Annotated in this window: 54 protein-coding genes (1 of these 54 running past the window's edge); 34 read left to right on the top strand and 20 right to left on the bottom strand. The window is 73.3% G+C overall.

The features are described from left to right. Positions 1-121 precede the first annotated feature (121 nt). Positions 122-3361 carry a penicillin acylase family protein gene (locus tag LPA42_RS28050; protein ID WP_077939147.1) on the bottom strand — a complete coding sequence of 1080 codons (3240 nt, stop codon included), beginning with the start codon at positions 3359-3361 and terminating at the stop codon, positions 122-124. Between the two features lie 231 nt (positions 3362-3592). On the opposite strand from LPA42_RS28050, the gene LPA42_RS28060 reads away from it, so the two are divergent. From LPA42_RS28060 to LPA42_RS28070, 3 genes are all read left to right on the top strand, one after another. Then, the gene (locus LPA42_RS28060; protein WP_228986976.1) at positions 3593-4939 is read left to right on the top strand and encodes a jacalin-like lectin; all 1347 of its coding nucleotides are present in this window, start codon (positions 3593-3595) and stop codon (positions 4937-4939) included. Positions 4940-4949: 10 nt separating this feature from the next. Beyond that, complete coding sequence (gene uvrC / locus LPA42_RS28065) at positions 4950-6902, top strand: excinuclease ABC subunit UvrC (protein ID WP_077939150.1); 1953 nt, start codon at positions 4950-4952, stop codon at positions 6900-6902. 143 nt (positions 6903-7045) lie between these two features. Then, positions 7046-9277, top strand: coding sequence for a S8 family peptidase (locus LPA42_RS28070; protein WP_077939151.1), 2232 nt, complete (start codon positions 7046-7048; stop codon positions 9275-9277). A 20-nt stretch (positions 9278-9297) separates the two neighbouring features. Here the strand turns inward: LPA42_RS28070 and LPA42_RS28075 are convergent, their stop codons facing one another. Further along, positions 9298-9801, bottom strand: a complete 504-nt coding sequence (locus LPA42_RS28075) for a hypothetical protein (protein ID WP_077939156.1) — start codon at positions 9799-9801, stop codon at positions 9298-9300. Positions 9802-9945: 144 nt separating this feature from the next. Here LPA42_RS28075 and LPA42_RS28080 point away from each other — a divergent pair, with 144 nt between their 5' ends. The 3 genes from LPA42_RS28080 (at position 9946) to LPA42_RS28090 (ending at position 11992) form a co-directional block, all read left to right on the top strand. Continuing rightward, positions 9946-10800, top strand: a complete 855-nt coding sequence (locus LPA42_RS28080) for a helix-turn-helix transcriptional regulator (RefSeq protein ID WP_077939152.1) — start codon at positions 9946-9948, stop codon at positions 10798-10800. A 23-nt stretch (positions 10801-10823) separates the two neighbouring features. Continuing rightward, on the top strand, positions 10824-11027 hold the full coding sequence (locus LPA42_RS28085; RefSeq protein ID WP_077939153.1) for a DUF397 domain-containing protein: 204 nt from the start codon (positions 10824-10826) through the stop codon (positions 11025-11027). A 65-nt stretch (positions 11028-11092) separates the two neighbouring features. Next, complete coding sequence (locus LPA42_RS28090) at positions 11093-11992, top strand: SWIM zinc finger family protein (RefSeq protein ID WP_077939154.1); 900 nt, start codon at positions 11093-11095, stop codon at positions 11990-11992. A 94-nt stretch (positions 11993-12086) separates the two neighbouring features. On the opposite strand, the gene LPA42_RS28095 is transcribed toward LPA42_RS28090, so the two are convergent. After that, positions 12087-13079: a hypothetical protein gene (locus tag LPA42_RS28095; protein ID WP_077939155.1), complete on the bottom strand. Its 993-nt coding sequence runs from the start codon at positions 13077-13079 to the stop codon at positions 12087-12089. 690 nt (positions 13080-13769) lie between these two features. On the opposite strand from LPA42_RS28095, the gene rapZ reads away from it, so the two are divergent. From rapZ to LPA42_RS28140, 8 genes are all read left to right on the top strand, one after another. Further along, positions 13770-14672 carry an RNase adapter RapZ gene (gene rapZ, locus LPA42_RS28105; protein WP_077939157.1) on the top strand — a complete coding sequence of 301 codons (903 nt, stop codon included), beginning with the start codon at positions 13770-13772 and terminating at the stop codon, positions 14670-14672. Then, on the top strand, positions 14669-15697 hold the full coding sequence (yvcK, locus tag LPA42_RS28110; RefSeq protein ID WP_228986977.1) for a uridine diphosphate-N-acetylglucosamine-binding protein YvcK: 1029 nt from the start codon (positions 14669-14671) through the stop codon (positions 15695-15697). Before rapZ ends, yvcK begins: the two co-directional genes overlap by 4 nt. Before the next feature lie 54 nt (positions 15698-15751). Beyond that, a complete protein-coding gene (whiA, locus tag LPA42_RS28115) occupies positions 15752-16732 on the top strand; it encodes a DNA-binding protein WhiA (protein ID WP_043967505.1) in 981 nt (326 codons plus the stop codon). Between the two features lie 315 nt (positions 16733-17047). Beyond that, entirely contained in the window at positions 17048-18052 is a 1005-nt protein-coding gene (gene gap / locus LPA42_RS28120; RefSeq protein ID WP_043967506.1) for a type I glyceraldehyde-3-phosphate dehydrogenase, read from the top strand. After that, positions 18049-19248 (top strand): phosphoglycerate kinase, encoded by a 1200-nt coding sequence (gene pgk, locus LPA42_RS28125; RefSeq protein WP_077939158.1) that lies wholly within the window; start codon positions 18049-18051, stop codon positions 19246-19248. Before gap ends, pgk begins: the two co-directional genes overlap by 4 nt. After that, complete coding sequence (gene tpiA / locus LPA42_RS28130; RefSeq protein WP_077939159.1) at positions 19248-20039, top strand: triose-phosphate isomerase; 792 nt, start codon at positions 19248-19250, stop codon at positions 20037-20039. Before pgk ends, tpiA begins: the two co-directional genes overlap by 1 nt. Before the next feature lie 95 nt (positions 20040-20134). After that, positions 20135-20401, top strand: a complete 267-nt coding sequence (secG, locus tag LPA42_RS28135) for a preprotein translocase subunit SecG (protein WP_043967510.1) — start codon at positions 20135-20137, stop codon at positions 20399-20401. 133 nt (positions 20402-20534) lie between these two features. Then, entirely contained in the window at positions 20535-20879 is a 345-nt protein-coding gene (locus LPA42_RS28140; RefSeq protein ID WP_077939160.1) for an RNA polymerase-binding protein RbpA, read from the top strand. A 99-nt stretch (positions 20880-20978) separates the two neighbouring features. Here the strand turns inward: LPA42_RS28140 and pgl are convergent, their stop codons facing one another. The 6 genes from pgl to tkt all read right to left on the bottom strand — a co-directional run bounded on the left by pgl (position 20979) and on the right by tkt (position 29655). Then, positions 20979-21749 carry a 6-phosphogluconolactonase gene (gene pgl, locus LPA42_RS28145; protein ID WP_077939161.1) on the bottom strand — a complete coding sequence of 257 codons (771 nt, stop codon included), beginning with the start codon at positions 21747-21749 and terminating at the stop codon, positions 20979-20981. Between the two features lie 122 nt (positions 21750-21871). Next, a complete protein-coding gene (locus tag LPA42_RS28150) occupies positions 21872-22888 on the bottom strand; it encodes a glucose-6-phosphate dehydrogenase assembly protein OpcA (protein WP_077939162.1) in 1017 nt (338 codons plus the stop codon). Between the two features lie 31 nt (positions 22889-22919). Beyond that, the gene (zwf, locus tag LPA42_RS28155) at positions 22920-24434 is read right to left on the bottom strand and encodes a glucose-6-phosphate dehydrogenase (protein WP_077939163.1); all 1515 of its coding nucleotides are present in this window, start codon (positions 24432-24434) and stop codon (positions 22920-22922) included. Positions 24435-24558: 124 nt separating this feature from the next. Beyond that, complete coding sequence (locus LPA42_RS28160) at positions 24559-26199, bottom strand: glucose-6-phosphate isomerase (protein WP_077939185.1); 1641 nt, start codon at positions 26197-26199, stop codon at positions 24559-24561. A 121-nt stretch (positions 26200-26320) separates the two neighbouring features. Continuing rightward, positions 26321-27499 carry a transaldolase gene (gene tal, locus LPA42_RS28165; RefSeq protein WP_077939164.1) on the bottom strand — a complete coding sequence of 393 codons (1179 nt, stop codon included), beginning with the start codon at positions 27497-27499 and terminating at the stop codon, positions 26321-26323. Positions 27500-27516: 17 nt separating this feature from the next. Then, entirely contained in the window at positions 27517-29655 is a 2139-nt protein-coding gene (tkt, locus tag LPA42_RS28170; RefSeq protein ID WP_077939165.1) for a transketolase, read from the bottom strand. Positions 29656-29919: 264 nt separating this feature from the next. On the opposite strand from tkt, the gene LPA42_RS28175 reads away from it, so the two are divergent. The 3 genes from LPA42_RS28175 (at position 29920) to LPA42_RS28185 (ending at position 32362) form a co-directional block, all read left to right on the top strand. Continuing rightward, complete coding sequence (locus tag LPA42_RS28175) at positions 29920-30879, top strand: heme o synthase (protein ID WP_043967523.1); 960 nt, start codon at positions 29920-29922, stop codon at positions 30877-30879. A 209-nt stretch (positions 30880-31088) separates the two neighbouring features. Next, a complete protein-coding gene (locus tag LPA42_RS28180; RefSeq protein WP_043967526.1) occupies positions 31089-31424 on the top strand; it encodes a hypothetical protein in 336 nt (111 codons plus the stop codon). 8 nt (positions 31425-31432) lie between these two features. Next, positions 31433-32362, top strand: a complete 930-nt coding sequence (locus LPA42_RS28185) for a RimK family alpha-L-glutamate ligase (RefSeq protein ID WP_077939166.1) — start codon at positions 31433-31435, stop codon at positions 32360-32362. Between the two features lie 13 nt (positions 32363-32375). On the opposite strand, the gene LPA42_RS28190 is transcribed toward LPA42_RS28185, so the two are convergent. Further along, positions 32376-33344: a heme A synthase gene (locus LPA42_RS28190; RefSeq protein ID WP_198956680.1), complete on the bottom strand. Its 969-nt coding sequence runs from the start codon at positions 33342-33344 to the stop codon at positions 32376-32378. A 98-nt stretch (positions 33345-33442) separates the two neighbouring features. On the opposite strand from LPA42_RS28190, the gene LPA42_RS28195 reads away from it, so the two are divergent. The 10 genes from LPA42_RS28195 (at position 33443) to LPA42_RS28240 (ending at position 41989) form a co-directional block, all read left to right on the top strand. Beyond that, positions 33443-34225 (top strand): metalloregulator ArsR/SmtB family transcription factor, encoded by a 783-nt coding sequence (locus LPA42_RS28195; RefSeq protein WP_077939168.1) that lies wholly within the window; start codon positions 33443-33445, stop codon positions 34223-34225. Continuing rightward, positions 34222-35652: a Fe-S cluster assembly protein SufB gene (gene sufB, locus LPA42_RS28200; protein WP_077939169.1), complete on the top strand. Its 1431-nt coding sequence runs from the start codon at positions 34222-34224 to the stop codon at positions 35650-35652. Before LPA42_RS28195 ends, sufB begins: the two co-directional genes overlap by 4 nt. A gap of 49 nt (positions 35653-35701) precedes the next feature. Continuing rightward, entirely contained in the window at positions 35702-36847 is a 1146-nt protein-coding gene (sufD, locus tag LPA42_RS28205) for a Fe-S cluster assembly protein SufD (RefSeq protein ID WP_077939170.1), read from the top strand. Continuing rightward, the gene (locus LPA42_RS28210) at positions 36847-37191 is read left to right on the top strand and encodes a non-heme iron oxygenase ferredoxin subunit (RefSeq protein ID WP_077939171.1); all 345 of its coding nucleotides are present in this window, start codon (positions 36847-36849) and stop codon (positions 37189-37191) included. Before sufD ends, LPA42_RS28210 begins: the two co-directional genes overlap by 1 nt. Further along, positions 37191-37964 carry a Fe-S cluster assembly ATPase SufC gene (gene sufC, locus LPA42_RS28215; RefSeq protein ID WP_074474328.1) on the top strand — a complete coding sequence of 258 codons (774 nt, stop codon included), beginning with the start codon at positions 37191-37193 and terminating at the stop codon, positions 37962-37964. The genes LPA42_RS28210 and sufC overlap by 1 nt, the downstream gene beginning before the upstream one ends. Positions 37965-37970: 6 nt before the next feature. Beyond that, positions 37971-39275, top strand: coding sequence for a cysteine desulfurase (locus LPA42_RS28220; protein ID WP_077939172.1), 1305 nt, complete (start codon positions 37971-37973; stop codon positions 39273-39275). Continuing rightward, a complete protein-coding gene (sufU, locus tag LPA42_RS28225) occupies positions 39275-39748 on the top strand; it encodes a Fe-S cluster assembly sulfur transfer protein SufU (RefSeq protein ID WP_043967542.1) in 474 nt (157 codons plus the stop codon). Before LPA42_RS28220 ends, sufU begins: the two co-directional genes overlap by 1 nt. After that, complete coding sequence (locus LPA42_RS28230; protein WP_228986978.1) at positions 39745-40224, top strand: metal-sulfur cluster assembly factor; 480 nt, start codon at positions 39745-39747, stop codon at positions 40222-40224. The genes sufU and LPA42_RS28230 overlap by 4 nt, the downstream gene beginning before the upstream one ends. A 320-nt stretch (positions 40225-40544) precedes the next feature. Continuing rightward, positions 40545-41168 carry a LysE family transporter gene (locus tag LPA42_RS28235; RefSeq protein ID WP_077939173.1) on the top strand — a complete coding sequence of 208 codons (624 nt, stop codon included), beginning with the start codon at positions 40545-40547 and terminating at the stop codon, positions 41166-41168. Between the two features lie 179 nt (positions 41169-41347). Beyond that, positions 41348-41989, top strand: coding sequence for an acVLRF1 family peptidyl-tRNA hydrolase (locus LPA42_RS28240; protein WP_077939175.1), 642 nt, complete (start codon positions 41348-41350; stop codon positions 41987-41989). 109 nt (positions 41990-42098) lie between these two features. On the opposite strand, the gene LPA42_RS28245 is transcribed toward LPA42_RS28240, so the two are convergent. Then, the gene (locus tag LPA42_RS28245) at positions 42099-43154 is read right to left on the bottom strand and encodes a polysaccharide deacetylase family protein (protein ID WP_077939176.1); all 1056 of its coding nucleotides are present in this window, start codon (positions 43152-43154) and stop codon (positions 42099-42101) included. 227 nt (positions 43155-43381) lie between these two features. Next, the gene (locus tag LPA42_RS28250) at positions 43382-44302 is read right to left on the bottom strand and encodes a neutral zinc metallopeptidase (protein WP_077939187.1); all 921 of its coding nucleotides are present in this window, start codon (positions 44300-44302) and stop codon (positions 43382-43384) included. Between the two features lie 243 nt (positions 44303-44545). Here LPA42_RS28250 and LPA42_RS28255 point away from each other — a divergent pair, with 243 nt between their 5' ends. Beyond that, positions 44546-46150, top strand: coding sequence for an ABC-F family ATP-binding cassette domain-containing protein (locus tag LPA42_RS28255; RefSeq protein WP_077939177.1), 1605 nt, complete (start codon positions 44546-44548; stop codon positions 46148-46150). A 160-nt stretch (positions 46151-46310) separates the two neighbouring features. Here the strand turns inward: LPA42_RS28255 and LPA42_RS28260 are convergent, their stop codons facing one another. After that, on the bottom strand, positions 46311-46913 hold the full coding sequence (locus tag LPA42_RS28260; RefSeq protein WP_228986979.1) for a cadmium resistance transporter: 603 nt from the start codon (positions 46911-46913) through the stop codon (positions 46311-46313). Positions 46914-47117: 204 nt separating this feature from the next. Here LPA42_RS28260 and LPA42_RS28265 point away from each other — a divergent pair, with 204 nt between their 5' ends. From LPA42_RS28265 to LPA42_RS28275, 3 genes are all read left to right on the top strand, one after another. Beyond that, entirely contained in the window at positions 47118-47345 is a 228-nt protein-coding gene (locus LPA42_RS28265; protein WP_007072022.1) for a helix-turn-helix domain-containing protein, read from the top strand. A 46-nt stretch (positions 47346-47391) separates the two neighbouring features. Further along, entirely contained in the window at positions 47392-48159 is a 768-nt protein-coding gene (locus tag LPA42_RS28270) for an enoyl-CoA hydratase/isomerase family protein (RefSeq protein WP_043967551.1), read from the top strand. A 199-nt stretch (positions 48160-48358) separates the two neighbouring features. Then, complete coding sequence (locus tag LPA42_RS28275) at positions 48359-50338, top strand: ABC transporter ATP-binding protein (RefSeq protein ID WP_077939179.1); 1980 nt, start codon at positions 48359-48361, stop codon at positions 50336-50338. Between the two features lie 29 nt (positions 50339-50367). On the opposite strand, the gene mug is transcribed toward LPA42_RS28275, so the two are convergent. The 6 genes from mug to LPA42_RS28305 form a co-directional block, all read right to left on the bottom strand. Then, positions 50368-51015: a G/U mismatch-specific DNA glycosylase gene (gene mug / locus LPA42_RS28280; RefSeq protein ID WP_077939180.1), complete on the bottom strand. Its 648-nt coding sequence runs from the start codon at positions 51013-51015 to the stop codon at positions 50368-50370. Next, on the bottom strand, positions 51015-51776 hold the full coding sequence (locus LPA42_RS28285; RefSeq protein ID WP_077939181.1) for an SDR family oxidoreductase: 762 nt from the start codon (positions 51774-51776) through the stop codon (positions 51015-51017). The genes mug and LPA42_RS28285 overlap by 1 nt, the downstream gene beginning before the upstream one ends. Positions 51777-51827: 51 nt before the next feature. Then, positions 51828-52319 carry a hypothetical protein gene (locus tag LPA42_RS28290; RefSeq protein WP_228986980.1) on the bottom strand — a complete coding sequence of 164 codons (492 nt, stop codon included), beginning with the start codon at positions 52317-52319 and terminating at the stop codon, positions 51828-51830. Next, positions 52316-53140, bottom strand: a complete 825-nt coding sequence (locus tag LPA42_RS28295; protein WP_077939188.1) for a DUF692 domain-containing protein — start codon at positions 53138-53140, stop codon at positions 52316-52318. Before LPA42_RS28295 ends, LPA42_RS28290 begins: the two co-directional genes overlap by 4 nt. After that, complete coding sequence (locus tag LPA42_RS28300) at positions 53137-54069, bottom strand: TIGR04222 domain-containing membrane protein (RefSeq protein ID WP_077939182.1); 933 nt, start codon at positions 54067-54069, stop codon at positions 53137-53139. Before LPA42_RS28300 ends, LPA42_RS28295 begins: the two co-directional genes overlap by 4 nt. Positions 54070-54133: 64 nt before the next feature. After that, the gene (locus LPA42_RS28305) at positions 54134-54706 is read right to left on the bottom strand and encodes a TetR/AcrR family transcriptional regulator (protein ID WP_043967560.1); all 573 of its coding nucleotides are present in this window, start codon (positions 54704-54706) and stop codon (positions 54134-54136) included. A gap of 265 nt (positions 54707-54971) precedes the next feature. Here LPA42_RS28305 and LPA42_RS28310 point away from each other — a divergent pair, with 265 nt between their 5' ends. Next, positions 54972-55616: an HAD family hydrolase gene (locus tag LPA42_RS28310; RefSeq protein WP_043967562.1), complete on the top strand. Its 645-nt coding sequence runs from the start codon at positions 54972-54974 to the stop codon at positions 55614-55616. A 320-nt stretch (positions 55617-55936) separates the two neighbouring features. Beyond that, positions 55937-56878 (top strand): serine protein kinase RIO, encoded by a 942-nt coding sequence (locus LPA42_RS28315; RefSeq protein ID WP_077939190.1) that lies wholly within the window; start codon positions 55937-55939, stop codon positions 56876-56878. Between the two features lie 102 nt (positions 56879-56980). Here LPA42_RS28315 and LPA42_RS28320 read toward each other — a convergent pair whose 3' ends face one another. Continuing rightward, on the bottom strand, positions 56981-57226 hold the full coding sequence (locus LPA42_RS28320) for a DUF2630 family protein (RefSeq protein ID WP_077939191.1): 246 nt from the start codon (positions 57224-57226) through the stop codon (positions 56981-56983). A 105-nt stretch (positions 57227-57331) separates the two neighbouring features. Here LPA42_RS28320 and LPA42_RS28325 point away from each other — a divergent pair, with 105 nt between their 5' ends. Next, on the top strand, positions 57332-57671 hold the 5' end (the start) of the coding sequence (locus LPA42_RS28325; protein WP_077939192.1) for a GNAT family N-acetyltransferase. The gene runs 575 nt beyond the window's last position; 340 of the gene's 915 nt are visible here — the first part of the coding sequence; its start codon is at positions 57332-57334; its stop codon lies beyond the right edge, outside the window.

Below are 57671 nucleotides of genomic sequence, written 5' to 3' on the forward strand. Positions count from 1 at the left end.
GGCACCCCCGAGGAGGTCGCCGAGGTGCCCGAGAGCCACACCGGGCGGTTCCTGCGCCCGGTGCTCGGGCTCGTCGGGGAGGCCCGGGGCACCCCGGACCGGCCGCCGCCGTCGTCGCCCCTCAGCGGGCGTAGACCGACATCTCCCACAGCGAGAAGCCGTAGGTCGTGGCCCGGGTCAGGCCCCGCAACCGCACGTACCGCGCGGTCTCGGCGCCGAACGCGACCACGTCGGTGCCGCCGTCGCCGGCCGTGGTGGACCACGCCGTGCGCCAGGTCGTGCCGTCGGCGGAGACCTCGATCCGGTACGACGTCGCGTACGCCGACTCCCAGGCCAGTGCCACCCGGCCCACCGGCCGGGCCGAGCCCAGGTCGACGGTCAGCGTCTGGTCGTCGGCCCAGGAGCTGGCCCACCGGGTGCCCAGGTCCCCGTCGACGGCCTTGCCGGCGGCGTAGCCGAGCTGGGCGCTCGACGCGGTCACCGCCTTCCCGGCGGCGAGGTTCGACACGTCGTCGCCGCGCCGGGCCGGGAACGACACCACCTGCTGGTAGGTGGGCCGGTTCTGCCAGGCGATCGGGGCGTGCTTGATCCCGCCCAGCGGCGACTGCACGATCGTGTCGGCGCACCACTGGTCGCCGGCGGAGCAGGTGGAGTCGCCCGGGTACGTGGTGGTGGCCGGGGTCGCGGCGGCCGCCTTCAGCGTGTCGAGCAGGATCTGCCGGCAGCCGGCGAGGGCGCCGCCGCCGCAGTAGGTGCGGCCGAGGCCGCCGGCGACCGGGTCGCCGAGGACCGCCCGCAGGTCCTTGTCGACGTACCCCCACCAGCCGTACTGGAACGACGAGCCCTTGTGCGCCTGGGCCTCGTTGGCGGACGTGGGCAGGGTCGACTTGTCACCCTGCTGGTGGCCGGAGGGGGACTCGTTGATCTGGAGGGCGTTGATCAGCGCCTGGTAGAGGTCGGGGCCGAGCTGGTCGCGGAACACGCCCCGCACCAGCAGCGGCCACCAGGCGTCGAAGGTGCGGATGGCGTCGGCGTGCTGGTAGACCTTCGAGCCCTTGGCCGTCTCCACCCGCAGCGCGCCGGCCTGCCGCCACGCCTTCAGCTTCGCGATCTCGGCGGCCAGGGCGGCGTCGCCGACGGGCTGGCTCTCCAGCACCCGGATCAGCTCGTCGAGCACCTCGACCCCGCGCAGGTCGGTCACGCCGGCCTGCTCGACGAGGCTGGTCAGCGTGGCCCGGTCGTACTTCTTGCCGGCGGCGATGCCGGCCTTCAGCGGCTTGTCCAGCAGGTCGCCCCGGTGCACCGCGCCGAAGCTGAAGTTGCCGTCGGCCCCGCCGAAGTCCTTGGCCTGCTTGTTGTTCCAGCTGATGTAGTAGTCCTGGTCCACCGAGTTGGGGTGGGCCGAGCGCGGCGCGTAGCTGGCGGTGTTCGTGTCGGGCTGGAAGCCCTGCCACTCGTACGCGGGCTCGGCCTTCATCGGCAGGTTCGGGTTGGACCCGGCCGCCCGCAGCGGGTTGAGCCCGGAGTTGAAGTACGCCGACTGGGTGGAGTTGACGTAGAACCAGTTGAACGCGTACTCGACGTTGCCCGCCGAGGCGACGAAGGCGTCGGCGGTGCCCATCTCCGTCGGGTCGTTGAACATCTGGAAGCCGATCGCGGAGTCCGCCTCGTGCCGGTAGGTGGAGCGGAGCTGGGTGAACGCGTGCGGCTTGCCGCCGACGGTGCCGCGCCAGGCGACCAGGCCCAGCTTGGTGCGCCACGCCACCAGCTTGTACGACCCGGCGGGCGTGGTGTCGGCCGCCGTCGGCTTCCACTTGTTGGTGTGGGCGAGCTGCTCCATCGCCACGCACTGCCCCCGGAAGAGGTAGTGGTCGCTGGCCAGCGTCGGCGCGCTGCCGTCGGTGGTGCACAGCGGCACCGCGTACGTGTCGGTGATGTCGTGGATCGACGAGGTGGCGCTCCAGGCGTAGTCCTGGCCCCGGCCGAGCAGCACGTAGAGGTTGAGGCCGGCGAACGCCGCGCCCCGGGCGCTGATGCCGGGGCCCTGCAGCTCCTGGATCATCAGCAGCTGGGGGGAGAAGTAGCCGGTCTGCGGCCCGAACACCGCCACCGGGTGCCCGGTCGCGGAGTTGGCGGCGGAGACCACGGCCGCGTTCGACATGCCCCGGTGGGCCGGGTCGATGGTCAGCCCGGACAGCGCGGCGGCCAGCTCCGAACTGCTGCTGCCGGTGGCCCGGCTGGCGGCGGAGCCGGTGGGGTCGGTGAAGATCGGCTCGACCTTGGCCGTGCCGGCGTCGGGCAGCGCCACGCTCGCGGCGTCGGGGGAGGCGGAGCCATAGGGGAAGCTCTGCCCGTCGTGCAGGGTCAGCACCGTCTCCGGGTCGTTCTGGTTGCGGAAGCCCGCCCACACCTTGTCGCCCTCGGTCGGGCCGTACTTGGCGCGGGCGGCGATGCGGACCAGCGCGGACTGCATCTCGGTGCCGCCACCGCCGCCGAACAGGCCGCCGACGACGCCGGCGATGGCGATGAGGTCGGTCATCGTGAACGGCTCCGGGCCGCCCTCGTTGGTGATCGCGTCGAGGTGCCCGGTGAGGACGTACTCGCCGGGGCAGTTGCGCCTGGACATGCAGACGTCGATGTAGGCGTTGACGCCCGCGATGTACTCCTGGACGTCGGCGTAGAGCTGCTCGCCGCGCGGGCCCTTGGCGCGCAGCGCCTCGACCTGCGCCGCCAGGTCCGCCTCCGTGTACGGCGAGTTGCGCCAGACGCTCTGCTCCAGCTCCCGGTTGCTCGGGGCCCCGCCCGCGAACGGGGTGAGGGTGCCCCGGCCGACGTGACGCATCAGGTCCATGGTGAACAGCCGGTCCTCGGCGCCGACGTAGCCGGCCCCGTACATGGTGCCGCCCCGGGTGGTGCCGGTGACGTGCGGGACGCCGGTGGCCCGGTCCCGCACGACCCGCACGTCGGCGCGGGGCGAGTAGTCCCGCTCGACCTGCCCGGAGGGCACCCCGAAGGAGGCGTCGTTGAAGAAGGTGCCGATCTGCTCGGGGCGCAGGCCCGCGTAGCCGTAGACGAGGTCGGCGTACTTGTCGAGCTGGTCGGCGGAGTGCCGGGGCAGCGTGCCGAGGGTCTGGTTGGCGAGGATCTCGACGAGGGTGGCGTTGCCGTTCTGGCCCGGCGGGACGATGTCGCCGCACTCGCCGAGGCAGTAGTCGTTGGCGGCGAAGGTGCTGGCGGCTGCCTTCGCGGCGGCGCTCGCGGGCGTCGTGGTCGGGGTGGGCGCGGCGACGAGCAGGGCGGCGACGCCGACGGCGGCGGTCGCGCCGGCCAGCAGGCGACGCGGGGCGGTGGGACGGGGCATGGTGATCCTCCGGGGGGTGGGGATCAAGACGGGGGCGGGGTGGCGATCATTACATGAAGAACATTCAGTTACCGGATGGTAGGCGTCCCGCCGCGAGATTGGAAGACGTCAATCGGCATGTCGCGCGCCGGTTACCCGCGAGTATTGAACCGGCCGGGTTCCTTGGATAACCTTCGATCCCCCGGGCTGGTGCCGGCCACACCGGACCCCACTGTCTGGAAGGGACGTCGGATGAAACCCACCCGCCTGCTCGCGTCCGTGACGCTGCTGGCCGCCCTGCTGCCCCCGGCCGCGCCCGCCGTCGCCGCCCCCGCCGCCGGGGCCGCGCCCGCCCCCGCCGCCGTCACCTCGGGCGGCTTCTCGCTGCTCACCTACAACGTCGCCGGCCTGCCCGAGCCGCTGTCCAGCGGCAACCCGGCGACCAACACCCGGCCCATCGGCGAGCGGGTCAACGGCTACGACATCGTGCACGTCCAGGAGGACTTCAACTACCACGCCGACCTGTACGCCACCGACCGGCACCCGTACCGCACCGCCACCAGCGGGGGCGTGCCCTTCGGCGACGGCCTCAACACGATGTCCAACTACCCGGTGTCGGACTTCGTCCGGGTGCGCTGGGACGACTGCCACGGCACCGACTGCCTCACCCCGAAGGGCTTCAGCCGGTCCCGGATCCGGCTCGCCGAGGGCGTCTACGTCGACTTCTACGACGTGCACACCAATGCCGGCAGCGACGAGCCCGACCTGGCCGCCCGGCGGTCCAACATCGACCAGCTCTCCGCGTACGTGCAGGCGAACTCCGCCGGCAACGCGGTGATCGTGGCCGGCGACCTCAACGTCCGCTACACCCGCACCGGCGACAACATCCGCGACCTCGTGGCCGCCAACGGCCTCACCGACGTGTGGGTGCAGCAGGAGCGGGGCGGGGTGCCCCCGGCCGCCGGCAGCCCCGCGCTGACCTGCGACCCGGCCAACGTCACCAACGCCTGCGAGGTCGTCGACAAGATCCTCTACCGGGGCGACCGGCTGATCGACCTCGACCTCGACCGCTACCGCAACGAGCACGCCGCGTTCCTCGACCCGGCCGGCGCGCCGCTGTCCGACCACTACCCGCACGCCGCCTGGTTCACCTGGACCCTCGCCGACGGGCTGCGCGCCAGCGACACCTGGGGCGGCCCGCACGGCACCCCGTTCACCGACCTCGACGCCGTCGGCCCCCGGGTCACCGCCGTCTCGCTGCGCGCCGGCTCCCGCCTCGACCAGATCGGCGTACGCCTCGCCGACGGCGCGAGCCTGACCCATGGCGGCACGGGCGGCACCCCGGCCACGCTGACCCTGGCCGACGGCGAGTACGTCGACCAGGTCACCCTCACCCAGGGCAAGAAGGACGGCCGGACCCGGATCTTCTCCGCCCGGCTCACCACCAACCTCGGCCGCACCCTGGCCGGCGGCACCCCGACCGCCGACGCGGTGACCTTCACCGCCCCGCCCGGCGGCCGGCTCGCCGGCTTCTTCGGCCGCAGCGGCAGCGAGGTGGACCAGCTCGGCGTGCTCTGGAGTGTCGGGGCCGGCGGCTAGTCTTCGGAGCGTGGCTGACCCCTCGACCTACCGCCCCGCACCCGGCACCATCCCCGAGGCCCCGGGGGTCTACCGGTTCCGCGACGGCACCGGCCGGGTGATCTACGTCGGCAAGGCGAAGAACCTGCGCAGCAGGCTCAACTCCTACTTCGCCGACCTGTGGGGGCTGCACCAGCGCACCCAGCAGATGGTCACCACGGCCGAGTCGGTCGACTGGGTCACCGTGGGCACCGAGGTCGAGGCCCTCCAGCTCGAATACACCTGGATCAAGCAGTACGACCCCCGGTTCAACGTCCGCTACCGCGACGACAAGTCGTATCCGTACCTCGCCGTCACCCTCGACGAGGAGTTCCCCCGGCTCCAGGTGATGCGCGGGGCCAAACGCAAGGGCGTGCGCTACTTCGGGCCCTACTCGCACGCCTGGGCCATCCGCGAGACGCTCGACCTGCTGCTGCGGGTCTTCCCGGCGCGGACCTGCTCGGCCGGCGTGTTCAAGCGGGCCGGGCAGGTCGGCCGCCCCTGCCTGCTGGGCTACATCGGCAAGTGCTCCGCCCCCTGCGTCGGCAGCGTCACGGCCGAGGAACACCGGGGGATCGTCGACGGCTTCTGCGAGTTCATGGCCGGGCGCACCGACACCATGGTCCGCAAGCTCGAACGCGAGATGACCGAGGCCAGCGAGGCGCTGGAGTTCGAGAAGGCCGCCCGGCTGCGCGACGACGTCGCGGCGCTGCGCCGGGCCATGGAGAAGCAGACCGTGGTGCTCGGCGACGGCACCGACGCCGACGTGGTCGCGTTCGCCGACGACCCCCTGGAGGCCGCCGTCCAGGTCTTCCACGTCCGCGACGGCCGGGTGCGCGGCCAGCGTGGCTGGGTGGTGGAGAAGACCGAGGACCTGAGCCCCGGCGACCTGGTGCACCACTTCTGCACCCAGGTCTACGGCGGCGAGCAGGGCGAGGCCGACGTGCCCCGCGAACTGCTGGTGCCCGCCCTGCCCGCTGACGCCGACGCGCTCGCCGACTGGCTGACCGGCCGCCGGGGCAGCCGGGTGTCGCTGCGGGTGCCGCAGCGCGGCGACAAGCGTTCCCTGCTGGAGACGGTAGAGCGCAACGCGAAGGACGCCCTGGCCCGGCACAAGCTCAAACGCGGCAGCGACCTGACCACCCGGGGCAAGGCCCTCGACGAGATCAGCGACGCGCTGGGCATGCGCACCTCGCCGCTGCGCATCGAGTGCTACGACGTCTCCCAGATCCAGGGCACCGACGTGGTGGCCAGCATGGTCGTCTTCGAGGACGGCCTGCCCCGCAAGAGCGAATACCGCCGGTTCATCGTCCGGGGGGCCACCGACGACCTGTCCGCCATGTCGGAGGTGCTGCGCCGCCGCTTCGCCCGCTACCTCGAGGCCCGCGCCGAGACCGGGGAGCTGGGGGAGGAGACCGCCGCCGACCCCGACCGGCCGGGCATCGACCCGACGACGGGCCGGCCGCGCCGGTTCGCGTACCCCCCGCAGTTGGTCGTGGTCGACGGCGGCGCGCCGCAGGTCGCGGCGGCGGCCCAGGCGCTCGCGGAGCTGGGCGTCGACGACGTGGCGCTGTGCGGCCTGGCCAAGCGGCTGGAGGAGGTGTGGCTGCCCGACGACGAGTTCCCGGTCATCCTGCCGCGCACCTCCGAGGGGCTCTACCTGCTGCAACGGGTGCGCGACGAGGCGCACCGGTTCGCCATCACCTTCCACCGGCAGCGTCGCTCCAAGCGGATGACGGAGTCGGCGCTCGACTCGGTGCCCGGCCTCGGCGAGGTGCGACGCAAGGCCCTGCTGCGCCACTTCGGCTCGCTCAAGCGGCTCGCGGCGGCCTCGACCGAGGAGATCACCGAGGTGCCCGGCGTCGGCCGGCGCACCGCCGAGGCGATCACCGCCGCCCTCAACCCCGGGGCGGACGCCCGGCCCGCCGCCGCCGACGGCAGTTAGCGTCCGGCGCAAATAATTGACGGCAATCTATGGCGTCGAGGGTGTCCGTGTGTCCATGATGTCGGCGGTACGGCTGTCCGCGTGTGCGCCCGACGCGTGACGGGCCGGGGCCGCGTCGCGCACGCCGTCTGGGGGAGGCAACCATGACACCGGCAGGACGCCGCAGGACCTCCCTGCTCGGCACCGTGGCCGCAGCGACCCTGCTGGCCCTCACCGCGGCCGCCCCGGCGATCGCCGCCCCGGCCGAGGGCGAGATCCTCGCCGCCGGCGGCCCGGACGCCGTGGCCGGCTCCTACGTCGTCGTGCTGCGGGACGCCGCCGTCACGGCCGACGCCGTGCCCGCCACCGCCCGCCGCCTCGCCGCCCGGCAGGGCGGCCACGTCGGGCTGGTCTACCGGCACGCCCTGCGCGGCTTCGAGGCCCGGCTCTCCGAGCGGGGCGCCCGCCGGCTCGCCGCCGACCCGGCCGTGGCCTCCGTGACGCAGAACCGCACGGTGTCCGCGTCCGACGTGCAGACCCCGACCGCGTCCTGGGGCCTCGACCGGATCGACCAGCGCGCGCTGCCGCTCGACAACTCGTTCACCTACCCCCGCGCCACGGCGGCCGTGCGGGCCTACGTCATCGACTCGGGCATCAACCTCGCCCACGGCGAGTTCGCCGGCCGGGCGGTGTCCGGCTGGGACTTCATGGACGGCGACGCCGACGCCACCGACTGCCAGGGCCACGGCACCCACGTGGCCGGCACGCTCGGCGGGTCCACCTTCGGGGTGGCCAAGCACGTGCAACTGGTCGCCGTGCGCGTGCTGAGCTGCACCGGCGGCGCCTGGGCCTCGCAGGTCATCGCCGGTGTCGACTGGGTCACCGGCGACCACGACCCCGGCGAGCTGGCCGTGGCCAACATGAGCCTCGGCGGCGCGGCGTACGCGCCCATGGTCGAGGCCGTGCGGCGGTCCATCGCCGACGGCGTCACCTACGCGGTGGCCGCGGGCAACGACAACGGCGCCGACGCGTGCACGACCACCCCGGCCTCCGTGCCGGAGGCGATCACGGTGGCCGCCACCGGGGCCACCGACGCGCGCGCCTCGTTCTCCAACATCGGCACCTGCGTGGATCTGTTCGCGCCGGGCGTCGACATCACCTCGGCCTACATCGGCGGCACCGCCACCACCCGCACGGCCTCCGGGACGTCGATGGCCAGCCCGCACGTCGCCGGGGCCGCCGCGCTGATCCTGGCCGAGCACCCGACCTACACCCCGGCCCAGGTGACCCAGGCGCTCCTGGCCGACGCGACCATCGGGGTGGTGACCGACGCGGGCGCCGGCACGCCGAACCGGCTGCTGCACGTCGACCCCACCACCCCGGCCGACGACTTCACCCTGACCGCCACCCCGGCCAGCATCACCGTCACCGCCGGTGGCACCGTCTCCACCACGATCGCCGGCACCGTCACCAGGGGCGCGTCCCAGCCGGTCGCGCTGGCGGCCCGGGGCCTGCCGGCGGGCGTCACGGCCACGTTCCAGTCCGCCAGCATCTCCTCCAACGCAGGCACCACGCTCACGCTCAGCACCGCCTCGACGGCGCTGGCCGGCGCGTACACCGTCACGGTGATCGGCACCGGGACCGCCGCGACCCGCGCGGTGGCCGTCCAGCTGCGCGTCGACGACCCGGCCGCCTGCGTCCGCTCCGACGGCACCGACCGGGCGATCACCGACTTCCAGAACCTCTACGCCCCGATCACCGTCACCGGCTGCCCCGGCAACGCCGCCCGCAACAGCACCGTGGAGGTGCACATCGAGCACGCCGTGATCGGGGAGCTCGACGTGCGGCTGATCTCGCCCCGCGGCACCTGGTACTTCCTCATGGACCACACCGGCGGGGACAGCGACCGCATCGACTACACGTTCACCTACGACCTGTCGGCCGAGCCGGCCAACGGCACCTGGAACCTGTACGTCAGCGACAACCTGGCCCAGGGCACCGGGTTCCTCGACTCCTGGAAGATCAACGTGGCGGGTGCGGACCTGCCGGCGCCCGCGTGCGGCGGGGTCGCCACCGCCGACATGCGGATCCCGGCCTCCGGCACGGTCGAGTCGCCGATCAGCGTCCCCGACTGCGGCCGGGCCCCGTCGACCACCAGCTACGTCGAGGTCAGCATCGCGCACCAGTACGGTCGCGACCTCCAGATCTCCCTCGTCGCGCCGGGCGGGCAGGTGGTGCTGCTCAAGGAGAGCCTCGTGGGGTCGTACAAGGCGAATGCCCGCGAGGCATACATCGCCGACCTGTCGGGGCGGCCGACCCTCGGCACCTGGAAGCTGCGGGTCGAGAACGTCGCCGGCTACGAGGGGCTGATCGAGGGCTGGAAACTGACCCTCTGACGGCGCTTCAACGATGGCTGCTAGTCGCCGTCGCCCCAGCAGAGCCCGCCGATGCCGGCCGCGCTGTGGAAGCCGGGATGCCCGGTGACGTCCATGCAGACCTCGCCGTCGGGGCCCGTCCGGCCGCAGAACACCGGCTCGACGTGGTTCCAGGCGTCGGCCCGGGACAGCAGCGCGGCGCTCGCGGGCAGCTCGGGGCGCAGGATCGTCAGGCCCTCCGTGTAGACAACGGCCTGGTCGCGGGCCTCCCGCAGGTCGGGTGCCAGGTAGGACAGGTGCAGCGTCCACCGGCGGTGCGTCTCGTACGCCCCGGCGGGCGGCCGGTTGCGCCCCGAGCCCCGCTCGCGGTCCGTCGTATAGCGGTTGACCAGGGAATTGACGTACGACGAGAGGGCGTCCGGCTTCGTCAGCGCGTGCGCGACGGCGGCCCGGACCCGCTCGGACACGTCCGCCCCGTCGAGCATGGCCGCCAGGTCGCGATGAAAGTCGGACTCGGGCCACCGCGACGCTTGATTGTCAGTCACCACTGCCTCCGGATTCCGGTGAGCGTTGCCGAACATCGAGCGTGCACCATCGCATGCGATCTTGCAACGTAGCAGTGAGCGGTGTTAAATAGCATTCGGCTGGTCTGGCCCATGTCCCCAGCCGTGGTCCTGCGGAGGTCTGCTGTGGCATCGACTGCAAGCCCGACGATTCGTGCGCGTCGACTACGTCGTGAGTTGCGGCGCCTGCGCGCCCAGCAAGGGCTGACCGTCGATGAGGTTGCTCGCTCGGTGGGCTGGCATCGGGCGAAGGTGATCCGAATCGAGCAGGGGCACAGCGGTGTTTCCTCGGACGGGTTGCGGAAGCTTCTGGACCTCTACGAGGCGTCTCCCGATGAACGGGATACGTTGGCCAGCCTTGCGCGTCAGGCGCGGCAGAAGGGCTGGTGGAGCGCGTACGGCGATGTCCTGCCCGACGACTACGTGGGGTTCGAGGCGGAGGCGGCAGCGATAAGCACGTTCCAGAGCCTCTACGTCCCCGGGCTGTTGCAGACGGAGGAGTACGCGCGGGCGATCATTCACGCAGGGCGGACCACCGCCAACAAGGAGGAAGTCGATCGGGTCATCGCGGCGCGTCAAGCTCGGAAAGTCCTGCTCACGCGGGACGTGCCGCCGAAGCTCTGGATCATCCTGGACGAGGCTGCGGTTCGGCGGGCCGTTGGCGGTGCCAAGGTGATGCGTGCTCAACTCGCGCGCATTGTCGAGGCATGCCAGCTGTCGACGGTCGAGGTGCAGGTGCTGCCCTTCGCTGCGGGCGCGCACGCTTCGATGGGTGGTGCCTTCACCATTCTCGACTATGCGGAGGCGGCGCTCGACCCGACCATTGTCTACGTGGACAACGACACCAACACGCTCCTGCTGGAGGAGGAGCAGCAGGTATCGCGATATAGACTCGTCTTCGACCACCTGCGTGCGAAGGCGCTTGACCCTGACCAGTCTGCTGACTTCCTTGTCAGGATCTCCGCCGAGCTTCAAGACTGAGTCTTGGCCTGAGGAGCGCTGCGATGACCTCGTCTGACCCTGCGAACGTGACGTGGCGTAAGAGTGCGCGTAGCAGTGCGAATGGGTCTGATTGTGTCGAGGTGGCAGAGATTTCCTGCGCGTTGGCGGTGCGGGACTCCAAGGACCCGGACGGGCCGGCGCTCCTCTTCGACCGGGACGCCTGGTCGTCGTTCGTCGTCGGCCTGCGGCGCGGCCTGCGCGGCTGATCCCTCGCCGAGTTGGTCGCCGCCCTGATGCCGGCGACATCACCCACGCCCGGTTAGATGACCGGATGGCGGTACGCATCGACATCGACGCCCTGCGGGACGCGGCCGGCCCCGTGACCTGCGCAGCGGCGGACAGCCTTCGGGCAGCCGGTCAACCTGAACGGTTGGTGCCGGTCGGCGGGGGAGCGTCCGGCGTGGTCTCCGAGGCCGGGCAGCCACCGTACGAGGTCTGGGTGGGCATCACGGCGGACGGCTTCACCGCCGAGTGCGACTGCCCCGCCGCCGAGGCGCTGTGCGCGCACGCGATGGCCCTCAGCCTCGCCGCCCTGGAGGACGAACTGCCGTGGTCCTCGGCGGCCACCCCACCGTCAGTCCTGAGCATCGACGCCAAGGTCGCCGAGTTGGCGGAGGTCGCGCGCGGCATCCCCGCGCGCCGGCTCACGATGCTGGTCGCCGAGTGGGCGGCCACGGACCGCGTGCTGGAGAGCGCGCTGTTGGCGCGCGCCGGCCGGCTCGCGCCCCCGAGCACCGCCGAACTCGACGACCTCCGCCGCACGATCGACGGCCTGGCCCACGAGGCGACCGACGACCGGTACTGGGATCTGCACGACGTGGAGAAGACCGGCCGGGCGATGGCCGAGGAGATCGAGGTGCTCGCCCAACGGCCGCCGACCCCGGAGGCGCTGCTGGTGGTCGAGGAAGCGGCCCGCGCCTGGGACCGCATCGTCCCGCCGCTGCTGGACGCCCGGGAGGCGTACGAGGAGGAAGTGGCCGAGATCGGCGACGCGCTACGGGCGGCCCACGTCCGGCTCTGCGAGCAGGTGCAGCCGGACCCCGACGAACTCGCCGCCCGGCTGACCGAGATCATCGAGGCGGCCGAGGTCGACTCCTGCCTCGACGAGCCGTGGGACTACCTCGCCGTGCTCGGCCGCCAGCGCGTCAAGGCGCTGCGGCAGCTCCACTGACGCCCGGCACGCCCGGCGCTGCCGCCGTCGTGTGTGCTTGTTAGGAAGGGCCCCCTGTACAACAGAATGCGTTAACAGGGGGCCCTTCCTTGCACTAAGCCCAGGGGGCGAGCGGGTACCAGGGGATGATCTCGCGGCGGGCCAGCAGCCGGACGTCCCAGTAGAGGAACGTGAACGCGCCGGCGACGATGAACGCGACCGCCGTCAGCACCGCCAGCCGGCTCGGCCGCTCGGCGAACCACCGTTGCAGGCGGGAGCCGGCGAGCCAGGCCAGCAGTAGGAACAGCACCGCCATGATGACGATGTTGCCGAGGGACTGGAGCGTGAACGCCGCCGCACCGTACAACGGGTTGCCGCTCTCGGCGGCGTCGCGGAACATCTGCCGGAACAGCGGGAAGGGCCGCCCGATCAGGAAGCCGGCGATCAGCGCGCCCATGAAGACCATGGGCGCGTTGGGGAACCGGCGGGCGATCCGGGCGAACGGGTCCGCGACGATGCCGAGCGAGGCCAGACCGAGGTAGACCATCACCAGGCCGATCACGCCGAAGACGACCATCGACTGGATGCTGCGCGGCGACAGGCCGCCGGGCGTGGTCGGGGCCGTGGAGAACTGCGGCATGGCGGTGCCGACGAGGCCGACGATCGCACCGTACGTCGCCGACACCGCGATCATCCCGACGGACATCCAGCCCAGCGGCTTCAGCGGCTGGGCGAACCGGTGCAGGCGGCTCCCGGCGGTGGTGCCGGTCAGCGGGGCGATGGCGCCGAAGGCGGCGATGTTGCAGGCGGTGAACGTGCCCGCGATGCCGGAGACGAAGGCGAACACGATGCCCGCCGCGATGCCCTGGATGGGCGTCTCCTTGGCGTCGTGGCCCAGCAGCGTGTTGGCGACGTTGTCGCCGATGGTCTGGTCCACGAACTCGGCCGACCAGACCACGGTCAGCAGGAAGCCGCCGAGCACGCTGAGCAGGACGATCAGTGCGCGCCGCCGGGGAAAGTGCCCGTTGACGAAGGTGGACGTTCCCGCGCCTGCGCTGTCGGGCCGGAGGTCCACGGGGGATCGGGACGAACGATGGGTCTGCGTCACGCTGCGCTCCTCATGCCGAGGGGGACGAGACCCCGGCGGGGGCGCGTCGGCGACGCCGACGACGACGCCCGGACCGGGAGGCCGGCACCGCCGGCCGGTTGGACATCGCCCGCCACCGATATTCATTGAGTTGGATCGATGTCCAACCGCAGTATGGCGTCGGGTCGACCGACCGACTTCTTCGATCGTGCCCAATCCCACCCCACGCCCACTGCCCGCCCCGGTCTCGCCCCGTCGGCGTTCTTGGACAGTTCCTGTCCGGGGCGAGCACCAACTGTCCAAGAATCGAGGCGCCGCCCCCATCCCGCGCGGCCCGCGCCGTCCACGTTCCCGCGATCTTGCACTTGGGGCCCGGGCGAAAAGGGCGCATGGGGCAGATCGGGGGCCGTAATTGCAAGATCGCGGGGCATGTCGGCGGGGCAGGTCGGCGGGGCGGGCGGGTGGCGGGAGGTGGCGGGAGCGCGGAGCGGCGGGGGAACGGCGGGAGGGGGTGAGGGGTGGCGCGGCGGGGACGGGTGGCGGGGTGGTTGCCGGATCCTGGGGGCCGGGCGGGATAGAGTTCTAGGTCGGCCACCGCGGTCAGGTCGGCCGTGCGTCATCCGTGGGGAGTGGGCAGTGAACGAGGCGCGGACGCCCGAGGTTCCGGCCGGCGACGGCCCGACAGCGGCGGCGGGGGCGGCCACGGAATCGCTGCCGGTGGCCGCGGAGGCGGCGACCCGGGCGGCGGCGGAGTCGGAGACCACCCTGGTGGTGGTGACCGGCGTGTCCGGCGGCGGGCGCAGCACGGTGGCCCGGGCCCTGGAGAACGTCGGCTACTACGTCGTCGACAACCTGCCGCAGGCGCTCATGCTCGACATGGCCGAGTTGGCCGTCAAGGCCGGCGGCGCGGCCCGGCGTACGGCGATGGTGCTGGACGTGCGCTCCCGCGCCTTCTCCACGGACCTGGCCGGGGCGATCCGGGAGCTGAAGGACCGGGGCTTCTCCCCCCGGGTGGTCTTCGTCGACGCCGACGACGAGGTGCTGATCCGCCGGTTCGAGAGCGTCCGGCGCTCGCACCCGTTGCAGGGCGACGGGCGGCTGGCCGACGGCATCGCCGTGGAGCGGGGCCTGCTGGAGGAGGCCCGCGACCAGGCCGACGTGATCATCGACACCAGCCACCTGAACGTCAACCAGCTGCGCCGCCGGATCGAGGAGCTGTTCGGCGGCGAGGACGCCCGCCGGCTGCGGATCACCGTGCTCTCCTTCGGCTTCAAGTACGGCCTTCCGCCGGACGCCGACTTCGTCCTCGACGCCCGGTTCCTTCCGAACCCGTACTGGGTGCCCGAGCTGCGGGAGCACACCGGGCGTGAGGAGGCGGTCAGCGCGTACGTGCTGGGTCAGGAGGGCGCGGACGCCTTCGTCGGGACGTACGCGGACCTGGTCAACGCCACCACCGTCGGGTTCGAGCGGGAGGGCAAGCGGTACCTGACCGTGGCGGTCGGCTGCACCGGCGGCAAGCACCGCAGCGTGGCCATCGCCGAGGAGCTGGCCGCCCGGCTGCGTCACGCCGGGCTGGCGGCCAACGCGCAACACCGCGACCTGGGACGGGAATGACGCCGCCGGCGGAGCCCCCGGGCGGGGGTGGCGGGCGGGACGACGGGCGGCGTACCCGGGTGGTCGCCTTCGGCGGCGGGCACGGCCTGTCGGTGTCCCTGCGGGCGCTGCGCCGGTGCGTGCCCGAGCTGGACCTGGACATCACCGCCGTGGTCACCGTCGGTGACGACGGCGGCTCCAGCGGCCGGCTGCGCGCCCGCCGGGGCGGCCTGCCCCCGGGCGACCTGCGTCAGGCGCTGGTGGCCCTCGCCGGGGACCATCCGGCCACCCGGCGCACCGCCGGGCTGTTCCAGCACCGCTTCGCCGACACGCCCGGCGACCCGGTCGGCACCGACGACGGGCTGGCCGGGCACGCCGTGGGCAACCTGGTGCTCTGCGGGCTGATCGAGCTACTCGGCGACCCGGTGGCCGCCCTGGAGCACGCCGGGGCGATGCTCGGCGCGGTGGGCCGGGTGCTGCCGATGTCCCGCCAGCCGGTCGGCATCGAGGCGCGGGTGCGCGGGGCCGATCCGGCGTACCCGGACGAGGTGCGCACGGTGCGCGGCCAGCACCAGGTCGCTGTCACCGGGGGGCGGGTGGAGTCGCTGCGGCTGACCCCGACGACCCCGGCGGCCTGCGCGGAGGCGGTGGCGGCGACGGCCGAGGCGGACTGGTTGATCTTCGGGCCCGGCAGCTGGTACACGAGCGTGCTGCCGCACCTGCTGGTGCCGGGGCTGGCCGCCGCGATCGTGGCGAGCCCGGCCCGCCGGCTGGTCACCCTCAACCTCGCGGCGGAGAAGGAGACCCTCGGGCTCTCCCTCGCCGACCACCTGGCCACCCTGCGGCACTATCTGCCCGAGCTGGCGGTGGACCTGGTGCTGGCGGACTCCAAGGCGGTGGGCGATCCCGCGCCGGTCGAGCGTGCGGCAGAATCGCTGGGTGCCCGGCTGGTCCTCGCCCCGGTCGCCGTCACCGACGGCGAACCCCGTCACGATCCGGCCGCCCTGGGTGCCGCCCTGGTGCCTGTCCTGGGCGCCGATCGTTAAGCACGTACGTAATCTCCGGCGACACGCCGGAACCGGTCCGTGAGGGGGCGCACAATGGCGATGACGGCTGCGGTCAAGGACGAGCTGAGCCGGGTCGACGTGCCCAAGCCCTGCTGCCGGCGGGCGGAGATGGCGGCGCTGCTGCGCTTCGCCGGCGGGCTGCACATCGTCTCCGGCCGGGTGGTGGTCGAGGCCGAGCTGGACACGGGGGCGGTGGCCCGGCGGCTGCGCCGGGAGATCGCGGAGGTGTACGGCTACTCCAGCGAGATCCACGTGCTCGCCTCCGGCGGGCTGCGCAAGGGCAGCCACTTCATCGTCCGGGTGGTGAAGGACGGCGAGGCGCTGGCCCGGCAGACCGGGCTGCTGGACGTGCGGGGCCGTCCGGTGCGCGGCCTGCCGCCGCATGTGGTGGCCGCGAACGTCTGCTGCGCGGTCTCCGCGTGGCGGGGGGCGTTCATGGCGCACGGCTCGCTGACCGAGCCGGGGCGCTCCAGTGCGTTGGAGATCACCTGCCCGGGCCCGGAGTCGGCGCTGGCGCTGGTCGGCGCGGCCCGGCGCATCGGCATCACCGCGAAGAACCGCGAGGTGCGCGGGGTCGACCGGGTGGTGGTCAAGGACGGCGACGCCATCGCGGCGCTGCTCACCCGCATAGGAGCACACTCCAGCGTGCTGGCCTGGGAGGAACGCCGGGTGCGCCGCGAGGTGCGGGCCACCGCCAACCGGCTGGCCAACTTCGACGACGCCAACCTGCGCCGCTCGGCGCGGGCGGCCGTGGCCGCCGCCGCCCGGGTGACGCGGGCGCTGGAGATCCTCGCCGACGACGCGCCCAACCATCTCACCTCCGCCGGCCGGCTGCGCCTGGAGCACCGGCAGGCGTCCCTGGAGGAACTGGGCGCGCTCGCCGACCCGCCGCTGACCAAGGACGCCATCGCCGGGCGGATCCGCCGGCTGCTGGCCCTGGCCGACAAGCGGGCCCGTGACCTGGGCATCCCGGATACGGAAGCGGCCGTCACGCCCGACATGCTCGTGGTCTGATAGGACGGTGGCGGTGGGCGGGCGGCGGGCCCGTCCCGCCGCGCGTCAACCGGAGCGCGCGCCGGCCCCGGGAGCGCGCAGCGGATCACCACCCGGCGCACCGCGCCGCCACGCGCTCGGATAGGGTCGTTGCGTACGGCAAGGGGGCCGGCACCGGCACTCTCGCCGTGCACACCGCCTCCGGCGGTCAGGTTCTCTCGGGCCGCGGCGGGGTGGCCGACACGAACTGTCAACGGCCGACTCCAACGGTCGGCGCACACCACTTCGCCGGTCCGATTCCACGCCGGCGGATCAGAACGCGAGGAGATGGGACCTGTGACCATCCGGGTTGGCATCAACGGCTTCGGCCGCATCGGCCGTAACTTCTTCCGGGCCGTGCTGGCGTCCGGCGCGGACATCGAGGTCGTGGCCGTCAACGACCTGACCGACAACGCGACGCTCGCCCACCTGCTCAAGTACGACAGCATCCTGGGTCGCCTCCCGCACGAGGTCAAGGCGACGGCCGACGAGATCACCGTCGGTGGCAAGACCATCAAGGCGTTCGCCGAGCGCGACCCGGCCAAGCTGGCGTGGGGCGAGGTCGGGGCCGACGTGGTCATCGAGTCGACCGGCTTCTTCACCGACGGCACCAAGGCGAAGGCGCACGTCGACGGCGGGGCCAAGAAGGTCATCATCTCCGCCCCGGCGAAGAACGAGGACGTCACGGTCGTCATGGGCGTCAACCACGACCAGTACGACCCGGCCAAGCACACGATTATCTCGAACGCCTCCTGCACCACCAACTGCCTCGCCCCGATGGCGAAGGTGCTGCACGACACGTTCGGCATCACCAAGGGTCTGATGACCACCATCCACGCGTACACCCAGGACCAGAACCTCCAGGACGCGCCGCACAAGGACCTGCGTCGCGCCCGGGCCGCCGCGCTGAACATCGTCCCGACCTCCACGGGCGCCGCGAAGGCCATCGGCCTGGTGCTGCCGGAGCTGAAGGGCAAGCTGGACGGGTACGCGCTGCGGGTGCCGATCCCCACCGGCTCGGCCACCGACCTCACCGTCGAGGTGGGCCGGGAGACCTCGGTCGACGAGGTCAACGCCGCGCTGAAGGCCGCCGCCGAGGGCCCGCTCAAGGGCGTCCTGGTCTACAACGAGGACCCGATCGTCTCCGCCGACATCGTCACCGACCCGGCGTCGTGCATCTTCGACGCGCCGCTGACCAAGGTCATCGGCAACCAGGTCAAGGTCGTCGGCTGGTACGACAACGAGTGGGGCTACTCGAACCGCCTGGTGGACCTGGTCAAGCTGGTGGGTCAGTCGCTGTGACCATCCGCAACCTCGACGACCTGCTCGCCGAGGGGGTGTCGGGTCGGCGCGTGCTCGTGCGCGCCGACCTGAACGTCCCGCTCGACAAGCAGACCGGCGCGATCACCGACGACGGCCGCATCCGCGCGGTGCTGCCGACGTTGACCGCCCTGACCGGGGCGGGCGCGAAGGTCGTGGTCTTCTCGCACCTGGGCCGCCCGAAGGGCGCGCCCGACCCGCAGTTCAGCCTGCGTCCGGTCGCGGCCCGCCTCGGCGAGCTGCTCGGCGCGCAGGTGCGGTTCGCCGAGGACACCGTCGGCGAGTCCGCCCGGTCCACGGTCGACGCGCTCGCCGACGGCGAGGTCGCCCTGCTGGAGAACCTGCGCTTCAACAAGGGCGAGACCAGCAAGGACGAGGCGGAGCGCGGCGCGTTCGCCGACCAGCTCGCCGCGCTCGGCGAGGCGTACGTCGACGACGCGTTCGGTGCGGTGCACCGCAAGCACGCCAGCGTCTTCGACGTGCCGGCCCGGCTGCCGCACGTCGCGGGCCGCTTGGTGCTGCGCGAGGTGGAGGTGCTGGCCAAGCTGACCGGCGAGCCGGAGCGCCCGTACGTGGTGGTGCTCGGCGGCTCGAAGGTCTCCGACAAGCTCGCGGTGATCGAGGCGCTGCTGCCGAAGGTCGACCGGCTGCTCATCGGCGGCGGGATGTGCTTCACGTTCCTCAAGGCCCAGGGCCACGAGGTGGGCACGTCGCTGCTGGAGGAGGAGATGGTCGAGACCTGCCGCAACCTCCTGGAGCGCGCCGACGGCAAGATCCTGCTCCCGGTCGACGTGGTGGCGGCGGACGCCTTCGCCCCCGACGCGGCGCACGACACGGTCCGCGCGGACGCCATCCCGAGTCACCGGCTCGGGCTGGACATCGGCCCGGAGACGGTGGCCGGCTTCGCCGCCGCCCTCGCCGACGCGAAGACGATCTTCTGGAACGGCCCGATGGGCGTGTTCGAGATGGCGGCGTTCGCGAACGGCACCCGGGGCGTCGCCGAGGCGATCACCAAGGCCGACGCGTTCAGCGTGGTCGGCGGCGGCGACAGCGCGGCGGCGGTCCGCGCGCTGGGGCTCGACGAGTCGTCGTTCGGGCACATCTCCACCGGCGGCGGCGCGTCGCTGGAATACCTGGAGGGCAAGACCCTCCCCGGCATCGCGGCGCTGGAGGACTGATGGCGGCGATCACCCGCCGGCCGCTGATGGCCGGCAACTGGAAGATGAACCTCAACCACTTCGAGGCCAACCTGCTGGTGCAGAAGCTGGCCGCGAGCCTCACCGCGCAGCAGCTCACCGACGTCGAGTGCGTCGTGCTGCCGCCCTTCACCGACCTGCGCACCGTGCAGACCGCGATCGAGGGCGACAAGCTGCTGATCGGCTACGGCGGGCAGGACCTGTCGCCGTACCCGTCGGGGGCGTACACCGGGGACATCTCCGGGGCGATGCTGGCGAAGCTCGGCTGCACGTACGTGGTGGTCGGCCACTCCGAGCGGCGGCAGTACCACCACGAGGACGACGCGCTGGTCAACGACAAGGTGACCGCCGCGCTGTCCCACGGGCTCACCCCGATCCTGTGCATCGGTGAGGGCCTGGAGGTGCGCGAGCAGCTGCGGCACGTGCCGCACTGCTGCGACCAGCTCGACGGCGCGCTGCGGGGGCTCACCCCGGAGCAGGTCACGAAGGTCGTCGTGGCGTACGAGCCGGTCTGGGCGATCGGGACGGGCAAGACCGCCACCCCGGAGGACGCCCAGGAGGTGTGCGGGGAGGTGCGCAAGCGCCTCGTCGAGACCTACGACCAGGCGACCGCCGACCAGGTGCGCATCCTCTACGGCGGCTCGGTGAAGTCCTCGAACGTGGCCTCGATCATGGCCCAGCCGGACGTGGACGGGGCCCTGGTGGGCGGCGCGAGCCTCGACGGCGAGGAATTCGCGAAGATCTGCCGGTTCCCGGAGCACATCAGCCGCTGAAGGCTCGCTATCCTTGACTCCGCCCGTCCACCGGCCGGTGCCGCAGTGCCCGACCTGTCCGGGCGAGGATCGCTACGAGAGGACTGACCCCAGCCATGCCGATCTGGTTCGCATACACGTTGATCGTGTTGCTGACGATCACGAGCATCATGCTCACCATGCTGATCCTGCTGCACCGCGGCAAGGGCGGCGGTATGTCGAGCATGTTCGGCGGCGGGGTCAGCTCCAGCCTTGCCGGCTCGTCCGTGGCCGAGAAGAACCTCGACCGCTACACGGTCCTGGTGGGCATCGTCTGGTTCGCCTGCATCGTCGGGCTGGGGCTCTGGTTGCGCCTCCAGGTCGGCAGCGGCAGCGGGGCCTGAGAGCGAGCCCGCCGAGTCGTACAATCTGCGCGCGGTCCGTCACCGACGGACCGCGCGCAGTTGTTTGTGTGCTGCACCGCGTCGCCGCCGCCCGCCCGCGCGGCGGTCCCCTCCGACGACAGGAGCGAGCAGCGTGACGAGTGGCAACGTCATCCGGGGCACCCGGGTCGGTTCGGGGCCGGAGCGTTTCGGCGAGCGGCACGTGCCCGCCCCGCGCCGGCCGGTCAGCTACTGGTGCCGCAACGACCACCGGGTCGACGTGCCCATCGCGGCCGACGCGGCGCCGCCGACGCTGTGGGACTGCCCGCGCTGCGGGCTCCCCGCCGGTCAGGATCCGGCGGACCCGCCGGGCCGGGCCCGCCCCGAGCCCTACAAGACCCACCTGGCGTACGTGAAGGAGCGGCGCACCCCCGAGCAGGGGGAGGCGCTGCTGGCGGAGGCCCTGGCCGCCCTGCGCCGCCGCAGGGGCGGCTCCTGAGCGGGGCCCCGCCGCGCCCGGCCGGTTGCCGGGCCGGGAGCGTTAAGAAGGGCCCCCTGCTATGCGGAAAGCGTTAACAGGGGGCCCTTCCTTACCGCCTCAGCGGAGGCTGCGCAGGCGCGGCGGCACCTCGGCCGCCGCCGCCCGGTCCAGCAGCCACAGGGTGCGGCTGACGCCCTGCACCCCGGCCGCCGGGAGCTGCACCGGGCCGGCCCCGGCCAGCGCCATGCCCACCGCGCGGGCCTTGTCCGCGCCGCTGGCGACCAGCCAGACCTCCTCGGCCGTGTTGATCGTCGGCAGGGTCAGCGTGGTGCGCACCGGCGGCGGCTTGGGGCTGCCCCGCACGGCGCTCACCGGCCGCGTGTCGTGGTGCACCGGGTGCTCGGGGAAGACCGAGGCGACGTGCCCGTCCTCGCCCACCCCGAGCATCAGCACGTCGAAGTGGGGGAGCGCGGCGTGCCCCGGGCGGGCCGCGCGGGCCAGCTCGGCGGCGTACCCGGCGGCCCCGGCCTCCGGGTCGTCGCCGGTCGGGCCGTCCGAGGCGGGCATCGGGTGCACCCGGGCCGGGTCCAGCGGCAGCGCGTCCAGCAACGCCGCGCGGGCCTGCGTCTCGTTGCGCTCCGGGTCGCCGGCGGGCAGGAACCGCTCGTCGCCCCACCAGACGTCGACGCGGGACCAGTCGATCGCGTCCCGGGCCGGCAGCGCGGCCACCGCGCGGTAGACGGCCGCGGCGATCCGCCCGCCGGTCAGCACCATCGACGCCTGGCCCCGGTCCGCCTGCGCGTCGAGCAGCCTCACCACCAGCCGGGCCGCCACCGCCTGCGCCAGCAGGTCGGCATCGGCGTGCACGGCGACACTCGCCTCACTCATCTATGTGCCTTCGCCTCCCGACCGCCCTCGCGGTCCGTCGTGCCCTCGGGCCGCACGGCCCTCCGTCGTGTCGGCGACGGCGTGGCCCGGGCCGACCGCCGTGGTCGACCCGGGCCACCCCGTCACTCGTTGGTGCTCGTGCCGGCGTGGGCGGTGACGCCCGCCTCGGCCCGCTTCGCCGTCGCCGGGTCCTTCCAGACGTGCACCCGCTGGGCGGGTCGCTGCTGCAACCCCCGGAGGCCGGCCATCGCCCCCAGCGCCTCGGCGTAGACCTGGTCGGCGTCCAGCCGGCGCAGCTCCTCGGCCAGCTCGTCGCCGAGCGGCCGGCGGGTCAGCGGCAGCTGCCGGTCGTCCTGCCCGGTGCGCCGGAAGGTCGCCACGCTGTCGTCCCGGGTGAGGGTCAGCTCGTCGCCGTTGGCGCACCTGAGCTGCACCTCGCGCATCCTGGGTGCCTCCGGCGCGGGCTCCCAGCGCGGGGCGATGCCGAGCCGGCTGTTCAGCCAGCCGCACATCAGCGCCGCCGTCGGGTCGGTCGGCGGGGCCACCACCCGGGCCTCGGTCACCCGCTCCTCGGTGGTGTCGAACGCCCCCGCGACCAGCGTGCGCCACGGGGTGATCCGGGTCCACGCCAGGTCCGTGTCGCCCGGCGCGTAGTCGCGGGCCCGCTGGCGCAGCGCCGCGATCGGGTCGTCGGCCTGCGCCGAGTCGGTGATCCGCCGGTCGGCGACCACGCCGAGGAAGTCCGTCGCGATCTCGGCCGGCGGCTCGCCGTGCCACCACGTCACCACGGGCACGTCCGGCACCAGCAGCGGCATCACCACCGACTCGGCGTGCAGCGCCAGCCGGCCGTACATCCGGGTGACCACGGCCTCGCACGGGCCGAGCCGCCCGCCGACGACGATCTCCGCGTCGAGGCGGTTGCGGTCCCGCTCGACGTCGGAGCGCACCACCACGAGCAGCCGGCACGGGTGGGCGGCGGCGGCGATGGTCGCCGCCGCCTCCGCCTCGCGGACCCGCTTCTCGTCGACCACCACGATCAGGGTGAGCGCCATGCCGCTGGCCACCCCGCCCGCGCTGCGCCGCTCGGCGGCGAGCGCCTTGACCACCTCGTTGCCGGTGGTGTCCCACAGCCCGATCAATGGAGCCTCCTGGTTCGCTCGCTGTGCTCGCTCACGCTCTGCGCCACGCCCGGCCCTCGCGGGCCAGCATCTCGTCGGCGGCGCGCGGACCCCACTCACCGGACCGGTACGGCTCCGGCTTCGTGCCCTCCCAGGCGTGCTCCAGCGGGTCCACCACCGCCCAGCTCTGCTCGACCTCGGCGGCGTCCGGGAAGAGGGTACGGTCGCCGATCAGCACGTCCAGCACCAGCCGCTCGTACGCCTCGGGGCTGGACTCGGTGAACGCCTCGCCGTACTGGAAGTCCATCGCGATGTCGCGGACCTCCATCGTGGTGCCCGGCACCTTGGAGCCGAACTTGAGCACCACGCCCTCGTCGGGCTGCACCCGGATGACGAGCTGGTTGGGGCCGAGGGACTCCATGTCGGCCGGGTTGAACGGCAGGTGCGGGGCCTTCTTGAACATGATGGCGACCTCGGTGACCCGCCGGGGCAGCCGCTTGCCGGCCCGGATGTAGAACGGCACCCCGGCCCAGCGTCGGTTCTGGATGCCCAGCTCCACGGCCACGTACGTCTCGGTGGTCGAGTCGGCCGGCACGCCGTCCTCGTCGAGGTAGCCGACGGCCCGCTGGCCGCCTACCCAGCCGGGCAGGTACTGGCCGCGCACGGTGCCCCGCGAGACGTCCTTCGGCAGGGTGATCGCCTTGAGCACCTTCAGCTTCTCGGCGCGGATCTCGTCGGCGTCGAAGCTGGTCGGCTCCTCCATCGCCACCAGCGCGAGAAGCTGGAGCAGGTGGTTCTGGAGCACGTCGCGGGCCGTGCCGACCGAGTCGTAGAAGCCGGCCCGGCTGCCGATGCCGACGTCCTCGGCCATCGTGATCTGCACCGAGTCGACGTACTTGGAGTTCCACAGCGGCTCGAACAGGCTGTTGGCGAACCGCAGGGCCAGGATGTTCTGGACGGTCTCCTTGCCCAGGTAGTGGTCGATCCGGAAGACGTCCTGCCGGGTGAAGACGTCGTCGACGAGGTCGTTGAGCTCCTTGGCCGACGGCAGGTCGTGCCCGAACGGCTTCTCCACCACCACCCGACGCCAGCCGCCGCACTTCTCGTTGTCGGCCATCCCGGTGCGGGCGAGCTGCTTGAGCACCACGGGGAACGCCGCCGGGGGGATCGAGAAGTAGAACGCCGCGTTGCCGTGGATGCCGTGGCTGTCGCGCAGGTTGTTCAGGGTCTGGGCGAGCTTGTCGAAGGCGGCGTCGTCGTCGAACGAGCCGCCGACGAACTTGATGTTGCCGGCCAGCCGGCCCCAGACCTCCTCCCGCCACGGTGTCCGGGCGTGTTCCTTCGCCGCGTCGTGGGCCAGCGACTCGAAGTCGCCGTCGCACCAGTCGCGCCGGGCGAAGCCCAGCACCACGAAGCCGGGCGGCAGCAGCCCCCGGTTCGCCAGGTCGTAGACCGCCGGCAGCAGCTTCTTCCGCGCCAGGTCACCGGTCACGCCGAAGATCACCAGAGCGCAGGGCTCCGGGATCCGCGGCAGCCGCCGGTCCTGTGGGTCGCGCAGCGGGTTCACCGGATCACCTCCGGACCCACCAGGGTCACCTCGGTCCGCGACTGCGGGGCTCGCAAGACCGGCCCACTCCTCGCACGCACGGTGCCTCCTAGCTCCGCTGATTCCACATCGTCCATCGTCACGCTCACAGTTGCCGGGCCGCGTCGAGCAGCTGGGCCACCCCCGCCGACCGGTCGGTCAGGTGCAGCCGCAGCACCGGGCGGCCCCGGCGGGCCAGGGCCCGCCGATCGCCGGCGGCCTGGGCTTCCTGGAGCCTCCCGAGGGAGTACGGTTTTCCGGGCACCGGCAGATCATCCCCGACCGTACCGGTCAACTGAAGGAAACTCCCTACCTGTGGACCACCCTTGTGGTACTGGCCGGTGGCGTGCAGGTAGCGCGGCCCCCAACCGAACGTCACCGGCCGGGCGGTCAGCCCGGCGAGCAACGCTCGCAGCCCGGCGACGTCGGCGTCGCCGATCCGGTCCAGGTACGCCAGGACCGCAAGATATCCGCCGGCGTCGATTCCGTCGACGAGCTGGCGCAGCGCGCCGGCCAGGTCGGCCGGGCCGCCCGCCGGGGCGTACACCTCGATCGCGCCCTCGGTCGACGACGGTGGCCCGGCCGGCGCGGCCGAGGCGAGGAACCGCTCGGCCTGCTCCCCGCCCTCGGCGGCCGGCTGGTCGAACGGGTTCACCCCGAGCGTCACCCCGGCGATCGCCGTGGCGTACTCCCAGGTCAGGAACTGGGCACCCAGCGGGCCGTTGACCGCCACGTCGGGCGCGCGGCCCGCGCCGGGCACCGCGCCGGGGGCCAGCGACCCGCCGTAGCTGACGGTGAGCACGTCGGGCCCCGCGCCGCCGGGTGCGGTGGGGGACTCCAGCACCACCGGCAGGAGGCCGAGCCCCGCCTTGCCGGTCGACTCGGCGAGGAGCTGCTCGATCCAGTCGCCGAGCCCGTCGAGCCCCGTGCCGTCGGGCACGAGGGCCACCTTGTCCCGCCCGCCGGTGGCCGCCGCGCCGAGGGCGGCGCCGAGCGCCAGCCCGGGGTTGTCGGCGTCGCGGCCCAGCGAGGCGGCGAGCGCCTCGGCCTGCTCCAGCAGCTCGTCGACGGCCACGCCGGCCAGCGCCGCCGGCACCAGCCCGAACGCGGTCAGCGCCGCGTACCGGCCGCCCACCCGCGGGTCTGCGGGCACGGTGACCGCGCCCAGCTCGGCGGCCACCGCCTCCAGCGGGGAACCGGGGTCGGTGACCACCACGAAGTGCCGGCCGGCCTCCGCCGCGGTCAGCCCGGAATCCAGGAACGCCTGCCGGTAGACCCGCCAGTGGCTGTCGGTCTCCACGGTGCGGCCGGACTTGCCGGCCAGCACCACCACCGTGCGGTCGAGGCGGTCGGTCAGCGCCCGGCGGACCTGGCCCGCGTCGGTGGTGTCGAGCACGGTCAGCGGCCGGCCCAGGGCCCGGGTGACCACCTCGGCGGCCAGCGAGGAGCCGCCCATTCCGGCGACCACCACGTGGTCGAGGTCGCCCAGCTCGGCGCCCAGCTCGGCGAGCTGGGGCAGCAGCTCGACGCTGCGCCGGTGGGTGTCCAGCCAGCCGAGCCGGGTCCGCGCCGTCGCCTCGGCCGCCGGCCCCCACAGCGTGGGGTCCTGCGCCGCCAGCCGCGCCGGCACGCCCCCGGCGACGAGGGCCTGCCGGACGGACGCGGGCGCGGACCGGTCGACCGGGTCCGCGCCGTGCACGACCAGCCCGGCGGACGCGTCCGCCGGGCCGGTCAGCGCGTCGCTCACGTCGCCACCCCGGCCCACCACGGGCACGCCGGGGGAGGGCCGCCGGGGCGACCCGGAGGGGACGGGTCGACGGCGCGGGACGCCCCGGGGCACCGCCCCGGGGCGTCGCCACGACCGTCGGTCACGCGTTGCCCCCCACCTTCTGTGCCTTGTCCGAGTTGCCCTGGGCGGCCTGGCCGGGCCGCCCGGTGCCCTGGCCCGCCGCGGCGAGCGACTTGCGCACCCCGTCGAGCAGCTCCTGCCAGCTCGCCTCGAACTTCTCCACGCCCTCGCGCTCCAGGACGGCGATCACGTCGGACATGTCGACGCCGACCGACTCCAGGTCGGTGAAGACCTGGCGGGCCGCCTCGTACGCCCCGGTGACGGTGTCCCCGCGCGTCTCGCCGTGGTCGGCGTACGCGTGGATCACCGACTCCGGCATCGTGTTGACCGTGCCGGGGGCGATCAGCTCCTCGACGTAGATGACGTCCCGGTAGTCCGGGTTCTTCGTCGAGGTGGACGCCCACAGCGGGCGCTGCGGGTGCGCCCCGGCGTCGGCGAGGGCCCGCCACCGGTCGGAGGAGAACACCTCGCTGTAGCGCTCGTAGGCGAGCTGGGCGTTGGCCACGGCGGCCTTGCCGCGCAGCGCCTTGGCCTCGTCGGAGCCGAGCTTCTCCAGCCGCTTGTCGACCTCGCTGTCGACGCGGGAGACGAAGAACGACGCCACCGAGCCGATCTTCGACAGGTCGTGGCCGTTGGCCTTCGCCTGCTCCAGGCCGGCGAGGAACGCCTCCATGACCTGCGAGTAGCGGTCCAGGCCGAAGATCAGCGTGACGTTGACGCTGATCCCCTCGGCCAGGGTCGCGGTGATCGCCGGCAGGCCCGCCTCGGTGGCCGGGATCTTGATGAAGAGGTTGGGCCGGTCGACCAGCCACCACAGGGCCTTGGCCTCGGCGACCGTCTTCTCCGTCTCGTGCGCCAGCCGCGGGTCCACCTCGATGGAGACCCGGCCGTCGACGCCCTGGCTGCCGTCGTACGACGGGCGCATCACGTCGCACGCCCACCGCACGTCGTACGTGGTGAGCATGCGCACCGCCTCCTCCACCTCCACCCCACGGGTGGCGAGGTCGCGCAGCTGCCCGTCGTAGGTGTCGGCGTCGGCGAGCGCCTTCGCGAAGATCGTCGGGTTGGTGGTGACCCCGGCCACGTGCTGCTCCCGGCGGAGCTGGTCCAGCCCGCCGGAGCTCAGCCGTACGCGGGAGAGGTCGTCGAGCCAGACCGCCACCCCGGCGGCGGTGAGTTCGCTGAGCCTGTCCGTCATGTCGTCCTCGCTCCCCTTCAGTTGCCGGTCGTGAAACCGGTGATGTCGCCCACCCGGGTGAGCGCCGCGTGCGCGGCGGCCACGATCCGGTCGGGGGTGAAGCCGAACTGCTCGAAGAGCACGGTGTGCGGGGCGCTCGCGCCGTAGTGCTCGATGCTGACGCTCTCGCCGGAGTCGCCGACGATGCCGCGCCAGGACATCGCGATGCCCGCCTCCACGCTCACCCGGGCCTTTACCCCGCGCGGCAGGACCGACTCGCGGTACGCCTCGTCCTGCTCGTAGAACCACTCCTGGCACGGCATCGACACCACCCGGGTGGGGGTGCCGTCGGCCTCCAGCCGCTCCCGGGCGGTGAGGCAGAGCTGCACCTCCGAGCCGGTGCCGATGATGATCACCTGCGGCTTGCCGTTGGACGCCTCGGCCAGCACGTAGCCGCCCTTGGCGACGCCCTCGGCGCCGGCCAGGGTCGACCGGTCCAGCGTCGGCAGGGCCTGCCGGCTCAGCGCCAGCGCGGTCGGCCGGTCGGTGTGCTCCAGGGCCTGCCGCCACGCCCACGCGGTCTCGTTGGCGTCGGCCGGGCGGACCACGTCCAGGCCGGGGATGGCGCGCAGCGCGGTCAGGTGCTCCACCGGCTGGTGGGTCGGGCCGTCCTCGCCGAGGCCGATCGAGTCGTGCGTCCAGACGTAGACCACCGGCAGCTTCATCAGCGCGGCGAGCCGCACCGACGGGCGCATGTAGTCGCTGAACACCAGGAACGTGCCGCCGTACGGGCGGGTCCCGCCGTGCAGGGCGATGCCGTTGAGGATCGCGCCCATCGCGTGCTCGCGGATGCCGAAGTGCAGCGTACGGCCGTACTCGTGGCCCGGGAAGTCCTTGGTGGCGTGCACCGCCGGGACGAACGACGGCTCGCCCTTCATGGTGGTGTTGTTGCTCTCGGCCAGGTCGGCCGAGCCGCCCCACAGCTCCGGCAGCACCGGGGCGAGGGCCTCCAGCACCTTGCCGGACGCGGCCCGGGTGGCCACGCCCTTGGCGTCGGCCGGGAACGTCGGCAGCGCCTCGGTCCAGCCCTCCGGCAGCACCCGCTGCGACATCCGGTCCCACAGCGCCTTGCGCTCCGGGTTGGCCTTGGCCCAGCCCTCGTACGTCCGCTCCCACTCCTGCTGCGCCGCCGCGCCGCGCTCCAGGACCCGGCGGGCGTGCCCGAGGACGTCCTCGTCGACCTGGAAGCTCTGCGCCGGGTCGAAGCCGAGCAGCTCCTTGGTGGCGGCCACCTCGCTCGCGCCGAGCGCCGAGCCGTGGATCTTGCCGGTGTTCTTCTTGTTCGGCGCGGGCCAGCCGATGATGGTGCGCAGCGCGATGAAGGAGGGCCGGCCGGTCTCGGCCTTCGCCGCCAGCAGCGCCCGGTGCAGCGCCTCGACGTCCTCGTGGTAGTCGCCCTGGTCGGCGTCGCCGGCCCGCCAGTCGACGGTCTGCACGTGCCAGCCGTACGCCTCGTAGCGGGCCGCGACGTCCTCGCTCTTGGCGATGCGGGTGTCGTCCTCGATCGAGATCTCGTTGTCGTCGTAGATCACGCAGAGGTTGCCCAGCTGCTGGTGCCCCGCGAGGGCGCTGGCCTCGTGGGTGATGCCCTCCTCGATGTCGCCGTCGGAGGCGATGCACCACACGTCGTGGTCGAAGACCGAGGCGCCCGGCTCGGTCTCCGGGTCGAACAGGCCGCGCTCGCGGCGGGCGGCCATGGCCATGCCGACCGCGTTGCCGAGGCCCTGGCCGAGCGGGCCGGTGGTGGTCTCCACGCCCGGGGTGTGCCCGTGCTCGGGGTGGCCCGGGGTGAGCGAGCCCCACTGCCGCAGTGACTTGAGGTCGTCCAGGGCCAGGGGGTAGCCGGCGAGGAAGAGCTGGATGTAGAGGGTGAGGCTGGAGTGGCCGGCGGAGAGCACGAACCGGTCCCGGCCCGGCCAGTTCGGGTCGGCCGGGTTGTGCCGCATCACGCGGTTGAACAGCAGGTAGGCCGCGGGCGCGAGGCTCATCGCGGTGCCCGGGTGACCGTTGCCGGACTTCTCCACGGCGTCCATGGCCAGCACGCGGACGAGGTCCACGGCCCGGCGGTCGAGGTCGGACCAGTTGAGTGCGGGTTGCTCAGGTCGGTTGGCAGCCACGATGTGTCGTACTCCTCGGCAGTTGGGCGGAACCCTCTCGGATGACCCTATCGAGCGGGGGTAAACCCCCGCCCCGGGATCTGTGCATGCTCTTCTTTACGCGGTTGGGCGTTTCCGCCGTTCAACCGGGGGTGTGACGGTCCGCACCGTGGTCGGGTCGCGCGGGCAGCGAAAACGACGACGCGTAGTGTGTGGGGACGGTGTGTGGGCCCCGACGGGTCCGACCGACCCGACTCCCCCTGCCGACGCCGGAAGGTGGCATCCGTGAGCATGATCACCGAGCGCCCCGTCAGCAACTCTGCCGGGCAACCGCCGGTGCGCACGGTGACCGGCGCCCCGGTGGCGCCCCGGCGGGACGTCCGGGCGGTGGTCTCGGCGTACGTCTCGCTGACCAAGCCGCGGATCGTCGAACTGCTGCTGGTGACCACCGTTCCCGCGATGATGCTCGCCGAGGGCGGGCTGCCGTCGCTGTGGCTGATGGCGGTGGTCCTGGTGGGCGGCTCGCTCGCCGCCGGCGCGGCCAGCGTGCTCAACTGCTACATCGACCGGGACATCGACCAGCTCATGCGGCGCACCAAGCGGCGTCCGCTGCCGACGCACACGGTGTCCCCGCGCAACGCGCTGGTCTTCGGCCTGGTGCTCGCGGTGGTCTCGGTGACGCTGATGGCGGTGTTCACCAACCTGCTGGCCGCGGGGCTCACCCTGGCCGCGATCGCCTACTACGACCTGGTCTACACGCTGTGGTTGAAGCGGACCACGCCGCAGAACACCTTCTGGGGCGGCGCGTGCGGGGCCGCGCCGGTGCTGATCGGCTGGGCCGCGGTGACCGGCTCGCTGGCCCCGGCGGCGTGGGCGCTGTTCGCGGTGGTCTTCTTCTGGCAGATGCCGCACTTCTACCCGCTCGCGATGAAATACAAGGCGGACTACGCCCGCGCCGGCATCCCGATGCTGCCGGTGGTGGCCTCGGCCCGCCGGGTCAACGCCGAGATCATCGGCTTCGCCTGGCTGACGCTGCTCTCCTCGCTGGCCGTCTGGCCGCTCGGGATGAGCGCGATCTACGGCGTGACCGCGCTGCTGTCGGGCGGGGTCTTCGTGTACGAGGCGCACCGGCTGTGCCGCCAGGTGGCCCGGGGTGGCGCGGTCCGCCCGATGCGGCTGTTCCACTGGTCGTACGTCTACCTCACCATCCTGTTCGCGGCCGTCGCCGTCGACGCGCTGGTCTGATCCATCGATCCTGGGCGACATTCCCGACTTGCGTCGGGCGCGCGCGAGTTGTGACGATCGTGTAACTTCGCCCGGCCGCTTTGGTGCCCTGAGTCCTCATATAACCGGGCAAAACACCTGTGGGTTTCCTTAAACGCAGGGGTAATTGGCATCACAAATAGTTCATGGTTCTCGCACGTCCGGATGCAACTCTGCTTAGGCTTCGCGTCATGGCAGATGGTTCCGATACGACGCTGACGGCTCAGCAGACCGTCGCCGACCAGACCCCTGACGGCCTGGTCGCGGGCATCAAGTCGTTCGCCGCCGGGCACGGCGGGGCGAAGGCGGTCATCGAGTACGTCGGCAAGCGCGGCGCGCGCATCGTCCTCGTCGGGTCCGACGGGGCCTGGGGCGACCAGTTCGCGGACGACACCGTCGTCGCGCGGGAGGCGTGCGCCAAGGCGGGAGTCACCGTCGAGAACGCCTGGGAGCGCGAGCTGATGGACCAGATGCGCCCGAGCAACGACCTCTGGCGGTCGATGGCCCGGCGCACGATGGCCCGTTGACCGATAACTTGACCGACCACCACCAGTCGACCCGGGGGGAACCCCGGGTCGCTATCGTCACCTGCGCCGACCTGCCTGACCTGGAGCCCGACGACCGGCTGCTGCTGGCCCCGCTCGCCGGGAGGGGCATCGCGGCCACCGTCGCCGCCTGGGACGACCCGGCGGTCGACTGGGCCGCGTACGACCTGGTCGTGCTCCGGTCGCCGTGGGACTACGCGCTGCGCCGCGACGAGTTCGTGGCCTGGGCCGACACCGTCCCCCGGCTGGTCAACCCGGCCGACGTGGTGCGCTGGAACACCGACAAGCGCTACCTCGACGAGCTGTCGGCCGCCCGCGTGCCCACGGTGCCGACCGGCTGGGTGGCGCCGGGGCAGCCCTGGACGCCGCCCGCCACCGGCGGCGAACACGTGATCAAGCCGGCGGTCAGCGCCGGCAGCCAGGACACCGGCCGCTACGACCTCGCCGACCCGGAGCACCGCGAGCTGGCCCTGGCCCACCTGCGCCGCCTGTCGGACGCCGGCCGGGTCGCGATGGTCCAGCCGTACCTCGCGGCGGTGGACACCGCTGGGGAGACGGCCCTGCTGTTCCTGGCCGGCCCCGACGGGCTCGCCTTCAGCCACGCGATCCGCAAGGGCCCGATGCTCACCGGCCCCGACCTCGGCCCGGACGGGCTCTACAAGGCCGAGGAGATCACCCCCCGCACGGCCACCCCCGCGCAGCTCGCCGTCGCCGAGCGGGTGCTCGCGGCGGTCCCCGGCGGCACGCGGCGGCTGCTCTACGCCCGGGTGGACCTGATCCCGGGCCCGGACGGCGCGCCCGTCCTGGTCGAGCTGGAGCTGACCGAGCCGTCGCTGTTCCTCGGGTACGCCGACGGGGCCCCCGAGCGCCTCGCCGACGCCGTCGTCACCCACCTCACCCGCCTGCCCCGTCCCCGCTAGGGCGGCGGGGGCGTCAGGCGCCGACCGGGACGGGGGCCTCGGCCGGTGGCGTCGCGGTCTCCCACGCCGGCTGGACCGGCCGGCGCTCCCGGGTCGACCACTGCACGGCGAGGGTGGCCAGCAGGACCAGGCACGAGCCGAGCATGTGCGCGCCGACCAGCACGGCGGGCAGGTGGGTGAAGTACTGCACGAAGCCGATCACGCCCTGCCCCAGCTCCACGGCGACCAGCACGACGGCGGCCCGTTCCGCCCGGCGCGCGCCGACCGCGCGGAACGCGAAGACCAGCGCCACCGACAGCCCGACCAGCAGGAACACCCCGTCGGCGTGCACCTGGGAGATCGCCTCCGGGTCGAGGCCGTTGCGGGCCGCGCCGTGGTCGCCCGCGTGCGGGCCGCTGCCGGTGACCCAGGTGCCGATCACCAGCACCGCGGCGCTGACGACGGTGGTGACCAGCGCCAGCGCCCGCAGCGGCCCCGGCACGGTGGGCACCACGGGGCCGTCCGGCTCGCCGACGCGCCGCCAGAGCGCGTACGCGGCCGCGATCACCACCATCGAGGCGAGGAAGTGCAGCCCCACCACCCACGGGTTGAGGTTGGTCAGCACGGTGATCCCGCCGATCACGGCCTGCAACGGGATGCCGAACAGCACCGCCACCGCGAGCGGCAGCAGCTCCCGCCGCCGTGCGCCGTGCAGCAGCACCCCCACCACCACGGCGAGGGCGATGAGGCCCACGGCGAAGGTGAGCAGCCGGTTGCCGAACTCGATCACCCCGTGCACGCCCATCTCCTGGGTCGTCGTGTACGACGCGTCGGTGCACCGGGGCCAGGTGGGGCAGCCGAGGCCGGAGGCGGTCAGCCGGACCGCCCCGCCGGTGACCACGATGGCCACGTTCGCGATGATCGAGGCGAGCGCGAGGCGGCGCAGCAGGGTGGCGGAGACCGGGAACCGGACGGATCGCTTCACGGAGCGAATCCTACGCACCGTAGTGGAACCCGATCGGGTGACTCCGGCGCTGCGGTGGTTCGGATCACCGGCACCCGGGTTTGCGGCCCCCCGGCGAATTACGTAACGTGGGCGTTGTGAAAAACGCGGCGGCGCTCTCCGGGCAGCAGCCGGCGACCGGTCCGGTCGCCGGTGCGTCCGCGTCCGCCCGCCCGGAGTCCGCTCCGCCAGCGGCCGGTTCCGCCGCGGCCGACCTGTCGACCCGGGACCGGGTCACCCAGCTCCTGCTGGAGCGTGGGGCGACCACCGCCGGGCAGCTCGGCTCGGCGCTGGGCCTGAGCCCGGCGGCGATCCGCCGGCACCTCGACGCGATGCTCGCCGACGGCGACGTGGTCGCCCGCGAGCAGACCGTCCGGGGCAGCCGGGGGCGGGGCCGCCCGGCGAAGGTCTTCGTGCTGACCGACGCGGCCCGGGGCCGCTGCGGCACCCACCACTACGACAACATCGCCACCGCCGCGCTGCGCTGGATCTCCCGCAACGGCGGCTCGGCGGCGGTGGAGGCGTTCGCCGCCGACCAGGTCGCCGCCCTGGAGGACCGCTGCCGCGCGGCCATGGAGGACGCCGGCGACGATCCCCTGGCGCGGGCCGAGGCGCTCGCCGGGGCGCTGACCGCCGAGGGCTACGCTGCCAACGCGTCCACGATCGCCTCCGGTGGCCAGCTCTGCCAGCACCACTGCCCGGTGGCGCACGTGGCCGCCGAGTTCCCCCAGCTGTGCGAGGCCGAGACGGCGGTGATCTCCCGTCTGGTCGGCACCCACGTGCAGCGCCTGGCCACCATCGCGCACGGCGACGGGGTGTGCACCACGCACATTCCGGCCCAGTCCCGTAACACCGTCACCACTGTGAGGACAGATAGATGACCGAGCAGATCGTCCAGCCCCTGACCCAGGAGGAGCAGCTCGCCGCCCTCGGTCGCTACGAGTACGGCTGGGCCGACCCCGACGTCGCCGGGGCCGCCGCCCAGCGCGGCCTCAACGAGGCGGTGGTGCGGGACATCTCGGCGAAGAAGAACGAGCCCGCCTGGATGCTCGACCTGCGCCTGAAGGGCCTGCGGCTGTTCGGCCGCAAGCCGATGCCGGCGTGGGGGGCCGACCTCACCGGGATCGACTTCGACAACATCAAGTACTTCGTGCGCTCCACCGAGAAGCAGGCCACCAGCTGGGAGGACCTGCCCGAGGACATCAAGAACACCTACGACCGGCTGGGCATCCCCGAGGCGGAGAAGCAGCGGCTGGTCGCCGGCGTCGCGGCGCAGTACGAGTCCGAGGTCGTCTACCACAAGATCCGCGAGGACCTGGAGGAGCAGGGTGTCCTCTTCCTGGACACCGACACCGCCCTCAAGGAGCACGAGGACGTCTTCAAGGAATACTTCGGCACGGTGATCCCGGTCGGCGACAACAAGTTCGCCGCGCTGAACACGTCCGTGTGGTCCGGCGGCTCGTTCATCTACGTGCCGAAGGGCGTGCACGTGGAGATCCCGCTGCAGGCGTACTTCCGGATCAACACCGAGAACATGGGCCAGTTCGAGCGGACCCTGATCATCGTCGACGAGGGCGCGTACGTGCACTACGTCGAGGGCTGCACCGCGCCGCTCTACTCGTCCGACTCGCTGCACAGCGCGGTCGTGGAGATCATCGTCAAGAAGAACGCCCGGTGCCGCTACACGACCATCCAGAACTGGTCGAACAACGTCTACAACCTGGTCACCAAGCGCGCCGTGTGCCACGAGGGCGCGACGATGGAGTGGGTCGACGGCAACATCGGCTCCAAGGTCACCATGAAGTACCCGGCGGTCTACATGACCGGCGAGCACGCCAAGGGCGAGGTGCTCTCGGTGGCCATGGCCGGTGAGGGCCAGCACCAGGACGCGGGCGCCAAGATGGTGCACGCCGCGCCGCACACCAGCAGCACCATCGTGTCGAAGTCGATCGCCCGGGGCGGCGGCCGCACGTCCTACCGGGGCCTGGTGCAGGTGCTGGAGGGCTCGCACAGCAGCCGCAGCACGGTCAAGTGCGACGCGCTGCTGGTCGACACCATCTCCCGCTCCGACACCTACCCGTACGTCGACATCCGCGAGGACGACGTGTCGATGGGGCACGAGGCGACCGTCTCCAAGATCAGCGACGACCAGCTCTTCTACCTGATGAGCCGGGGCCTGAGCGAGGACGAGGCGATGGCGATGATCGTCCGCGGCTTCATCGAGCCGATCGCCAAGGAGCTCCCGATGGAGTACGCCCTGGAGCTCAACCGCCTGATCGAGCTCCAGATGGAGGGCGCGGTCGGCTGACGCCGCCGCCCAGCCAGACACCGTCGCCTTAGAACAGACCAAGGAAGAGATGACTACCCAGGCTTCCGCGCCGCCCAGCACCAAGTCGCAGGCGCTCCGCTCGTACGACGTCGCCGACTTCCCGGCCCTGACGGGCCTGGAGGAGGAGTGGCGCTTCACCCCGCTCAAGCGCCTGCGCGGCCTGGTCGGCGGCGACGCGCAGGCCGCCACCGGCGCCGTCCGGCACGAGCACGGCGACCTGCCGGCCGGGGTCACCGTGTCCCGGGCCGGCTCCGACGACCCCCGGGTGGGCAGCGTGCTCACCCCGGTCGACCGGGTCAGCGCCCTGGCGTACGGCGGGGCCGGGCAGGCGCTGCTGGTCGAGGTGGCCCGCGAGGCGGTCGTCGCTGAGCCGGTGCGCCTGCGGGTGGTCGGCGACTCCGCCGAGGGGCTCGCGTTCGGGCACACCTTCGTCGAGGTGGGCCGGTTCGCCGAGGTGACCCTGGTGCTGGAGCACGCCGGCTCGGCCACCCTGGCCGACAACGTCGAGGTGTCGGTGGCCGACGGCGCGAAGCTGACCCTGGTCACGGTGGCCGACTGGGCCGCCGACGCCGTGCAGGTGCAGCACCTGAAGGTCCGGCTGGGCCGGGACGCCAGGGTCGTGCACGTCCAGGTCACCCTCGGCGGCGACCTGGTCCGGCAGTACACCTCGGTGGAGTACACGGGCCGGGGCGGCGAGGCCGAGCTGTACGGGCTCTACTTCGCCGACGGCGGCCAGCACCTGGAGCACCGCCAGCTCGTCGACCACAACGTGCCCGACTGCCGCAGCTACGTCGGCTACCGGGGCGCGTTGCAGGGCGCCGACGCGCACACCGTCTGGGTGGGTGACGTGCTGATCCGCGCCGAGGCGACCGGCACCGAGACGTACGAGATCAACCGGAACCTGCTGCTCAGCGACGGCGCGCGGGCCGACTCGGTGCCCAACCTGGAGATCGAGACCGGCGAGATCGCCGGCGCCGGGCACGCGAGCGCGACCGGCCGCTTCGACGACGAGCAGCTGTTCTACCTGATGGCGCGCGGCATCCCGGAGACCGAGGCCCGCCGCCTCGTGGTCCGCGGCTTCTTCGCCGAGCTGATCAACAAGATCCCGGTCGAGGAGCTGCGCGACCGGCTCGGCGACGCCATCGAGGCCCGGCTGGCCAAGGGCGGCGTCTGATGATCAGGATCTGTGCGGCCGACGACGTGCCGAAGGGCACCGTGGTCAGCGCCGACGTCGACGGCACCCCGATCGCGCTGGTGCACGGCGAGGACGGGGAGTTCTACGCCGCGTACGACGAGTGCTCGCACGCAGCCGTGGCCCTGTCGGAGGGCGAGGTCGAGGGCTGCACGCTGGAGTGCTGGCTGCACGGCTCCCGCTTCGACCTGCGCACCGGCGAGCCCACCGGGCTGCCCGCCACCGAACCCGTTCCGGTCTATGCCGTCGAGGTCCGCGACGGCGACATCTACCTTCCCGTGGGCGCCGACGGCCGCCCGACGCCGAGCAATGGAGTGACCCGATAATGAGCACCCTGGAGATCCGCGACCTGAAGGTGTCGGTCAAGCTGCCCGAGGGTGAGCTCAAGCCGATCCTGTCCGGCGTCGACCTGACCGTGCGGTCGGGGGAGACCCACGCGATCATGGGCCCCAACGGCTCCGGCAAGTCCACCCTGGCCTACTCGATCGCCGGCCACCCGAAGTACGAGATCACCGGCGGCTCGGTGACCCTCGACGGCGTCGACGTGCTGGCCATGTCCGTCGACGAGCGGGCCCGCGCCGGCCTCTTCCTGGCCATGCAGTACCCGGTCGAGGTGCCCGGCGTGTCGGTGGCCAACTTCCTGCGCACCGCCAAGACCGCGATCGACGGCGAGGCGCCGAAGCTGCGCACCTGGGGCGGCGAGCTGCGCGGCGCGATGCAGCGCCTCCAGATGGACCCGGCCTTCGCCCAGCGCAACGTCAACGAGGGCTTCTCCGGCGGCGAGAAGAAGCGGCACGAGATCGTGCAGCTGGAGCTGCTCAAGCCGAAGGTGGCGATTCTCGACGAGACCGACTCGGGCCTCGACGTCGACGCGCTGCGCGTGGTCAGCGAGGGGGTCAACCGGGTCCGCGACACCGGGGACACCGGCCTGCTGCTGATCACCCACTACACCCGCATCCTGCGCTACATCAAGCCCGACTTCGTGCACGTCTTCGTCGCCGGGCGGATCGTCGAGCAGGGCGGCCCGGAGCTGGCCGACAAGCTTGAGGACGAGGGCTACGAGCGGTACGTCGCCGGGGCCGGCGCGGCGCGGGCCTGACCGACGATGTCCTCTCTGACCATCCCGGCCGGCATGCCGCAGTTCGACGACGTGCCGCGCTTCGACGTGGCGGCGGTGCGCGCGGACTTCCCGATCCTCGACCGGGAGGTCAACGGGCACCCGCTGGTCTATCTCGACAGCGCGAACACCTCGCACAAGCCGCGGCAGGTGCTCGACGTCCTCGCCGAGCACTACGCGCGGCACAACGCCAACGTTTCGCGCTCGGTGCACACCCTGGGCACCGAGGCGACGGAGGCGTACGAGGGGGCCCGGGCCAAGATCGCCCGGTTCGTCAACGCGCCCAGCGTGGACGAGGTGGTGTTCACCAAGAACTCGACCGAGGCGATCAACCTCGTGGCGTACGCGTTCTCCAACGCGTCGCTGCGCGCGGACGCCGACCCCCGGTTCCGGCTGGGCCCCGGCGACGAGATCGTGATCTCCGAGATGGAGCACCACTCCAACATCGTCCCGTGGCAGCTCCTCGCGGAGCGCACCGGCGCGACCCTGCGCTGGTTCCCGGTCACCGACGCCGGGCGGCTCGACGAGTCCGGGCTGGACGACCTGGTCACCGAGCGGACGAAGATCGTCTCGCTGGTGCACATGTCCAACATCCTCGGCACCGTCAACGCCACCGCCCGGATCACCGCCCGGGTCCGCGAGGTGGGCGCGCTGCTGCTGCTGGACTGCTCGCAGTCCGTGCCGCACCTGCCCATCGACGTGGTCGACCTCGACGCCGACTTCGTCGTCTTCACCGGGCACAAGATGTGCGGCCCGACCGGCATCGGGGTGCTGTGGGGCCGCGGCGAGCTGCTCGCGGCGATGCCCCCGGTCATGGGCGGCGGCTCGATGATCGAGACGGTCACCATGGCCCGGTCGACGTTCGCCGCGCCGCCGGCCCGGTTCGAGGCGGGCACCCCGCCGATCGCCGAGGCGGTGGCGCTCGGCGCGGCGGTGGACTACCTCACCGGCCTGGACATGCGGGCGATCCAGTGGCACGAGAAGGAGCTGACGGCGTACGCGCTGGACGCCCTCGCCACCGTGCCCGGCCTGCGGATCTTCGGGCCGACCGTGCCGGTGGGCCGGGGCGGGACGATCTCGTTCGCGCTCGGCGACATCCACCCGCACGACGTCGGGCAGGTCCTCGACTCGCTTGGCGTGCAGGTGCGGGTCGGGCACCACTGCGCGAAGCCGGTGTGCAGCCGGTTCGGCGTGCCGGCCATGACGCGGGCCTCGTTCTACCTCTACACCACCACCGGCGAGATCGACGCCCTGGTGGGCGGCCTGGAGCAGGTGCGGAAGGTGTTCGACTGATGCAGCTCGACCAGCTCTACCAGGAGATCATCCTGGACCACTACAAGCGCCCCCACGGCCGTGGCCTGCGCGACGCCGACGACCCGACGGACCGGGTCGCCGAGGCGCACCACGTCAACCCGACCTGCGGCGACGAGGTGACCGTCCGGGTCGCCACCGACGGCGTCGTGCTGCACGACGTCTCGTACGACGGCATGGGCTGCTCGATCAGCCAGGCGTCGGCGAGCGTGCTGCACGAGCTGCTGCGCGGCCGGGAGGCGGGGGAGGCGTTCGCCGTGCACGAGGCGTTCGTCGAGTTGATGTCCGGCCGTGGCCAGGTCACGCCGGACGAGGACGTGCTCGGTGACGGGGTGGCGTTCGCGGGTGTCGCGCGCTACCCCGCCCGGGTCAAGTGCGCGCTGCTGCCGTGGATGGCGTTCAAGGACGCGGCGGCGCGCGCCGGGGTGGGCGCGAGCCCGGAGGTGAAGGCATGAGTTCTGACCAGACCGCCGGCGCGCCGCAGGACGGCGCCGTGGCGACCGACGCCGCGACCCCGGCCACCGAGGGCACGGCCCCGTCGGCCGCCGGCAGCGGTGGTGACGCTGGTGCGGCCGGCGTCGCCGACGCCGGCAGCGGCGCGGGCGGGAAGGCCGCCGTCGCCGACGTCGAGGAGGCGATGAAGGACGTCGTCGACCCCGAGCTGGGCATCAACGTGGTCGACCTCGGCCTGGTATACGGCGTGCACGTCGACGACGAGAACGTCGCCACCCTGGACATGACGCTGACCTCGGCGGCCTGCCCGCTGACCGACGTGATCGAGGACCAGGCCCGGCAGGCGCTGACCACCGGCCCCGGCGGGGGACTGGTGAACGACATCCGGATCAACTGGGTCTGGCTGCCGCCGTGGGGCCCTGACAAGATCACCGACGAGGGGCGCGACCAGCTCCGCTCCCTCGGCTTCAACGTCTGATCCCCGTCGAGGTCCGACGCTCGCCTGCGTCGTTGCTTCCCGTCGAGCGCGGCACCCGCCCGGGTGCCGCGCTCGACCCGTTCCGGACCGGGGACTCCCGATCGGGGGTCGAGCGGCCGCCGACTGCGCCCGAGGGCCACTCGACCCATGATCGGCACGGTCTCGGCCCGCGATAAACCGCTGGTCAGGCGGGTGGGCGCGACGCACCATGGGCGGATGATCGAGACGTACCGGATGATGCCTGCCCCTGTCCCCACGGCCGTGGCCGGCGGTCGACAGCGGGCGGTGCCGCCGGCCGCCCCGGTCCTGCGCCGACCGTCGTGACCGGGGCGTTCCTGGCCGGTCTCGCGGCCGGCTACGGCGTCGCCGTGCCCGTGGGCGCGATCGCCGTGCTGATCATGGGGCTGAGCGCGCGGACCTCGTTCCGGGTCGGTGCCGCCGCCGCCCTCGGGGTGGCCACCGCCGACGGCGTCTACGCGGCCGTGGCCACCCTCGGCGGGGCGGCGGTCGCCGGCCTCGTCGCCCCGGTCGCCGGGCCGCTGCGGCTGGTGGCGGCGGCCGTGCTGCTCGCCATCGCGGTGCGGGGCGCGTGGCAGGCGCTGCATCCCCGCCCGGTGGGTGCGGCGGGTCGGCGGCGCGGCCTGGAGAGCCCGGGCCGCGCCTTCGCCGGGTTGCTGGCGCTGACGATGCTCAACCCGGCGACCGTGGTCTACTTCGCCGCGCTCGTGCTCGCCCGCAACGACGGCCACGGGGTCGGCCCGGCCGCGGCGGTCGCCTTCGTGGCCGGCGCCTTCCTCGCCTCGGCGAGCTGGCAGCTGCTGGTCGCCGGCGGTGGCAGCGTGGTCGGCCGGGCCCTCACGGGCCCGCGTGGTCGCCGGGTGACCGGCCTGGTGTCCAGCGCGATCATCGCCGCGCTGGCCGTCGTCATCCTGCTGACCGCCTGACCGCACTTTCGGCTCCGCCGGCTGCGCCGCCCCGTCTCCCGCCGCCCCGTCTCCCCGCCGGCTGCGCCGGCGTGATGCTCCGGACCTTGGACAGTTGACGTTCGAGCGGAACGGTGATTGTCCAAGGGCCGGGGCGGGTGGGGCGGACGGTCGGCTGCCGGTGCCGTAGGTTCGGGGCCATGAGCAGCAGACCGGCGGCCGGCGGCGGACGCTGGGTCGAGGTGGCACCGGCCCGCGTCGACCGCTGGGTGGACGGCTTCGCCGACCGGCACGGCCCACCCACCGCGACGGCCCAGGAGTACGGTCTGCTGCTCACCGCCCCGGACGGGGCCACCGCCGCCCTGCACACCCCGCCGGGCGCGCCGCCCGGGGCCGACGTGCCCGGGTTCGTGGCCGCCGCCCGCGCGCCGCGCCGGATCGGCCTGCTGCTCGCCCGCAAGGGCGCGGTGGCCGTCGGTGTCGCCGAGGGGGAGAAGCTGGTCGTGTCGAAGGTGGACACCCGCTACGTGCAGGGCCGCACCGCTGCCGGCGGGTGGTCCCAGCAGCGGTTCGCCCGGCGGCGGGACAACCAGGCGAAGGCGGCCCTCGGCGACGCGGCCGAGCTGGCCGTCCGGCTGCTCCTGCCGGAGGCGGCCCACCTCGCCGCCGTGGTCTGCGGTGGCGACCGCCGGGCGGTGGACGGCGTGCTGGCCGACCGGCGGCTCGCCCCGCTCGCCGAGTTGCGCGCCGACCGCCTCCTCGACGTCCCCGAGCCCCGCCTCGCGGTGCTGGTCGACGCGATCGCCGCCGCCCGCGCCGTCCGAATCCTGGTCCGGGGGTAAGGAAGGGCACCTTGTTAACGCATTCTGCATAGGAAGGGGCCCCTGCAATCACCCCGCGCCGGCTTCCCGCCCGGGCCGACGGGAACGGCCCGGGCGGGAAGCTCCGGGGTCAACCGGCGGTGCAGGAACGGATCTGCGGCCGGGCGCTGCTGTTGCCGTTCATCATCGTGGTGAAGCCGAACGTGTTGCCGCTGCCGTTGGACCGCATCGTCATCACGTAGCCGGTGCTGTCCCAGCTGGCGGTGCCGTTCCAGGTGGTGCTGACGCGCTGCGGCGCGGTCACCGCCACGACCACCGTCCAGTTGCTGGCCCCCTGGACCGTCACCGAGGTGTTGTACCGGTCGCCCCAGACGTTGGGGAAGGTCGCCGTCGCGGTGCATCCGCCGCCGGGCGGCGGCGTGGTCGGGGAGCCGGTCGGCGGCGCGGTGGTCGGCGGCGGGGTGCCGTCGGGGGCCACCGCCCGGCCGGTGCTCGGGGAGATCATGCCGGGGCAGAGGCCGCGGCTGTTCAGGTTTGCCATGATCTGCGGGATCGCGTCGCGGGTGTTCTGGATGCCGTCGTGCATCAGGATGACCTGGCCGTCCTGGAGCCGGCTGGCGTTGGAGACGATCTGGCTGACGCTGGCACCGTTCCAGTCCTGGGAGTCGACGTCCCAGATCACCTGGCGCAGGCCGAGCGAGGAGGCGACCGACTGGAGGGTCGAGTTGGTCTCCCCGTAGGGCGGGCGGAACAACTGCGGCCGGACGCCGGTCGCCGACTGGATCGCCGAGTTGGTCTGGGAGAGGTCCGACTGCATCTGGCTCTGGTTCATCGAGGTCATGTGGGCGTGGTTCCAACTGTGGTTGGCGACCCACATGCCGGCGTCGACCTGGGCCCGCGCGGCGGACGGATTGCCCTGCACGTTCTGCCCGACATTGAACATGGTCGCCCGGACGTTGTTGGCCCGGAGCACGGACAGCAGGGCATTGGTGCTGCCCGTCGGCCCGTCGTCGAAGGTGAGGCCGACGTAGCCGTTGCAGGCTGCGGCGCTGGACGGGGTGGCGGCGACCGCGAGACCGGTCGCTGCCAGCGCCACGGCGGCGGTGGCGAGCACCGCCAGTCGGCGGGCGTGGCGCGCTGCTCGGGGTGGTGACGGGCGGCGGGGGCCGCTGATGCTGGCGAACATGCGCAGGTCCTCCCGGGGGCGGTGACGTTCGACGATGCCCGACATCAATAGGTGTAGATGGATGCCGTGGTGGCACGGAGTATTGCAGCGGCATTTCGAACGGGTCAACGAATTCCGGAAGTTTTCGGAAACTTTTCGAACGGGTGGCCCGGAGGGGAGCTCGACCCGGCCGGCGACGGCCGTCGGCCGGGTCGGGCTCCGCTGCGCTGGCTCGCCGGGTACGAGGGTCAGGCGCCGCCGCCGAAGGTGTCGCACTGCTTCGGGTCGCCGGTCTCGTACCCCTTGGTGAACCACTGCCGGCGCTGCTCGGAGGTGCCGTGGGTGAACTCGTCCGGGTTGACGGGGCGTCCCGAGCGCTGCTGGATGGCGTCGTCGCCGATCTTCTCGGCGGTGTCGATGGCCTGCTGGATGTCCTGCTCCGAGATGCTCTTGAAGATCTTCTGGCCCTGCTCGTCGGCGGTGCCGGTGGCGTTCTTGGCCCATGCGCCCGCGTAGCAGTCGGCCTGGAGTTCCAGCTTCACCGACAGGGCGTTGGCGTTGGCCGGGTCGCGCTGCTGCTGGCGGCGCATCTGCGCCTCGGTGCCGAGCAGGTCCTGCACGTGGTGGCCGTACTCGTGGGCCAGCACGTACGGCTGGGCGAACTCGCCCTTGGCCCCGAGCTGGTCGGCGAGCAGGTTGTAGAAGGTCAGGTCGATGTAGACCAGGTCGTCCGCCGGGCAGTAGAACGGGCCGACGCCCGAGTCGGCCTGGCCGCAGGCGGTGTTGACGCCCTGGCTGAAGAAGACGGTCTTCGACGGCTGGTACTGCTCGCCGAAGGTCTCCGGCAGGGCGGTGCGCCAGTACGCCTGGATCGAGTTGACGTAGAGGGTGTTGCGGCAGTCGAGCTGCTTGAGGGCGTCGTCGGCGGAGCACTTCTGCTCCAGCGAGGTGTTGTCGCCCTGCCCGGACCCGTCGCCGTCGAAGGCCGCGTTCAGGCCGAAGCCGCCGCCGACCAGGGCGACCAGCACGGCGACGATGATGCCGACGATGCCGCCGCGTCCCCCGCCGATCGGGATCGGGATCCCGCCCAGGCCGCCGCCGCCTCCGCCGGACCCCCGCCGGTCGTCCACCTGGCTGGTGTCGATCCGCGCGTTCTCGTTCAGCTCCATGTTGACCCCGATCACCGATTCGTCACGTGTGGTGGTTGCGGTGCCGGACCGGGTCCGGACGACGCCTCCGTACCCGATGATCTTGACCGGTAATCCGGGCGGCGCGCATCGGGCGGCCCGGTACACTTGCCCCGTGCTGCGCTGCGAAGGCTGAACCGCCCCGCGCCGACGGGAACATCGACCCGCCGGCGCTTTCGCGTGCCCTGAGTCAGCCCTTCCAGACCCCGAGAGCGAGTCCCCGACATGATCACTGCCACCGGCCTGGAGTTGCGCGCCGGCGCCCGGATCCTGCTGTCCGACACCACGCTGCGGGTGCAGCCGGGCGACCGCATCGGCCTGGTCGGCCGCAACGGCGCCGGCAAGACCACCACGCTGAAGGTGCTCGCGGGGGAGGGGCAGCCCTACGCCGGGCAGATCGACCGGCGCAGCGCCATCGGCTACCTCCCGCAGGACCCGCGCACGGGCGACCTGGAGGTCACCGGCCGCGACCGGGTGCTCTCCGCCCGGGGGCTGGACGTGCTGATGGCCCAGATGCAGGAGGTCGAGGCCCAGCTCGCCGAGAACGCCGACGACCGGCTGGTCCGCCGCTACGGCGCGCTGGAGGACCAGTTCGCCGCCCTCGGCGGGTACGCGGCCGAGGCCGAGGCCGCCCGCATCTGCGCCAACCTCGGCCTGCCCGACCGGGCCCTCGCCCAGACCATCGGCACCCTCTCCGGCGGCCAGCGTCGCCGCGTCGAGCTGGCCCGGATCCTGTTCCGCGACGCCGGCGAGAACGGCGGCGGCATCTTGCTGCTCGACGAGCCCACCAACCACCTCGACGCCGACTCGATCACCTGGCTGCGCGGGTTCCTCGCCAACCACAAGGGCGGGCTGATCGTGATCTCCCACGACGGTTCGCTGCTGGAGTCGGTGGTCAACAAGGTCTGGTTCCTCGACGCGACCCGCTCGGTGGTCGACGTCTACAATCTGGGCTGGAAGGCGTACCTGGAGGCGCGGGAGACCGACGAGCGCCGCCGCCGCCGGGAGCGGGCCAACGCCGAGAAGAAGGCCGGCGCGCTGATGGCCCAGGCCGACAAGATGCGGGCCAAGGCCACCAAGACCGTCGCCGCGCAGAACATGGCCCGCCGGGCCGAGAAGCTGATCTCCGGGCTGGAGGAGGTCCGGGTCTCCGACAAGGTGGCCAAGGTCCGCTTCCCGAACCCGGCGCCGTGCGGCAAGACGCCGCTCACGGCGACCGGCCTGTCCAAGTCGTACGGGTCGCTGGAGATCTTCACCGACGTCAACGTGGCGGTGGACCGCGGGTCGCGGGTGGCCATCCTCGGCCTCAACGGCGCGGGCAAGACCACCCTGCTGCGGATGCTCGGCGGCCTGCTGGATCCGGACACCGGCGAGGTGCACGCCGGGCACGGGCTGCGGCTGGGCTACTACGCCCAGGAGCACGAGACCCTGGACGTGGAGCGGACGGTGCTGGAGAACATGCGGGCCGCCGCGATCGAGCAGACTGACACCGAGCTGCGGAAGATCCTCGGCGCGTTCCTCTTCTCCGGCGAGGACGTCGACAAGCCGGCCGGCGTGCTCTCGGGTGGGGAGAAGACCCGGCTGGCCCTGTCCACCCTCGTCTGCTCCGGCGCCAACGTGCTGCTGCTCGACGAGCCGACCAACAACCTCGACCCCGTCAGCCGGGAGCAGGTGCTGGACGCGATCGCCCGCTATCCGGGGGCGATCGTCCTGGTCACCCACGACCCGGGCGCGGTGCTGGCGCTCAAGCCGGACCGGGCGATCCTGCTCCCCGACGGCGACGAGGACGCCTGGAGCGACGACCTGCTCGAACTGGTCGAGCTGGCCTGACCGGCCGGCGCGCCCCGGCGACCGCCCCGGGAGCGCGGACCGCAGCCCCCGGACGGCTACCGCTCCGGGAGGGGGCCGCCGGAGCTGCGGGCGAAATGGGAATTTCCGCGCCTTTTGCGGTGGGCCGTCACTCTCTGCACCGTGCGTGCCCTCGGCGCGCTCAGCCGAGGATGCCGCCCAGCCGGGTGAGGACCCCGGAGGTGACCAGGATCAGCGCGCCGATCGCGACGAAGACGACGGGGACCAGCCAGTGGCCGACCCGGCCGACCCACCGGACCACGGCCGGGTGGCCGCCGAGGCCGGCGGCGACGGCGCACCAGAGGCCGACCAGCGCCGCGAACACCACCAGCCAGACCAGGGCGTCGGCCGGGGCGAGGGAGCGGAACACCGGCACGTAGACGGCGATGTTGTCGGCGCCGTTGGCGATGGTCACCCCGGCCACACCGAGCAGCCCGCCCACCACGGCGGGCGGCCCGTCGTCGTCCGAGCGGGCCAGCAGGGCGCGCACGCCGAGCGCGATCGGGAGCAGGCCGAGCAGCCCGGTCCACGGATCGGGCACCACGAGCAGCCCGGCGGCGGCGACCGCGGCGGCGGCGACCAGGGCGCCGATGCCCAGGTACTGCCCGGCGACGATGTGCCCGGGGCGGGGTCGGCCGGTGCTCCGGGCGGCCACGAACAGCACGGTCAGCACCACGACGTCGTCGATGTTGGTGGCGGCGAACACCAGCGCCGCGCCGGCGGCGGTCGCGATCAGGTCGGTCACGCCAGGCAGGGTACGGCCGCCGCGCCCGCCGCCCCGGCCCGCCCGAACGGGGTACGGCGACCGGCCGACGTCACCCTATCGGGTAGCTGACAATGCATAGCGTGTCGGTTGGCGAATAGTTGATATCTGGCGCATGATCGTTCGAGGCGGTCTAATAGGTGGGACCGTATCCGAACCGCACAGTCTGGGACGTGAGGAATCAGCATGGCAGCCACTGGCACAGCCACCAGCACTGAGAAGGGTCGCCGGATCGTCGGAGCCGAGCGTCAGACGCTCGCCAAGGACCTGGTAAAGCGGTACACCGGCGGAGAGAGCATCCGGGCGCTCGCGGCCTCCACCGGCCGTTCCTACGGGTTCATCCACCGGGTGCTCACCGAGTCCGGCGTGCAGCTGCGTCAGCGCGGCGGCGCGCGGCGCCGCAAGAAGGCGTGACCCGCCCACCGACGTCGTCCATCAGCGCCGTCCCCCGGGCCGCCCGGTGACCCCTGGCGCGGTCGGGGTACGACTCGACTGCGACGGGCCGGTGGCGACGGTGACGTTGTGCCGGCCCGACGTGCTCAACGCGCAGACCCCGGCGATGTGGCGCGCGATGAGCGACTTCTCCCGTGACCTGCCCGGCGACGTGCGCGTCGTCGTGGTGCGCGGCGAGGGGCGGGCCTTCTCCGCCGGCCTCGACCTGTCGGTGGCCGGCGCGTCCGGCCCCGGCTCGTTCGCCGAGCTGGCGACCCTGCCCGAGCAGGAGTGCGCCGACCGGATCGCCGACTTCCAGGCCGGCTTCACCTGGCTGCACCGGCCCGACGTGGTGTCGGTGGCCGCCGTGCAGGGCCACGCCATCGGCGCCGGCTTCCAGCTCGCGCTCGCCTGCGACCTGCGGGTGCTGGCGACCGACGCCAAGCTCTCCATGGCCGAGGTGACCCTCGGCCTGGTTCCCGACCTGGCCGGCACGAAGCGCCTCGTCGAGCTGGTCGGCTATGCCCGCGCCCTGGAGATCTGCGCCACCGGCCGGCGGATGGACGCCGCCGAGGCCGACCGGCTGGGCCTGGCCACCCTGGTGGTGCCCAACGCCGAGCTGGACGCCACGGTGCGCGACCTGACCGCGGGGCTGCTCGCCCACCCCCGGGACGCGGTGGTGGAGATCAAGGCGCTGCTCGCCGGTGCCGCCGGCCGGTCCCACGCCGAGCAGCAGCGGGCCGAGCGCGAGGCGCAGACCCGCCGGCTCCGTGACCTCGCCGGCCGGGGCGAATAGCCGGCCCCTCGGCAGCGGCACCAACCGGACCCTCGGCAGGGGGGACAGCCGGACCGTCGGCCAGCGGGCCGGCCCACCACCCGGTGGGAAGAACGGTAAGGACTTTCCGGGAAGAACCGGCTTACGGCCAAGGTTGTCGTAGCCGTCGGGACAATCGACCTGACGGCACGAGCCGACCACGACCCGGAGGTGACGCGTGATGTCCGACGGTGGCATGGCCGGCTGGAGCATGATCCGGTCGATGCGCAACCAGGACGAGGTCTCCGCCCACCGGCTCAGCCGCGGCACCGCCCGGCGGATCGTCGAGTTCGCCCGGCCCTACCGCCGCGACATCGTCGTCTTCCTGGTCACGGTGGTGATCGCCGCGGTGATCGGCGTGGCCACCCCGGTGCTCGCCGGCGACGTGATCAACGCGATCAGCCGGGGCGGCGCGGAGGCCGGTTCGACCGTGGTCCGCCTCGCCCTGGTCATCGCCGTCCTCGCCGTCGCCGACGCGCTGTTCTCGCTGGTCCAGCGGTGGTATTCGGCGCGCATCGGCGAGGGCATCATCCTCGACCTGCGCACCCGGGTCTACGACCACGTGCAGCGGATGCCGTTGCAGTTCTTCACCCGCACCCAGACCGGCGCGCTGGTCAGCCGGCTCAACAACGACGTGATGGGCGCCCAGCGGGCGTTCACCTCCACCCTGTCCGGGGTGGTCAGCAACGTCATCCAGCTCGTGCTCACCGCCGGGGTGATGCTCACCCTCTCCTGGCAGATCACCGTGCTGTCGCTGGTCATGCTGCCGATCTTCATCGTCCCGGCCCGCCGGGTCGGCCGGCGGCTGGCCGACATCACCCGCGAGTCGTACAACCTCAACGCCAACATGAACGCCACGATGACCGAGCGGTTCGGGGTCGCCGGGGCGCTGCTGGTCAAGCTGTTCGGCGCGCCCGAGGTGGAGGCGCGCCGGTTCGCCGGCCGGGCCGAGCGGGTCCGCGACATCGGCATCCAGTCCGCGATGTACTCGCGGACGTTCTTCGTGGCGATGCTGCTGGTCGCGTCCCTGGCCCAGGCGCTGACCTACGGCCTCGGCGGCTGGCTCGCGGTCACCGGCAGCGTCAGCGCCGGCACCGTGGTCACCCTCGCCCTGCTGCTCACCCGGCTGTACGGCCCGCTGACCGCGCTGTCCAACGTCCGGGTGGACGTGATGAGCGCGCTGGTCTCCTTCGACCGGGTCTTCGAGGTGCTCGACCTGCGTCCCGGCATCGCGGAGAAGCCGGACGCCGTCGCCGTGCCGCGCGGCAACGGCCGGGTGGAGTTCCGCGACGTGCGGTTCCGCTACCCCGCCGCCGCCGAGGTGTCCCTGGCCTCGCTGGAGGAGGTCACCACCCTCGACCGCACCGTCAACGAGCCGGTGCTGCGGGGGGTCTCGTTCGCCGTCGAGCCCGGGCAGATGATTGCCCTGGTCGGCCCGTCCGGTGCGGGCAAGTCCACCCTGTCCATGCTGATCCCCCGGGTCTACGACGTCACCGACGGCCAAGTGCTCGTCGGCGGCGTCGACGTGCGCGACGCCACGCTCGCCTCCCTGCGCGACGAGATCGGTGTGGTCACCCAGGACTCCCACCTGTTCCACGAGACGATCGCCGAGAACCTGCGCTACGCCAAGCCGGACGCCACCGACGACGAGATCTGGGCGGCCCTCGCCGGCGCGCAGGTCGCCGACCTGGTGCGGTCCCTGCCCGACGGGCTCGACACGACCGTCGGCGAGCGGGGCTACCGCTTCTCCGGCGGGGAGAAGCAGCGCATCGCGATCGCCCGGCTGCTGCTGAAGGCCCCGTCGATCGTGATCCTCGACGAGGCGACCGCGCACCTGGACTCGGAGAGCGAGGCGGCGGTGCAGCGGGCCCTGGCGGTGGCGCTGACGGGGCGTACGGCGCTGGTCATCGCGCACCGGCTCTCCACGGTCCGCGACGCCGACCAGATCCTCGTCCTCGACGAGGGGCGGATCGTCGAGCGGGGCCGGCACGAGGAGCTGGTCGCCGTGGGCGGCCTCTACGCCGAGCTGTACCGCACCCAGTTCGCGGTGGCCGACTCGCCCACCCCGTACGTGGACGCGACCGGCCCCGAGACCGTGATCACCATGCCGATGGCCACGTACGTCGCCGACGAGGCGATGCCCCCGGCCGCCGCGAACTGACCCCGGTGGCCGGCGTGCCCACCCGCCGGTCAGGCCGGCGCGGCGGTGGCGGCGCGCAGCTCGCCGAACGCCGCGCCCAGCGTCTCGGCGGTGAAGTGGGCGTTGAGCCCGCTCGGGTTGGGCAGCACCCACAGCCGGGCGTCGCCGAGCAGCTCCGGCTGCGGCCCGAAGGCCGCCTTCGGCCGGCCGAACCCGATCCGGTACGCGGTCACCCCGACCACCGCCACCCACGCCGGCCGGTGCCGGCGCACCTTCGCCGTCAGGATCCGCGCGCCCTCGACCAGTTCGCCCGCAGTCAGCTCGTCGGCCCGGGCGCTGGCCCGCGCCACCATGTTGGTGATGCCCAGCCCACACCCGGGCAGCGCGTCCTGCTCGCTCGGGTGCAGCTGGCGGGGGGTGAAGCCGCCCCGGTGCAGGGCCGGCCAGAACCGGTTGCCCGGCCGGGCGAAGTGCCACCCGGTGGCCGCCGACCACAGCCCCGGGTTGATGCCGACGAAGAGCACGGTCAGCCCCGGCCCGATGACGTCCGGGATGGTCCGCTCCGCCGCCGCGGCCAGCTCCTCGCGCGTCGGCCGGCGACGCTCCGGCCCGCCGGTCACCCCTGCCGGCCCGCCGGTCACCCCGGCATGCCCGCCGAGGCGGTCCGCCGCGCCGGGACCACCCGTCGGGGCGGCCATCACAGGCCGCGCAGCGCGCCGCCGTCGACCGGGAGGGTGATCCCGGTCAGGTAGCCGGCGGCGGGGGAGAGGACGAACGCGGCGACCCGGCCGAACTCGGCGGGCTCGCCGATGCGGCGCAGCGGGATGCCCGCCTCGGCCTCGACCCGGGCCCGCTCGGCGTCCCCGGAGGCGGCCAGGAGCTGCCGGTTGCGGTCGGTCATGATCCGCCCCGGGAGCAGCCCGAGCACGCGCACGCCGCGCGGGCCGTACTCGTCGGCCATGTCCTTGGCCACCCCGGCCAGGCCGGGGCGCAGCCCGTTGGAGATGCCCAGCCCGGCCAGCGGGGCGCGGGCCGAGGTGGACAGGACCAGCCCGATCGCGCCGCCGTCGGTCAGCGCCTCGGCGACCGTGCGGGCGGTGCGGACGGTGCCGAGGAAGACCGTCTCGAAGGACTCGCGCCACTGCGCGTCGGTCGTACCCGCCGCGGTGCCCGGCGGCGGCCCGCCGACGGAGACCAGCGCGCCGTCGAGCCGGCCGAAGTGTTCCCGGGCGGCGGCGACCAGCCGCTGCGGGGTGGCCGGGTCGCTCAGGTCGCCGGCCAGCCCGATCGCCCGCTCGGGGCCGCCGAGCCGCCGTACCGCCTCCGCCACCTGCTCGGGGGCCCGGGCGGAGACGACCACCCGCGCCCCGTCGGCGACGAGGCACTCGGCGGTGGCGAAGCCCAACCCCCGGGAGGCCCCGGTCAGCACGTACACCCGGTCGGTGAGTCCCAGATCCATGCGCCGATCCTGCCGTACGCCGGTGGGGGCGGCCACCGGTGGGCCGGGCGGCTACCGGCGGGCCGGACGCAGCAGGCGTACCCGGCCGGCGAGCCGCACCGCGACGGCGCCGCCGGCGCGGGCCAGGGCCGGCAGGCGGCGTGGTCGCGGCGGTGTCGCGCCGTCGTAGCGGCTGACCGCCTCCCGCACCGCCAGCTCCTCCGCGCCCAGCGGCGGCAGCTCGCCCCGGCGGTGCAGCTCGCGGGCCAGGTCCCAGCCGTCGCGCAGCGAGCCGTTGGTGGGCCGGCCGTCGGCCCAGCCGGCGAACGTCGCCGGCCAGGCGTCGCCGAGGCCGGCGGCCAGCAGCGGCCAGTGCCGGGCCACGTCGCCGGCCCGCTTGCGCAGCAGGGCGCAGCGGGCGGCGTCGACGGGGGCCGGGGCGAACCCGGCCGGCAGCGGCCCGCCGGCGACGAGGGCCGCCACCAGCTCCGCCTGCCGGGCGGCCAGGTCGCCGCCGCCGGCGCCGGGCGCGATCACGTCGCCACCGCCCCCTGGCGCGCTCACGTCACCGCCGGGTATCCGGACGCCGCGGCGATCGCGTCCAGCTCGGCCCGCAGCGCCGACGCGGGCGGCCAGTGGCCGTCGCGTTCCAGCAGCAGCGCGGGCGGGCGGTGCCGGGCGCACAGCTCGCCGATCAGGTCGAGCACGGCCGGCGGCACCGGGTCGGTGTGCGTGTCGTGATAGAAGCCGCCCTGCTCGGCGCCCCCGGCGACGTGTACGTACGCCACCCGGTCCAGCGGCAGCCGGTCCAGCAGGGCGAGCGGGTCGGCGCCCCGGTTGCGGGCGTTGGCGTGCACGTTGGCGATGTCCAGCAGCAGCGTCGCGCCGGTCGCGTCGAGGATCTCGGTGAGGAAGTCGGCCTCGTCCAGCTCGTCGTCGGGCCAGTCGAACAGCGCCGCGATCGGCTCCAGCGCCAGCGGCACCGGCAGGTCGGCCTGGGCGCGGCGCACGTTGGCCACCACCGCCGCCACGGCCTCCCGGCTGCGCGGCAGCGGCAGCAGGTGCCCCGCCTCCAGGCCGCCGGCCCGCACGAACGCGATGTGCTCGCTGACCAGCGGCGCGCCGACCAGCTCGGCCACCCGCGCGAGGTGGGCCACCCGGGCCGGGTCGACCGGCTCCGCGCCGCCGAGAGAGAGCTTCACCCCGTGCGGTACGACGGTGACCCCGCGCTCGACCAGCGCGGCGAGGCCGGGCGGCGGCGGCCCGTGCGGGGCGACCGCCTCGGCCACCACCTCGACGAACCGTAGCCCCGGCAGCTCGGCCACGAACCCGGCGATCTCGGGCCGCCAGCCGATCCCGACGCCGGTGGGACCCGGGCCGGTCATCCGCCGCAGCCCCCGCCGCAGCCGCCGCCACCGCAGGAGCTGCCCCCGCTGCACGAGCTGCCGCTGCAGGAACTGCCGCTGTCCGACGAGCCGCCGCTGCACCCGCCGACCGAGGGGCTGCCGGTGCCGGACAGCGCCTGCCGCTGGATCTCGGCCTGCTCGGCGAAGCCCGGGTCCATGGCCCACAGGGTGGCGGTGCCGAACAGGGCCACGCCCATCGCCGCGCCGGCCGCCCCGTAGGTCGCGTACGCCGGGCCGGAGGCGGGGGCGAGGTGCACGTTGGTGCGGCGCAGCTCGCGCAGGGCCCGCTCGGCCGCCCTGGTCCGCCACGGCACCCGGGCCAGCAGCGCGGAGGCGATGGCCAGGGGGATCACGGCGAGCACCAGGAAGGCGACCGGCCGGCCGTTGGACAGCCCGGCGAAGATCCGGAACCCGCCGAGCAGGACGAGGAGGAACACCGGGAACGAGCCGCGCTGGGCGGACTGGCGTCGGGCCGCGCTCAGCGCGAGGCCCTGCTGTTCGAGGCCCTGGCGCAGCTGGTCGAGGGCCTGCTGCACCCAGCGGTCGCGGCCCAGCTCGCGGGCGTACAGGCCCTGGTTGGCGGCGTGGTGGACCGCCCGGTCCAGCGGGGTCGCCCCCGCCGGCAGGGAGCCGCCGACGGCGAGCCGCCGGTCGGTGCGTACGCCGACGACGCCGGTGCCGCGCAGCCCGCCCAGCGAGGTCCAGATCGCGAGCTGGTTGCCGCCGTTGAGGTAGGCCACCTGCTGGGGGCCGAGCTGGGCGCCGCCGACGGACGACGGGCCGGCGAGGACCCGCCGCCGGTGGACGATCGCGCCGATCACGACGACGAGGCCAGCCAACAGGTAGAAACCGAGGAAGGTGGGCCCGGGGATGCCCCAGGTGTCACCGGGCGCCGCGAGGACTCTCATGCTGCTGCTCCTGTCGCGCGAGGGGGTCGCGGGCCCATTGTGGGACAGGCCCGCCACGCGGCCGTCAGCGGCGGCGGACGGCCTCCTCGACCAGGTCGAGCACCGGGCCGAGGTCGCCGGCCGGGCGGCCCATCGCCAGGTGCAGCACCAGGCCGTCGTAGGCGAGTTCGAGGAACCGGGCCAGCACGTCGATGGGTACGTCCTCGCGGAGCACCCCGGCCTCCCGCTGCCGTGCCAGCCGGTCCCGGGTGGCCTCGGCGATGGCGGCGGAGCGTTCGGCCCAGCGGCGGGCGAACGCCGGGTCGGTGCGCAGTCGCCGGGACACCTCCAGTTGGCTGCCCAGCCAGCCGGTGGTGTCCGGGGAGACGGCGCGGGCCAGCAGGTCCCGCATCACCTGGACCAGGCCGTTGCGGGCGACCGTCTCCACCATGGCCGCCGCGTCGTCCTCGGCGACGGCGAGGAACAGCGAGTCCTTGTCCCGGAAGTGGTGGAAGATCGCGCCCCGGGACAGGCCGGTGGCCTCCTCCAGCCGCCGCACGGTGGCGCCCTCGTAGCCGTGCCGGGCGAAACAGGCCCGCGCCGCGGCGAGAATCTCCTGCCGGCGGGCGTCGAGCTGGTCCTGACTTACTCTGGGCACGGCACGATCGTGTCAGGTGGCCCGCCGCCACGCAAACCGTACGTACGGCTTGTAACGTGCCGGCAACGTGGCCGTGCCTGATCGTGGGGCGCCGGCCCCGGCGCTGGCCCCGACGTCGGCTCTGCCGTGGCCCGGCGCTGGCCACGGGTGGTGCCGGCGGGGACCCGATGCGTGATCGGCCGACGGGTGGCCGGCTACCATCGCCCGGTGACGCCGTGCCTGCCGGCCCTGTCGGCTGGCGGCCCGTCTCCCTTAAGGTGCCCGAGTGCCGCTGCTCCTGCTGGATCTGGACAACACCCTGCTCGACCGGGCCGGGTCGTTCCGTGCCTGGGGTGAGCGCTTCCTGGACGGCATCGGCGCGCCGGCCACCGACATCGACTGGCTGGTGTCGATCGACGCCGACGGGCTGACCGACCGGTGGGACGTGGCGGACGCGATCCGCGACCGGTACGGGCTGCTCATCTCCTCCCTGGACCTGGTGGAGGAACTGCACGACGGGGTGGTGGTCAACAGCCGGCTCGACCCGCTGGTGGCCTGCGCCCTGCGGATCGCCGACGACGCCGGCTGGGTGCCGGTGGTGGTGAGCAACGGCAGTGTCCGCCAGCAGGACGCGAAGATCCGCCGCACCGGCCTGGACCGGTACGTGGCCGACTGGGTCATCTCCGAGGAGGCCGGGGTCAGCAAGCCCAACCCGAGGATCTTCGCGCTGGCGGCCCGGCGGGTCCGGATGCCGCTGCGCGGCGCGTGGGTGGTGGGGGACAGTCCGGAGGCCGACATCGGCGGTGCGGCGGCAGTGGGCCTGCCCAGCGTCTGGCTGCACCGGGGACGGGTCTGGACGGACACCCGGTTCGCCCCCACCTTCACCGTCGACGGGCTGATCGCCGCCGTAGCCACCGTCCTCGCCGCCTGACACCCCCGACCCCCCACCCCCACCCACCCCGGTCCGGGCTCACGCCCGGCCCGCTTCGGTGATCAAGAGGTTCGCGTCACCGTAGAGATCAACTCTGACGCTTTTCTCTTGATCACCGGGGCCGGCGGGGGTGGGGGTGGGGGCCGGCGGGGTGGAGCGGGGGTTAATTGGTTGCGGGGTGGGGGTGGGTGGGTCAGCATGGTGCCGCGCGTCGGGCGCAGCCGGGTCGTCCCGGTCGAGGAGGGGAGGTCGGTCATGGCCGTCTTCGCAGGGCTCTTCCACCTGCCTTCACCAGCCTCGATCAAGGGATCACCAGCACAGTGCGTGACGACGACTTCCCGGCGCGCGGGCGCCGTGGCCGCGGCAAGGGCCGCTTCGATGACGACGAACCCCAGTTCCTGAAGCGTGGCCGGCCCGCCGAGCCGGTCCTGACCGACCCGGACCCGGGTCCGGACGACGACGCCCCCGGCGGCGACGCCTGGTCCACCTGGGATCAGGCCGTGCACGGCCCCGAGCCGCATCCCGCCTGGCTCGTCACCGAGCTGGCCGCCCGGGACACCGACCTCGGGGTGCTCAAGACCGGCAAGGAGGCGGACGTCCACCTGGTCCGCCGGGCTGTGCCGGAGACCGACCGGTCGTGCCTGCTGGCGGTCAAGCGCTACCGCGACGCCCAGCATCGGCTGTTCCACCGCGACGCCGGCTACCTGGAGGGTCGCCGGGTGCGCCGGTCCCGGGAGAACCGGGCGATGGCCGGGCGCACCGCCTTCGGCCGGCAGATGATCGCCGGGCAGTGGGCGGCCGCCGAGTTCGCCGCCCTCTCCCGGCTCTGGGAGATCGGCGCGGAGCACGGCCGGATCTCCGTGCCGTACCCCGTGCAACTGCTCGGCACCGAGCTGATGCTGGAGTTCGTCGGCGACCCCGACGAGGGGCTGGCCGCGCCCCGGCTGGCCCAGTGCCGGCCCGAGCCGGCCGAGCTGCGCTCGCTGTGGGAGCAACTGGTCGACGCCCTGGTGGTGCTGGCCCGGGCCGGCTACGCCCACGGTGACCTGTCGCCGTACAACCTGCTGGTGCACGCGGGGCGGCTGGTCATGATCGACCTGCCGCAGGTGGTCGACGTGGTGGCCAACCCGCAGGGCCCCGAGTTCCTGGCCCGCGACGTGCGGGTGGTGGGGGCCTGGTTCACCGCGCGTGGCCTGCCGGCCGACGACACCGATCCGGCGGCGCTGACCGCGCTGCTGCTGCGCGAGGCCGGCATCCGCTGAGCCGCGTCGGGTGGGCACCGGGCCGGTCCCGGTGCCCATCCGGGTCGGCCGCCCGGGGGCACCGGGCCCGGGGCGGCCCGCAGTCGCCGGCCGCCCCGCCGGTCACTGGAGGTAGCGCTCCACCTCCGGCACGGGGCGTACGCCCTGGGCCTCGGGGTCGCCGTGGGCCTGGCGGGCGGCCCGCCGCCGGCGCAGCAGGTCCCAGCACTGGTCCAGGGACTCCTCCAGGTCGCGCAGCCGATCCTGCTCGTCGGCGGTGCCGGACTCCTTCGTCTGCGCGGCCGCGCGGAGCCGGTGCTCCTCGTCGACCAGTTCGGAGATCCGGTTCAGGATGGTCTTGTCGTCCATGCCCCTGAGCCTGGCACAGCGGGTCGGGCCGCGCCCGCTTCTCCCGCGCGTCGGGCCGACGGACGGGGTCGCGGAGCCCGGAACGCTGCGGTACGTTGCCACGCGATGACGCTGACCGTACGGCCGTTCGCCGACGCCGATGCCGACGCCGTGAGCGAGGTGCTGCGGTCGGGCCTGCCGCACCTGCTGGCCACCCCGGAGCTGCTGCGCTGGCAGGCTGCCCGGGCGCAGGGCCCCGAGCGGTTCGGCGCGCTGGTGGCCGAGGTCGACGGGGAGCCGGCCGGGGTGGCCCGCACCGGGCTGCTGCACGAGAGCGCGGAGCCGGGGCTGGGCTTCGTCAACCTGACGGTCCGGCCGGAGCGGCGCGGCCGGGGCGCGGGGGCGGCCCTGCTCGCCGCCGCCGAGCAGCGGCTCGCGGGGCTCGGCGCGACCACGGCGTACGCGA

The organism is Micromonospora sp. DH13 (genome assembly GCF_020873825.1).
GTDB lineage: Bacteria > Actinomycetota > Actinomycetes > Mycobacteriales > Micromonosporaceae > Micromonospora > Micromonospora haikouensis.

Bases quoted from the DNA above. Each gene is read 5' to 3' on its own strand.
- sufB (WP_077939169.1), top strand. From the start codon at position 34,222: ATGACCGAGCAGATCGTCCAGCCCCTGACCCAGGAGGAGCAGCTCGCC.
- LPA42_RS28210 (WP_077939171.1), top strand. From the start codon at position 36,847: ATGATCAGGATCTGTGCGGCCGACGACGTGCCGAAGGGCACCGTGGTC.
- tpiA (WP_077939159.1), top strand. From the start codon at position 19,248: ATGGCGGCGATCACCCGCCGGCCGCTGATGGCCGGCAACTGGAAGATG.
- secG (WP_043967510.1), top strand. From the start codon at position 20,135: ATGCCGATCTGGTTCGCATACACGTTGATCGTGTTGCTGACGATCACG.
- LPA42_RS28255 (WP_077939177.1), top strand. From the start codon at position 44,546: ATGATCACTGCCACCGGCCTGGAGTTGCGCGCCGGCGCCCGGATCCTG.
- LPA42_RS28085 (WP_077939153.1), top strand. From the start codon at position 10,824: ATGACCTCGTCTGACCCTGCGAACGTGACGTGGCGTAAGAGTGCGCGT.
- LPA42_RS28295 (WP_077939188.1), bottom strand. From the start codon at position 53,140: ATGACCGGCCCGGGTCCCACCGGCGTCGGGATCGGCTGGCGGCCCGAG.
- mug (WP_077939180.1), bottom strand. From the start codon at position 51,015: ATGGCCGCCCCGACGGGTGGTCCCGGCGCGGCGGACCGCCTCGGCGGG.
- LPA42_RS28050 (WP_077939147.1), bottom strand. From the start codon at position 3,361: ATGCCCCGTCCCACCGCCCCGCGTCGCCTGCTGGCCGGCGCGACCGCC.
- pgl (WP_077939161.1), bottom strand. From the start codon at position 21,749: ATGAGTGAGGCGAGTGTCGCCGTGCACGCCGATGCCGACCTGCTGGCG.
- LPA42_RS28230 (WP_228986978.1), top strand. From the start codon at position 39,745: ATGAGTTCTGACCAGACCGCCGGCGCGCCGCAGGACGGCGCCGTGGCG.
- LPA42_RS28250 (WP_077939187.1), bottom strand. From the start codon at position 44,302: ATGGAGCTGAACGAGAACGCGCGGATCGACACCAGCCAGGTGGACGAC.
- LPA42_RS28090 (WP_077939154.1), top strand. From the start codon at position 11,093: ATGGCGGTACGCATCGACATCGACGCCCTGCGGGACGCGGCCGGCCCC.
- yvcK (WP_228986977.1), top strand. From the start codon at position 14,669: ATGACGCCGCCGGCGGAGCCCCCGGGCGGGGGTGGCGGGCGGGACGAC.
- LPA42_RS28240 (WP_077939175.1), top strand. From the start codon at position 41,348: ATGAGCAGCAGACCGGCGGCCGGCGGCGGACGCTGGGTCGAGGTGGCA.
- sufD (WP_077939170.1), top strand. From the start codon at position 35,702: ATGACTACCCAGGCTTCCGCGCCGCCCAGCACCAAGTCGCAGGCGCTC.
- LPA42_RS28070 (WP_077939151.1), top strand. From the start codon at position 7,046: ATGACACCGGCAGGACGCCGCAGGACCTCCCTGCTCGGCACCGTGGCC.
- whiA (WP_043967505.1), top strand. From the start codon at position 15,752: ATGGCGATGACGGCTGCGGTCAAGGACGAGCTGAGCCGGGTCGACGTG.
- sufU (WP_043967542.1), top strand. From the start codon at position 39,275: ATGCAGCTCGACCAGCTCTACCAGGAGATCATCCTGGACCACTACAAG.
- tal (WP_077939164.1), bottom strand. From the start codon at position 27,499: ATGACGGACAGGCTCAGCGAACTCACCGCCGCCGGGGTGGCGGTCTGG.
- LPA42_RS28275 (WP_077939179.1), top strand. From the start codon at position 48,359: ATGTCCGACGGTGGCATGGCCGGCTGGAGCATGATCCGGTCGATGCGC.
- LPA42_RS28320 (WP_077939191.1), bottom strand. From the start codon at position 57,226: ATGGACGACAAGACCATCCTGAACCGGATCTCCGAACTGGTCGACGAG.
- LPA42_RS28245 (WP_077939176.1), bottom strand. From the start codon at position 43,154: ATGTTCGCCAGCATCAGCGGCCCCCGCCGCCCGTCACCACCCCGAGCA.
- LPA42_RS28220 (WP_077939172.1), top strand. From the start codon at position 37,971: ATGTCCTCTCTGACCATCCCGGCCGGCATGCCGCAGTTCGACGACGTG.
- LPA42_RS28265 (WP_007072022.1), top strand. From the start codon at position 47,118: ATGGCAGCCACTGGCACAGCCACCAGCACTGAGAAGGGTCGCCGGATC.
- LPA42_RS28285 (WP_077939181.1), bottom strand. From the start codon at position 51,776: ATGGATCTGGGACTCACCGACCGGGTGTACGTGCTGACCGGGGCCTCC.
- LPA42_RS28060 (WP_228986976.1), top strand. From the start codon at position 3,593: ATGAAACCCACCCGCCTGCTCGCGTCCGTGACGCTGCTGGCCGCCCTG.
- LPA42_RS28300 (WP_077939182.1), bottom strand. From the start codon at position 54,069: ATGAGAGTCCTCGCGGCGCCCGGTGACACCTGGGGCATCCCCGGGCCC.
- LPA42_RS28180 (WP_043967526.1), top strand. From the start codon at position 31,089: ATGGCAGATGGTTCCGATACGACGCTGACGGCTCAGCAGACCGTCGCC.
- sufC (WP_074474328.1), top strand. From the start codon at position 37,191: ATGAGCACCCTGGAGATCCGCGACCTGAAGGTGTCGGTCAAGCTGCCC.